Genomic DNA, 56346 nt, shown 5'->3' with positions numbered 1-56346 from the left:
CCGTACGGGCCTGCTCCACCAGCGAGTTGCCCTCGACCGTCGCCTCGGAGACCAGCCGGTCGGCCTCCGTGCGGGCCGCGCCCACCATCGAGTCGGCCTGCGCCTCCGCGTCGGCGGTGGTCTTGTGGGCCTGCTGCTGTGCCTCCGTCAGCAGCTTGTCCGCCTCGGCCGTGGTCTCCGTGATGAGCGTGTCGACCTGCTCGGCCACGTCCTGGCGCCGCTTGTTGGCCTCCCTGCGCACCTCGTCGAGCGTCCGCTCGGCCTCCTCGCGCGCGGAGTTGACCAGCCGCTCGGCCTCCGCCGCCGCCTCGGACCTGACCCGCTCGGACTCGCCGCGGATCCGCTCGGCGTGCCGCTGGGCCGCGCCGACCGTCTCCGCGGCCTCGGCGCGCAGCCGCTCCGCTTCCCCGGTGGCGTCCGCGAGCAGGTTCTCCGCCTTGGCGACCGCCTCGGCCCGCACCCGCTCGGCCTCAGTGACCGTGTCATTGCGCAGCCGGTCGGTGTCGCGGATCGTCTCCGTGGTGAGCCGCTCGGCCTCGTTGCGGGCCTCGGTGATCAGGGTGTCGGCCTGCGTCGCCGCGTCCGAACGGATGCGGTTGGCGTCCTCACGGGCGTCCGCCCGGGTGCGCGCGGCCGCCTGCTCGGCCTCGGCGAGGGCGTCGGAAGCCTCCGTACGCACCCGCTGGGCGTGCTCCGCCGTCTCCGAGCGCAGCCGCTCCGCCTCCGCGATCGCCTCGCCGACGGTCCGCTCGGCCAGCGCCTTCGCCGCGTCCGTCTCCTCGGCCGCCTCGCGCCGGATGCGGCCCGCGTCCTCGCTGGCCCGCTCCCGCTCGGCGTACGCGTCGGCGCGGACCCGGTCCGCCTCCTCCTGCGCCTCGCGCCGGGTGCGGTCGGCCGCGTGCTCGGCGGCGCTGCGCAGCCCGGTGATCTCCTCCTGGGCCTGCTCGTGCAGCCCGGCCACCGAGTCCCGTACCTGCTGGGCGTGCTGCTCGGCCGCCGACACCATCTCGTTGGCGCGCCGGTCGGCCTCCTCGACCAGCCGGACCGCCTCGGCCTGCGCCTCCTCGACCCGGTTGCGGGCGGAGGCCAGCAGCTCCTCGCTCTGCTCGCGGGCCCGCTCACGCTCCTGGTCGGCCTCGGCCCGCGCGGCACCGAGGGTGTCCTCGGCCTCGCGCCGGCGCCGGTTGGCCTCCTCCTGCGCGGCGGCCAGCGTCTCCGAGGCCTCCGCGCCCAGCCGCTCGGCCGCGGCCAGTGCCTCTGCCCGCATCCGGTCGGCCGCGTCCTGCGCCTCCGACTTCAGCCGCTCCGCCTCGGCCGCCGCCTCCGAACGCAGCCGTACGGCGATGGCCTCGCCCTCGGCGCGCGAGGCGGACGCGTCCGACGCGGCCTCGTCCCGGAGGCGTTCGGCCTCCGCCTCGGCCTGCTGCTGCAGCGTACGGATGCGCTCGGCGGCCTCGGCGCGCAGCCGCTCCGTCTCCTCGGCGGTCTCCCGGCGGATCCGGGACGCCTCCTCGCGGGCGTCGGTCAGCGCCTGCTCGGCGGCGGCCAGGCGCTCCTCGGCCTCCGTGTGCAGCCGCGTCAGCTCGGCGGCGGCCTCCGCCCGGCGGGCCTCTATCGCCCGCTCGGTCTCCTCGCGCAGCTCGAGCGCGGCCCGCTCGGCGTCGGCCTTGATGCCCTCGGCCTGCTCGACGACCTCCTCGCGGTGCCGCTCGGCCTCCTGGCGGGTGCGCTGCAGGGTCTCCTCGGCCTGCCGGCGCAGCGTGGTCGCCCGCTCGATGGCCTCCGTACGGACCTTCTCGCTGTCGGTGGTGGCCTTCTGGCGCAGCTCGTCCGCGTCCTGCCGGGCCTTCGACAGCAGCTCCTCGGCGGTCTTGGCCGCCTCCTCGATCTGCGCCACGGCCTCCTTGCGGGCCTCCGCGCGGATCTTCTCGCCCTCCGCGACCGCGTCGGCGCGCAGCTGCTCGGCCTCGCCGCGCAGCCGGCGGGCCTCCTCCTGCAGCTCGACCGTCTTGGCGCGGTACTCCTTGGTGTCGTCCTTGGCGGCGCCCTTGAGCTGCTCGGCCAGGTCGTGCGCCTCGGCGCGCAGCCGGTCCGCCTCGGCCTCGGCCTCGGAACGGATCCGCTCGGCCTCCTCGGCCGCCGCCTTGGTGGTGTTCCGCGCGTCCTCCTGCGCCCTGTTGAGGACGTCCTCGGCCGTCTTGGCCGCCTTGGACAGCTGGGTCGCGCTCTCCTCGGCGGTGATCGTGCGGGCCTTCTCGGAGGCCTCGGCGACGATCCGCTCGGCCTCGGCGCGGGCGTCCGCGACGGCCTGCTCGGCGTCCGCCTTGGTGGCCTCCGCCTCCTTGGTGGCCTCGCTGACCAGCCGGGCGACCTGCTCCTTCGCCGTGCGCGTGCGCTGCTCGTTGGCCGACTCGGCGCTCGACAGGGCCTTCTCGGCCTGTGCGGTGGCCTCGGTGACCAGTTTGTCGGCCTCGGCCTGCGCCTTGCGCAGCGCCTCCTCGGCCTCCGCCATGCGCTGTTCGGCGGCCCGGCTCAGCTCCTGTGCCTGACGGCGGGCGCTGTCGGACTCGGTGGCGGTCGAGGAGCGCAGCTGCTCGGCGTGGTCGGTGGCCTCCTGGGCCTGCGTGGAGGCGGCGTTCAGCAGCCGCTCGGCGTCGGTGCGGGCCCGGCGCAGGATCTGCTCGGCCTCCGCGCGGGCCGCCTCGGCGTCGGTCTGCAGCCGCTCGCGGGCCTCCCGGGTCAGCCGCTCGGCCTCCGCGCGGGCGGCCGCCATGGCCTGCTCGGCCTCGGCACGGGACTCCTCCAGCAGCCGGCGCGCCTGGGCCTCCGTACGGGCGCGCAGCTGTTCCGCCCACGCCACGTTCTCGTTGACGTGCGACTCGACGGTCTGCCGGCGCTCGGCGAGCTCCTGGTCCAGCTGCTGACGGCGGGTGACCGCCTCCTGGTGCAGCTCCGCCTGCAGCCGCGCGGCCTGCTCGGCGTGCTCCTGCAGGATGCGCTGGGTCTGCGCCCTCGCCTGGCTCAGCTCGCGCTCGGCGTCCTGGCGCAGCTGGTCGGCCTGGATCTGGGCGTTGCGCAGCAACTGCTCGGCCTGGTAGCCGAGGTCGCCGCCGCCGAAGTCGGGGCGGGACATGATGGTGCGGCGCGCCTCGTGCAGCTTGGCGCGCAGCACCTCGACCTGGTAGCCGAGGTCCTCGGCGTGCTGGATCGCCTTCTCCCGCTCGGTCTTCAGCCGATCCATCTCGGCCTCGAACCGAGAGAGGTGGTCGACGTCAGCCGCCGGCTCTCGCTCCTGGCGTTCGTAGCCCCGCACTGCGCGGTCCCATCCGTCCCCTGGTCGCAGGTCTGCCCATACGAGCTCCGTCCTCCGCCGAACGGGGCCCCCGGGGAATGGTGTCAGATCAACGGCGGAGCATGGGCTGCTGCCCCGACGCTCGCCCCCCGAAACCCGGACCCCGGCGTGCGGCCACCCCTCGCTCGGGAGCGACCGCCCCCAACCCTACCGGCCCCTCTGTACGAGGGTCAGTGCTCAGGTGACTCAACAGACGCCGAAGTGACCAGTTCTGTCAGTACGCCATGGCAATCCTTGGGATGCAGGAACGTGATCCGTGACCCCATGGAGCCACGTCGCGGCTCTTCGTACAGCACGCGCACGCCCTTGTCCTTGATGTCGGCGGCGTCGGCGTCCACGTCCGCGGTGCCGAAGGCGATGTGGTGGACACCCTCGCCGTTCTTGTCGAGCCACTTCGCGACGGTCGAGTCCGGCCGCGTCGGCTCGAGAAGCTGCAGGTAGGAGGCACCGCCGTCGGAGGTCTCGTTGATCTTGAGCATGGCCTCGCGGACGCCCTGCTCCTCGTTGACCTCGGAGTGGAACACCTCGAAGCCGTATGTGGCCCGGTAGAACTCGACGGTCTTGTCGAGGTCGAAGCAGGCGATCCCGATGTGGTCGATTCGCGTCAGCATGTTTGTCAGTGCAGCGCGCTTCGGATGGTTACGCAACGTGCGCGCGATCACACCGACGGCCCGATGACGGCACGGAGTGCCACTCAGTACCTTTGAGGTAAACCCTCGTTCACTCCTCGGCAGTGCAGCCGGTAAGGGGATCGCAGCTCATGTCTGGATCGAACAGCACGACCTCGGTGATCGTCGCGGGCGCCCGTACGCCCATGGGGCGGTTGCTGGGCTCGCTGAAGTCCTTCTCCGGAGCCGACCTCGGCGGCTTCGCGATCAAGGCCGCCCTCGACCGTGCGGGGATCGGTGGCGACCAGGTGCAGTACGTCATCATGGGCCAGGTGCTCCAGGCCGGGGCGGGGCAGATCCCGGCACGCCAGGCCGCCGTGAAGGCGGGCATCCCGATGAGCGTCCCGGCGCTCACCATCAACAAGGTGTGTCTGTCCGGCCTCGACGCCATCGCTCTCGCCGACCAGCTGATCCGCGCCGGCGAGTTCGACGTGATCGTCGCGGGCGGCCAGGAGTCCATGACCAACGCCCCGCACCTGCTGCCGAAGTCCCGCGAGGGCTTCAAGTACGGCGCGATCGAGATGCTCGACGCCATGGCGTACGACGGCCTGACCGACCCCTGGGAGAACATCCCGATGGGCCAGTCCACCGAGAAGCACAACACCCGCCTCGGCATCCAGCGCCCCGAGCAGGACGAGATCGCCGCGCTGTCCCACCAGCGCGCCGCCGCCGCCCAGAAGAACGGCGTCTTCGAGGCCGAGATCACCCCGGTCGAGATCCCGCAGCGCAAGGGCGAGCCGGTCGTCTTCAGCAAGGACGAGGGCATCCGCGCCGACACCACCGTGGAGTCCCTGGGCAAGCTGCGCCCGGCGTTCACCAAGGACGGCACGATCACCGCCGGCACCTCCTCGCAGATCTCGGACGGCGCGGCGGCCGTCGTCGTGATGAGCAAGGCCAAGGCGCAGGAGCTGGGCCTCGCGTGGATCGCCGAGATCGGCGCCCACGGCAATGTCGCCGGGCCGGACAACAGCCTGCAGTCCCAGCCGTCCAACGCGATCCTGCACGCCCTGAAGAAGGAGGGCCTGGGGGTCGAGGACCTGGACCTCATCGAGATCAACGAGGCCTTCGCGGCCGTCGCGGTCCAGTCAATGAAGGACCTCGGCGTGTCCACGGAAAAGGTGAACGTCAACGGCGGGGCGATCGCCCTGGGCCACCCCATCGGCATGTCCGGCGCCCGGCTCGTCCTGCACCTGGCCCTGGAGCTCAAGCGCCGGGGCGGCGGTGTCGGCGCGGCCGCGCTGTGCGGCGGCGGCGGTCAGGGTGACGCCCTGATCGTGCGGGTACCCAAGGCCTGAGACCCTCCTTCGTACGTATCTGTCGTACGTGCCTTCCTGAACGGAGCTGTGATGCAGGACGTCTCCACACTCGTCGCCCAGGCGAGGGAGGGCCGGCCGCGTGCCGTGGCCCGGCTGATCTCCCTGGTGGAGGGGGCGTCCCCGCAGCTGCGGGAGGTCATGGAGACCCTGGCCCCGCTGACGGGCAACGCGTACGTGGTCGGTCTGACCGGCTCGCCCGGCGTGGGCAAGTCGACCTCCACGTCCGCGCTCGTCACCGCGTACCGCAAGCAGGGCAGGCGGGTCGGCGTCCTGGCCGTCGACCCGTCGTCCCCGTTCTCCGGCGGTGCCCTGCTGGGCGACCGCGTCCGGATGTCGGAGCACGCCTCCGACCCCGGCGTCTACATCCGCTCCATGGCCACCCGCGGCCATCTGGGCGGCCTCGCCTGGGCCGCCCCGCAGGCGATCCGCGTGCTCGACGCGGCGGGCTGCGACGTGATCCTCGTCGAGACGGTGGGCGTGGGCCAGTCGGAGGTCGAGATCGCCTCCCAGGCCGACACGTCGGTGGTGCTGCTGGCGCCGGGCATGGGCGACGGCATCCAGGCGGCGAAGGCCGGGATCCTGGAGATCGGTGACGTGTACGTCGTCAACAAGGCCGACCGCGACGGCGCCGACGCCACCGCCCGCGAGCTGAACCACATGCTGGGCCTTGGCGAGTCCCGCGGTCCGGGCGACTGGCGCCCGCCGATCGTCAAGACGGTCGCCGCCCGCTCGGAGGGCGTCGACGAGGTCGTGGAGGCGCTGGAGAAGCACCGCGCCTGGATGGAGGAGCGGGGCGTGCTGGCCGAGCGCCGGCTGGCCCGTGCGGCCCGCGAGGTGGAGACCATCGCCGTGACCACCCTGCGCGAACGCATCGGCGACCTGCACGGCGACCGCCGGCTCAGCGCGCTGGCGGAACGGATCGTCGGCGGGGAGCTGGACCCCTACCGCGCCGCGGACGAGCTGGTGGCGGGTCTGACGGAGAGCTGACCCCGGCTCGAAATCCCATGGCGACCCCCACCCCACGCTGTTAAGTTGCCCGCATGTTCCTCCTCTTGGCATAGGGCCCGCCCCGGCCCGCGCCGACCGTGAAGCACGGTCCGCGCGGCGATCAGGCGTCCCCTTTCCGCCTCGTCGAGTCGAGGAACTCCCGTGTCTTCCACGCCCGTCGGGCGGCGGCCGTCGTACGCCGTCGTCCTCCGTGTCCCGCATGCCCGCCGCACCTTCGCCTTCGCCCTGCTCGGCCGGCTGTCGTACGGCGTCGTGCCGCTGTCCGTGATGCTCGCCGTGACCCGGGCCACCGGGTCCTACGCGGTGGCGGGCACCGTCATGGCGCTCTTCGGCGGCACCAGCGTCTTCCTGTCGCCCGCGAGGGCGGCCCTGATCGACCGGTACGGCCCCCGCGGGGCTCTGGTGCCGATGACGGCCGTCTATGCGTCGCTCCTGGGGCTCCTGACCGTGCTGGTCCGGCGCCCCGGCGTCCCCGCCCTCGCCCTCGGCGCCGTGACCGCCGCGGCGGGTGCCTGCACCCCGCCGCTGGGCCCGACCATGCGCGCGGTGTGGACCCGCCTCGCCCCGGACCGGGCACTGCTCCAGCGCGCCTACAGCCTCGACGGGGTCGCCGAGGAACTCCTCTTCGTCTCGGGCCCGTTGCTGGTGGGCCTCCTGGTGGGCGCGAGCTCGCCGGCGACCGCGATCGCCGTCGGAACCACCCTGATGCTGGCAGGCACGGCGGGTTTCGTGACCTCACCGGCGGTACGGGCACCGGGGCCCGCCGAGAAAACCGCAGCCGACGGGGCGAGCGCATCGCGCGAGGAACGCCGTCAGCCCGCAAGGAGGCGTGCCGTCCTGCGCGGGATCCTCCAGCCCGTCGTCGGGGCCGTCGGTGTGGGGCTCGCTCTCGGTGTGGTGGATCTGGTGGTCGTCGCCTTCGCCGAGCAGCGTGGTCAGGGGGACGACGCCGTGGCCTGGACGCTGGCGGCGCTCTCGGGCGGGAGTGCCGTCGGGGGGCTGCTCAACGGGGCCGTGGCATGGCGCGTCCCGGCGCGGATGCGGTTGCCGTTCACCGCCGTCGGGCTGGGGCTGGCGCTGCTCGGGGCCGGGTTCGCGGACGGGCTCGGCACGCTCGCCGCCGTGCTCGCGGTCTCCGGGTTCTTCGTCGCGCCCGCGCTGACCACCGCCTATCTCGTCGCCGACGAGGCGGCCGCGCCCGAGGCGCGGGTGCGGGCCGGCGCCTGGGTCAACACCGGTGTCAACGCGGGCAGTACGGCCGGTGCGGCCGCCGCCGGGCTCCTGCTGGGCGGCCTGCCGACGGCACTGTGCTTCGCGGCGGCCGGTGCGACGGCGCTCCTGACCGCCCTGGCCACGTCGAGGGGCGCCGTCCGGACCCGGCGGGACACGCCCAGCACGCTGCCGCAGCGCGACGCCGAGGAGGAGCGCACGCATGCCCTGTGACGCCCCGCGTCCACGGTCCGCGAGACGCCGGCAGGCGGAACCCCGCACTGGGTGCCGCCTGCCGTGCGTCCCGTCGGTCAGGGGCGCCCCCGCTGCCCGCGCAGGTGTTCCGCGATGGGCTTCAGGGCCTTGTCGAGCTCCGACAGGGCCTCGGGGGACAGCAGGTCGATGAAGTGCCGCCGCACGGACGCCACATGATGGGGCGCGACCTTCTGCATCGTCTCCATGCCGTGCTCGGTCAGCACCGCGTAGAGGCCGCGCCGGTCGGACTCGCAGTTCTCGCGCCGGACCAGGTTGGCGTTCTCCATACGGGTGATCTGGTGGGAGAGGCGGCTCTTGGACTGGAGGGTGGCGGACGCGAGGTCGCTCATTCGCATCCGTACGTCCTCCGACTCGGAGAGGTTCACCAGGATCTCGTAGTCGTTCATCGTCAGCCCGAACGGCTGAAGGTCCCTCTCGAGCTGGTACGTCAACAGCCTGTTGACCTCCAGGTGGGTGCGCCAGGCGCACTGCTCCGCATCGGTCAGCCAGCGCGTGGCCGTCTCGGTCTCCATGAATGAAGTCTACCTAAAAGGTTGAAAGGCGAACTAGTGAGGGTTGTGTGGCGCCGTGCACGCGTTCGACGTCACACTCCGCAGACTACCGCTCACAGCCCGAAGCGACGCTGGAGGTCACCCAGCTGTCCGGGAAGGCGCGGTGCGCCTGCCTGCTGTGAGGGGCCTGTGAAGCCCCCGCCGCCACCGGGTACCCCCGGCTCGTGCGGAACCGCTCCCGTGGCCTGCTCGGCCATCAGGGTCTCGGACGACTGGAGCAGGACCGTGCCCGCCCCGACGAACTCGAACTGGTGCTCCTCCCCGGAGGCCCCGCCGAGGCCCGTCATCGCACGTAGACCGCCCATGACGCCCGTCATGTAGCCATGGTCGTAGTGATGGCACGGTGACGGGCAGTCGGCCCACCCGACGAGCGCCTGAGGGTCCACCCGGATCGGGGGTTCCATGAACACCACCGGACCGTTAGATGCAGCCACGAACTTTCCGGTTCCGATGAGCGTGAGAAAGCCCGGGACGATCGACTGCTTGAGCGCGAGACTTGGCTGAAAAGCGAGGAGGTTGCCCGAGCGAATGGTCAGGTTGCCGTCGTCCAGGTCGTAGGAATTGACGTCGAAGGCCCGGTCGGCGAGGAGCATCTTGCCCGAGCCCTCCGCCACGACCCAGTCGCTCGCGTGCAGAGGCGAATGGAAGGACGTACGGACAAGTCGGTCGAGCCGGCCGTGCCCGACGCCGTTGAACTCCATCTGCCCGTAGTAGGCGATCATCTTCCCCTTCTGCAGGAACCACTGGCTCCCCTTGAGCTCCACGCAGAAGGTGTACTTGTTGACGTTGTCGTCGACCGGCAGTGTCATCGGGTCGTAGACCGTCGGGCCGCCGCCCGGAGCCCCGTACATGCTCACAGCTTCTCCTCCGAGGCCTGGACGTAGACCACGCCGTTGCCGCTGAGCTCCAGCTGGAAGGCCTCGCCGGAGCCCCGGCCCACCATGTCGCGCCAGCCCAGGGCGGTCGACAGCTTGTTGCGGACGTCGCCGTGGTGGGCGACGTAGGCCTGCGGGTCGACATGCACGGCACGCCCCGGAGTGATCGGCACCTCGAAGACACCGCCGTGGGCCATCACCGCGACCGAGCCGACGCCCTGCAGGGTGGTCGTGAACAGGCCCTGGCCGGTGACCTGGCCCCGCACCATGCCCATGACCCCGCCCTGCGAGCCCATGAACATCGTGCCCTGGCGCAGTGTGCCCTCGAAGGCCAGCAGCCGGTCCGCCTCCACGTACAGCGTGTCGCCGGTGAGGTTGATGACCTGCACATGGTGGCCGCCGTGCCCGAACATCACCGTGCCGCTGCCCTCGACGCTCATCAGGGGTGTCGCCTCATTGGCGATCCGCCGCCCGATCATCGACATGACCCCGCCCTGCCCGCCCTGGATGTTGGGCGTGAAGGACACGTCGCCCTTGTAGGCGAGCATCGCGCCGCGCTGACTGAACAGCCGCTGCCCCGGCACCACCGTGGCCTCGATCATCTTGGAGTTGATCTCACGGAAGGCCACGTCACACATCCCCCGCGATCGTGTTCCGCTCACTCGGCTGCACGTACACCAGCCCGTCCCCCTCGAACCTGATCTGGAAGGCCTCGCCGCCGCCTTCCCCGAAAAAGGTGCGGAAGGTCACACCGGACTGGAACGACTGCCGCAGATTCCCCTGATGGGCGATGTAGGCGCCCGGATCGACGATCAGCGGGTACTGGGCGCTCACCCGCAGCACCACGGCCGGCCCGTCCGACATGATCGCCGCCTGTCCGTGCCCCTCGACGGTCGTCGTGAACAGCCCGTTGCCCTGCGAGGCGCCCCGCAGCCCCGTGAAGGTGGTCCCCGTCCGCAGCCCGGCGTCGGTCGCCAGCAGATTGCTCGACTCCACGAACAGCTTGTCCCCCTGGAGGCTGACGAGATTGATCTCCGAAGCCCGGTCGGCGAACCAGCAGGTCCCCTGCCCGCGCACCTCCATCACGGTCATCTGCTCACCGGTGAGCCGCCGCGTCACCATGCCCCGCAGGCCCTCACCCCCACCACTCAGCTTCTTGAAGGCCATCTGCCCGTCGTACGCGACCATCGAGCCGTTCTTCGCCTTCACGGCGTCCCCGGTCATGTCGACGGCGAGCACCTTGCTTCCTTGAAGTCGGAACATCGCCACGCTGCGAAGGTAGCCGCACGGCGGGTGGACGGAACAGATCCCGCGGGTGGAGAGGGACCCTGAGCGCACCCCTAGGGGCAGTGTTTGTCACAATGGGCGAACGCTTGTGCTTCCGTTCACAAAGAGCGACCTGTCTCCCACCGAAGGTGACCCGTGGACCTCAAGACCGCCACCGCCATCCGCCGCCTGCGGCTCGTCTCGGCCCCCGAGGCCGTGTCCTTCCTGCTCCTGCTGGTCTGCTCGGTGCTGAAGCGGACCACGGACTTCAACGCGGTGCCGGTCATGGGCATGGTCCACGGCGTCCTGTTCATCCTGTACGTGATCTTCTGGGCCGACGCCTGGAACCGCACCAAGTGGCCGCTGAAGACCGGCGCCCTCTACTTCGTCCTCTCGGTCCTGCCGACCGGCGGCTTCTTCGCCGAGCGCAAGCTGAAGCGGGCCGCCGAGGACGAGGTCATCGCCTCGCGCGCCCGCAAGGAAGGGATCGTGAACGCATGATCGTCGCCTTCTCCGTGACACCGCTCGGCGTCGGCGAGGACGTGGGGGAGTACGTGGCCGACGCCGTCCGGATCGTCCGCGAATCCGGCCTCCCCAACCGCACCGACGCGATGTTCACGTCGATCGAGGGCGAGTGGGACGAGGTCATGGACGTCGTCAAACGCGCGGTCGCCGCCGTTGAAGAGAGAGCACCGCGCGTCTCCCTGGTCCTCAAGGCGGACATCCGCCCCGGAGTGACGGACGGCCTGACGTCCAAAGTCGAAACGGTGGAACGACACCTCTCCCGCTGACACCAGCAAACCCCGGCCGCCCGCGGCCGGGGTTTTCTCGTACCCCCGTTTGAGCGATCGCTCAAAACCCGCTACATTCACCCCCAAGCAGCTTGAGCACTCGCTCAAACTCCTTGCTGACCTGGGGGATTCACATGGGCCACACCGGCCTCTACATAGAGGCACGCATCCGCGCCGACCTGGACGACCTCTGGACCCGCACACAGGACCCCGCCCAGCACCAGCGCTGGGACCTCCGCTTCACCGAGATCATCTACCTCCCCCGCGAAGAGGGCGAGCCGCAGCGCTTCCGGTACGCCACGCGCATAGGGCCGTTCCTCACGGTCGCCGGAACCGGGGTGTCGGCCGGCGAGCGCGAACGCCCGGACGGCACCCGCACCTCCGCCCTCCGCTTCTCCGCGCCGCACCCCCTCTCCCTCCTCGCCGAGGGCAGCGGTTACTGGCGCTACGTCCCCGACGGCGACGGCGTCCGCTTCCTCACGGGCTACGACTACCGCCCGCGTTGGGGCCGCCTGGGCGCCACCGCCGACCGCCTCCTCTTCCGCCCCCTGATGGGCTGGGCGACGGCCTGGTCCTTCGACCGGCTGCGGCTCTGGCTGGAGCGGGGCGTCACCCCGGAGCGAGCCCTGGCCAACTGGCTCACGGAGCTGGTGGTCCGCACCCTCGTGATCACAATCGCCTGCACGGCCCTCGCCCCCGCCGCCTCCCTCCCCCTCCTCGGCCCCTTCACGGCGTCACTGGCCTACCTCTGCCCGCTCCTCCTCACCGTCGCCGTCTGCGTGGCCCTCTTCAAAGCGCCCCTGCCCTGCACCCCGGCCGCCCGCCGCTGCCTGCGCACCCCGCCCACCCGCATCCGGGCGCCCCGCGTCCTGCGCACCCTGGAGAACCCGCGATGACCTCGATCTTCCGCACCGTGATGGGCGCCGACTTCGACCGCCTGCACCCCCAGCTCCAGCGCCGTTTCTCCGTCGGCCTGACCAGCGGCGAGGCCTGCACGGGCAGGGGAGTGATGGACCGCGTCTGGCACGGCGGAGCCTTCGTCAGACCGTTCCTGGCCCTGGGCGCCACCCGCAACATCCTGATCCCCACCCCTGGCCGCAACGTCCCTTTCACGATCGAGAACGTCCCGTACCCGGACACATTCGGCCGTGAGACGGTTACCTTCGTGCGCACCTTCGACCTGCCGGGCCGCCCTCGCCGCTTCGACGCCCAGATGGTGCTCAGCCCCAAGGGCGACCGCGTCCTCGACTACCTCGGCACCCACCAGCACCTGGCCAGCGAACTCCACTTCCACGCCGAGCCCGACGGCTCCCTCCTCATCCGCTCCGGAGAACACCGCTTCCGCGAGGGCGCCATAGACCTACGGGTGCCCGAACTGATCGGCGCCACAGCGGAGGTCCGGGAGTCGTACGACGAGGCAGAAAACCGCTTCCGCATCCAAGTCCGCGTGGTCAACCGCTACTTCGGCCCCCTCTTCGGCTACGAGGGCTCCTTCCGGGCGACGTACACCGACATCCGCACCTGCGGGGTCCGCCCCGGTCTGCGCCCGGTCCGCGAGGAGTCCCGCGCGTGAGCCCCGAGACGACGAAGACCAAACTCCTGGAAGGCGCCCTGCGCGTCCTGACCGACCAGGGCATCGCCAAGACCTCCGCCCGCACCATCGCGACCGAGGCCGGAGTCAACCAGGCCCTGGTCTTCTACCACTTCGGCTCGGTCGACGAACTCCTGGCCCAGGCATGCCGATACGGCGCCGAACAGACAGTGGCCCGCTACCGCACCCGCCTGTCCGAGGTCGGCTCCCTCTCCGAACTCCTCACCGTGGGACGGCAGATGCACGAGGAGGAGCGCGCCCACGGCCACGTGGCCCTCCTCGGCCAACTCCTGGCCGGCGCCCAGACCCACACCACCCTCGGCCCCGCCACCGCGGCCGGCCTCCAACTCTGGATCGACGAAATAGAGAAGGTCCTGACCCGGGTCCTCGCACAGACACCGTTCGGCGAGTTCGCCGACCCACGCGGCCTCGCCCGCGCCGTGGCAGCGTCCTTCGTGGGCATCGAGCTGTACGAGGGAGTGGACGAAACCGGCGCACACGCGGCCCTGGACGCCCTGCAGCAACTGGGCTCCCTCATCGCCGCACTGGAAGACCTGGGCCCGGTCGCCCAACGCGCGGTCCGCCTCCACCTACGCCGACGGACCTGAGGTCGCCGACGGGGGCTCCGCACGAGGCCGCAGGGCGGCTGCGGGCCCGTCGTGCCCGCTCGCGCAGTTCCCCGCGCCCCTGAGGGGCGCGTCGCAGCCGCCGTACGTGCGAAGGGGACGGGGTGGGGGGTGTCCGCCCGCAGTGTCGGGCGTCAAAAGACAGCACCGCATGACCAACAGCACCGCCCGACCGAGGACGGACACCCCCCACCCCGGCCCCGACCCACAACCGAACCGAAGGCGCTACGCCCACCCCCACCGAACCCGCACAGGCGCCGCAGGCATTGAACCTCAGCCACCCCCCGACACCAGCGCGATCCCCAACGGCGTCCGCTCGTACAGCACCTGATGCCCGTACCGCCGCGCGGTCAGCAGCCCGGCATCCCGCAGCAGCGTCAGATGCGCGGAGACGGATGACGGCGCGAGACCGAGCCGATGAGCCAACGCCCCCGTGGCCGCCGGTTCCTCCAGCGCCGCCAGCACAGCCGCCCGCCCCCGCCCCAACAGCCGTACAAGAACATCGCCGGCCGCATCCGCACGCTCCGCCCACAGCCCCCCGATACCCCGGGCCGGATAGGCCAACGTCGGCTGCCACGGCGGCTCGAACGTGCTCACGACGTCCGGCCAGATGAAAACGCTGGGCAGCAGAACGAGCCCCTGCCCGGCCAACCGCCGCTCGTGCTCGAGCCGCATGTCCACCGTGAGCGTCCCCGCCCGCCAGCCGAACCGCCGGTTGATCTCCGGCAGCAGCCCACCCAGCCCCACCTCGGCCAACCGACGCGAGTGAAAGGCGATGTCGGCCTCCAACAAGGTTCGCAGCCGAGGCCAGTCCGGCGCGACCAGCCTGCGCCAGACGCCCTCCATCGCGTCGGACAGCTCCTCCACCATCCCCACCGGATCCCGCAGCCACCGCCGAGCCTGCGGCAGCTCCAACGCACCGGGCGTGTCCGCGAGCGACCTGGCCGTGTCCTCCCGGGCCGCCTCGGGATCACTGGCCCGCACGGCGGCGATCTCCTCCTCGAACGAGGCGGCGGGCCCGATCGGCGGCGGACACAGCCAGTCGGGACAGTGGCCCGGCTGCGGCATCAGCAGCCACAGATCACTCAGATCCAACGATTCCACGGCGTCCCCCATCCGCCGCAGCCAACGCGCGTGATACCCGTGCCGCTCGGGCCGCTTCAGCATGCGCACGACCTCCTGCGTCTCCCACAGCGGCGACACGGCGAACCGACACCGCAGGAAGTCGTCCTCCCCGAAATACAACCGCGACGGCATGACATCTCCCCCAACATTCGGCAGCAACCGAATCTCTAGGATGCCCCGCTCCTCACCCGCACGCTGCGGCCATGCCCGCGCCACCCCAACACGCACCCTCCACCGGCTACAGCACCGTCTTCGCCATCCCCGAATTCCGAGCCGTCTTCGCAGCCCACGCCCTCTCCCTCCTCGGCGTGATCATCAGCGAGATCTCACTCTCCGTCCTGGTCTACGACCTCACCGGCTCGCCCCTCATCAGCGCCCTGACCTTCGCCCTAGGCTTCCTGCCCTACGCCGTCGGCGGCACGCTCCTCGCAGGCATGGCCGACCGCTTCCCCGCTCGCCGAGTCCTCGTGACCTGCGACCTGCTGTGCGCGGCATGCGTCGCGCCGATGGTGATACCGGGCACCCACATCGCCGTACTCCTGGCCCTCCGCTGCTGCCTGGCGCTCGTGTCCCCGGTCTTCCAGGGCACCAGGACGGCCACCCTGGCGGACATCCTGGGCGACGGCGACCGCTTCGTCCTCGGCCGCTCCCTGCTGCGGATCGTGTCGCAGAGCGCGCTGATGATCGGATACGGCCTGGGCGGCCTGCTCCTGATCGCCGTGTCACCGCGCCACGCCCTCCTCATCACGGTGACGACGTTCTGCGCGTCCGCCGCACTGCTCCGCTACGGCACCCACCACCGCCCACCCCGCTTCAGAACCGCTGCCCCCCTGATGAGCGATTCACTGAAGGGCGCCCGCCAAGTCCTGGCCAACCCCCGCACCCGCTCCCTGCTCCTGCTCTTCTGGCTCCCCCCGATGTTCGCCGTGACCCCGGAGGCCCTCGCGGCCCCCTACGCCCACGACCTCTCCGCCGGTTCGGTCGCCCTCGGCCTCCTCATGTGCGCGCTCCCGATCGGTACGATCGCCGGCGAGCTCTACGCAGGCTCGCGTCTGCGCCCCGCGACGAGGGAACGCATCGCCCTGCCCCTGGTCACCGTGACCCTCCTCCCGTACCTCGGCTACGCCCTCCACCCGGGCCTCGCCGTCTCCCTCCTCCTGCTCCTGGTCTCCGGTGCGGGATCGGCGTACACGCTGGGCCTGGACCAGTGGTTCGTACGCGCCGTGCCCGAGGAACTACGAGGCCGGGCGATGACGCTGCTCACGGCCGGGCTGATGACGGTCCAAGGGCTGGGCATGGCCCTGGCGGGGGTCGCGGCGGAATACGCCGGAGTGGCCGCGACGGTCGCCGGCGCCGGCGCCCTCGGCACGCTCACGTGTGTCGTCCTGGCGGTGCAAGCCCGCGCGACCGAAAGGCGAGACGGGGCTGACCACCATGTGACCGGCCGGTAAGGTCAGTGGCGTGCCGAAGCCGCTCAGTCTCCCCTTCGATCCCATCGCCCGCGCCGACGAACTGTGGAAGCGGCGCTGGGGCAACGTGCCGTCGATGGCGGCCATCACCTCGATCATGCGCGCGCACCAGATCCTGCTCGCCGAGGTGGACGCGGTGGTCAAGCCGTACGGACTGACGTTCGCGCGGTACGAGGCGCTGGTGCTGCTCACCTTCTCCAAGGAGGGCGAGCTGACCATGTCGAAGATCGGCGAGCGGCTCCAGGTGCACCCCACGTCGGTGACGAACACGGTCGACCGTCTGGTCAGGTCCGGCCTGGTCGCCAAGCGTCCCAACCCGAACGACGGCCGTGGCACCCTCGCCTCCATCACCGACAAGGGCCGCGAGGTCGTCGAGGCCGCGACCCGTGACCTGATGGCCATGGACTTCGGCCTCGGTGTCTACGACGCGGAGGAGTGCGCCGAGATCTTCGCGATGCTCCGCCCGCTACGGGTGGCGGCGAACGATTTCGACGAGGACTGACGAGGACTGACGAGGACTGACTAGGACCGACCCGGACCAAGATCTCCCGGAACGGGCGGTTACGCTCGACGTCATGAAGAAGAGCGTGCTGACCCGCTACCGCGTCATGGCCTATGTCACCGGTGTGCTGCTGGTCCTGCTGACCCTGGGCGTGATCGCCAAGTACGGGCTTCACGTGGACGGCGCCGACAAGTTCACCACCGTCATCGGCATCGCCCATGGCTGGCTCTACGTCGTCTACCTGGTCTTCGCCTTCGACCTGGGTTCCAAGGCGAAGTGGCCGGTCGGCAAGCAGCTGTGGGTGCTGCTCGCGGGGACGGTCCCCACGGCCGCCTTCTTCGTCGAGCGCAAGGTCACCCACGAGCTGGAGGCCAAGGTCACCGACGGCACCCCCGCGGTCGCCAAGGTCTGACGTACCCCTCCCTCACCGCCGTACGACACACGTACGGCGGTCCCCTGTCGACATTTACTAGGACGTCCAAGTAAATTCGATGGTATGGACGCTGACGCGATCGAAGAGGGCCGCCGACGCTGGCAGGCCCGGTACGACGCCGCGCGGAAGCGGGACGCCGACTTCAGCACGCTCTCCGGGGATCCCGTGGAGCCGGTGTACGGGCCCCGGCCCGGGGACCTGTACGAGGGGTTCGAGCGGATCGGGTGGCCGGGGGAGTTCCCCTTCACGCGCGGGCTGTACTCGACCGGGTACCGGGGCCGGACGTGGACCATCCGGCAGTTCGCCGGGTTCGGGAACGCCCAGCAGACCAACGAGCGCTACAAGATGATCCTCGGCCACGGAGGCGGAGGCCTGTCCGTCGCCTTCGACATGCCGACCCTCATGGGCCGCGACTCCGACGACCCCCGGTCGCTGGGCGAGGTCGGGCACTGCGGGGTCGCGATCGACTCGGCCGCCGACATGGAGGTGCTGTTCGACGGCATCCCGCTCGGGGACGTGACGACCTCCATGACCATCAGCGGGCCGGCCGTCCCGGTCTTCTGCATGTACCTCGTCGCCGCCGAGCGGCAGGGCGTCGATCCGGCGGTGCTCAACGGCACGCTCCAGACCGACATCTTCAAGGAGTACATCGCCCAGAAGGAGTGGCTCTTCCAGCCCGAGCCCCATCTGCGGCTGATCGGCGACCTGATGGAGTACTGCGCGGCCGGCATCCCGGACTACAAGCCGCTGTCCGTCTCCGGCTACCACATCCGCGAGGCGGGCGCGACGGCCGCGCAGGAGCTCGCCTACACGCTCGCCGACGGCTTCGGATACGTGGAACTGGGGCTCAGCCGCGGGCTGGACGTGGACGTGTTCGCGCCCGGGCTGTCCTTCTTCTTCGACGCGCACGTCGATTTCTTCGAGGAGATCGCCAAGTTCCGGGCGGCGCGCAGGATCTGGGCGCGGTGGATGCGGGACGTGTACGGGGCCCGGTCCGAGAAGGCCCAGTGGCTGCGCTTCCACACGCAGACCGCCGGTGTCTCGCTCACCGCCCAGCAGCCGTACAACAACGTGGTCCGTACGGCCGTCGAGGCGCTCGCCGCGGTGCTCGGCGGCACCAACTCGCTGCACACCAACGCCCTCGACGAGACCCTCGCGCTGCCCAGCGAGCAGGCCGCGGAGATCGCGCTCAGGACCCAGCAGGTGCTGATGGAGGAGACCGGGGTGGCCAACGTGGCCGATCCGCTGGGGGGTTCGTGGTACGTCGAGCAGCTGACCGACCGGATCGAGGCCGACGCCGAGAAGGTCTTCGAGCGGATCAAGGAGCGGGGTCTGAAGGCCCACCCCGACGGACGGCACCCCATCGGGCCCGTCACCTCCGGCATTCTGCGAGGGATCGAGGACGGCTGGTTCACCGGCGAGATCGCCGAGTCCGCGTTCCGCTACCAACGAGCCCTGGAGAAGGGGGAGAAGCGGGTCGTGGGCGTCAACGTCCACACCGGGTCGGTGACCGGCGACCTGGAGATCCTGCGAGTCAGCCACGAGATGGAGCGGGAGCAGGTCCGCGTGCTGCGCGAGCGGAGGACGGCGCGCGACGAGACCGCCGTACGGTCCGCGCTCGACGGCATGCTCACCGCGGCCCGTTCGGGCGCCAACATGATCGAGCCGATGCTGGACGCCGTACGCGCCGAGGCGACGCTGGGCGAGATCTGCGGGGTACTGCGGGAGGAGTGGGGCGTGTACACGGAACCCGCCGGGTTCTGAGGAAACCGTGCTCCCACCGCGCTCCCACTGCGTTCTCCCACTGCGTTCCCACTGCGCTCCCCGACCCCGCCGGATCCCGGCGCCCGGCGGGGTGAATCGATTCGCCTTCTTCTCCACCGTCAATCCCACGCATACCATCGGCACCGTCGATCGACTGTGCCGACCGCTAGGGGACCTGACGGTGCGTAGGCTGTTCAGACCGAGGGCCGTCAAGGGCGCCCTCGCGATCGCGGCGGCCCTGCTGCCGTGCGCGTGGTTCGCCCCGCTGGCCTCCGCCCACGCGGGGCCGCCCACGCCCAACCCGGTGGCCGAGCGGCTCGACGCCTACTGGACCGCGGACCGGCTGGTGGCCGCGCTGCCCAGCGACACCGCCGACGACGACGCGCAGACCGTCTCCGCCAAGGTCGACGGCCCCCGGCCCGGCGAGTACGTCCCGCCCAGCCGCAGCTTCGACGGCATGCCCCAGGCCGGCACCTTCTTCTGGACCGACCCGACCGGCACCGGGCGCACCTGCAGCGGCTCGGTGGTGCGCAGCCCCGGCCACGACCTGGTGCTCAGCGCGGGCCACTGTCTGCGCAGCTATTCGGGCAGCTCCCCGCGCCGCAACCTCGCCTTCGTGCCGCAGTACCACGACGGACTCAAGCCGTTCGGTGTCTTCCCGGTCCGCGCCAACGGCGTCTACGTCTCCCGGCAGTACTACGACCTGGGCGAGGACGCGGGCGCCGAGTACGACGTCGGTTTCGCCGTCACCGAACCCAACCAGAACGGCCTGTCCCTGGAGGACGCGACCGGCGGCGCGGTGCGGCTGCTGACCGGGACCGGATACCGGCACGCCCCGGTGCGGATGATCGGTTACCCGGGGGGAGCCGAGAAGCCACTGGAGTGCTGGAGCTGGACCACCCGCTGGGACAGCGACGACCCAGCCGACCCGGGCAGCTATCTGCGCATCGCCTGCAAGGCGTTCGTGGACGGCACCAGTGGCGGGCCGATGCTGGTGCCGTGGTCGGGCGGCTGGGCGGTGGTCGGCATCATCGGCGGCTACCACACTGGGGGCAACACCCCCGAGGTCTCCTACAGCGCCTACTTCGGCGACAAGGTCCGGGCCCTCTACGACGACGCGGTGAGCGGAGCCCCGCCGGCCGGCCCGTCGTCCTGAGGCCGCCCCTCGGCGTCCGCTCCGAGGCCGCCCAGGAGCAGGGCGGTGAAGGCGCGCACCCAGTCCTCGTCCGCCGGGCGGCCGCTGACCAGGGTGCGGTGGACCACCGCGCCCGCCACCACGTCGAAGATCAGGTCGACCGTGCGGGCCGACTCCGCCGGATCAGGCTCCGGGGCCAGTTCGCCGCGCCGCTGGGCGCGGGCGCGGCCCTCCAGGACCAGGCGTTTCTGCCGGTCGACGATGGAGTCCCGGATGCGCTCACGCAGGGCGTCGTCGCGGGTGGACTCCGCGATGGCCGCCATCAGGCCGCTCTTGGCCTCGGGGCGGTCCAGGATCGCCGCGAGCTGCAGGACCACGCCCTCGATGTCGGCGACGAGGCTGCCGCGGTCGGGCAGGCGCAGTTCGTCGAAGAGCTCGGCGACCGCGTCGACGACCAGTTCGTTCTTGCCCGCCCAGCGGCGGTAGAGGGTGGTCTTCGCGACCCCGGCCCGGGTCGCGACGTCTCCCAGGGTGAGCTTGGACCAGCCCAGCTCCACCAGCGCCTCCCGGGTGGCCGCGAGGATCGCGGCGTCCGCCTCGGCGCTGCGCGGGCGTCCCGAGGCACGGGGGAGGGGGGTGCGGCTCTGCATCCCCCGACCATAACCGGCGGTTCTTGTGAGGCCGTGAGGGAGATCACCGGGGGGTGCTACCCAGGAGGCACCCGGTGCCATTACGCTACGACTCGTAGCGAAACCACGGGCGTGGCGTGGGGTGGGGACCCGGCGCCGACCACACGCGAGTTCGACCGGCTTTCACGGCGCTTTTCATTCACACGCGCGGACGGGGGAGGATAGACGCATGCAGCCACGGAACATGTCCATGAGCGGAGTCGTCGACCTCGCCGCGGTGAAGGCGGCCCAGGAGGCCAAGGCAAAGGCGGAGCAGGCGCGCGCCGAGGCCGCCCGGCAGGGCGGCGGCACCGGAGCCGTCTCTCCGGCCGATCTGGTGATCGACGTCGACGAGGCCTCCTTCGAGCGCGACGTCCTGCAGCGGTCCACCGAGGTGCCCGTCGTCATCGACTTCTGGGCCGAGTGGTGCGAGCCCTGCAAGCAGTTGAGCCCCGTCCTTGAGCGGCTGGCGGTCGAGTACGACGGGCGCTTCCTGCTCGCCAAGATCGACGTCGACGCCAACCAGATGCTGATGCAGCAGTTCGGCATCCAGGGGATCCCGGCGGTGTTCGCGGTCGTCGCCGGCCAGGCGCTGCCGCTCTTCCAGGGGGCCGCGGGCGAGGCGCAGATCCGGCAGACCCTGGACCAGCTGGTGCAGGTCGCCGAGGAGCGCTTCGGCCTCACGGGCCTGACGGTCGACCCCGACGCCGAGCCGGGCGGCGCCCCGGCGGGCGCGGAGGCGGTGCCGGCCGGGCCGTACGACGCCCTGCTCGAGGCCGCCGTACGCGCCCTGGACTCGGGGGACTTCGGCGGTGCCGTCCAGGCCTACAAGAACGTGCTGAGCGACGACCCCGGCAACCCGGAGGCCAAACTCGGGCTCGCGCAGGCCGAGTTGCTCCACCGGGTGCAGGGGCTGGACCCGCAACAGGTGCGCAAGGACGCGGCCGAGAAGCCGGCCGACGTCCAGGCGCAGATCGCCGCGGCGGACCTGGATCTGGTCGGCGGTCATGTGGAGGACGCCTTCGGGCGGCTCATCGAGACCGTCCGGCGCACGGCGGGTGACGATCGGGACACGGTACGTCTGCGACTGCTGGAGCTCTTCGAGGTCGTAGGGGCGGATGATCCGCGTGTGGCGGCGGCCAGGAGGGCGCTCGCGCGGGCGCTGTTCTGACCAGTCGCTAAACACCACGGCATGTGATGCCGGAGTGAAAGATTTGCCGACGGAACGTCAGTGCGGCCGCGCTTTACCAAATCTTGGTAATCGCGGCCGCTGTTACTACGAGTAAGTTACGGGCGTTGATCTGTCGGATTCTGTCCAACGATCAATAGCTTTGTCCCCGCCCCCTGCTGCACCCTCCGTCGCCACCCGAGACCTCTGGGTCGTGCTTCGGTTATCCGGCCGTTACTACCCAGTAACGAAGCCCCTTGTGCGGGCGGCGAGAATGCACCACGATCGGCGACGCTCGGTCCATTCCCGTACCCCGACAGCCGGTCGGGCCGCGGGAGTTCCTGGGTCCCCACCGAGCAGAGACGGCGCCAGGGTGTGCCGGCTCTTGGGCAGGGGGGTCTTCGTCCACTCGGCGAAGCCTGTCCAGCAAGGTTGTGCGTGATGCGTGTCAGGCGCGACCAGTGGTTGTCGCTCGGGGGTGATCGCCGGTGATCGGTGCGCGGTTCGCGCCTCCGAGTGCGGGCGCTCCCCTTCCCGAGGACGTAGCACTTCTCCCATCCCTGCCCGGACGAGCCGCCGACTGGGGGCCGCCGGGACCAGGAGATGTACGTCCGAGAAGGAGGAAATATGGAGTCCCAGGTGCGTGGCGGGACCAGATGGAAGCGGTTCGCTGTGGTCATGGTGCCCAGCGTCGCCGCTACGGCCGCGATAGGTGTCGCCCTCGCGCAGGGCGCTCTCGCCGCGTCCTTCAGCGTGTCCGGCCAGCAGTTCAAGGTCACGGCCGACCAGCTCGAAGGTGACGGGTTCGCACAGTACGGCGCCGTCGACTCGGGGTACACCCTCGACGGCCAGAAGACGGCCCACCCGGTCGCGGTCTCGGCGTTCAACTCCGCGACCATCAAGGGTCTGTGCCAGTCGGTCGTCACCCCGAACATCCCGATCATCGGCAACGTCAGCCTGATCCTGAAGGCGGGCGGCGGCGACAAGCCGGTCGAGGCGAGCAAGCTCTACATCGACCTCGACGACCTGAGCGCCGACGCGACGTTCACGAACATCGACATCGGTGTGGCCGCCAAGGACGCCAACAAGGGTCCCGGCATCAAGAGCGGTGACACCGCGAACCCGTACGGGTTCGCGCAGCAGGCCGATCACGCCTCGCTGACCGGCGTGAAGCAGACGGCGTGGGCGACCACCGCCGGAACCTTCAAGCTCAGCGGGCTGAAGATGTCGGTCCAGACGGGCACCCACGAGTGCTACTGAGCACTCGTTGACGGGCGGGGGAGCCGAAGGGCGCCCCCGCCCGTCCACCTTCCACCGACTTCTTCACACGCAGCACAACTCATCACCACAGCACCATCACCACAGCAAAGCCGCACCAGGGAGCTGTTTTCCATGAGCGCCGAGACTCCTGCCGTACCCGCCGGCCAGTTCAGTCGCCGGAGGGCGCAGTTCCGCGCCTGGCGGGGCACGCGGCCGTTCTGGGCCGGGCTCTTCGTCCTGCTCGCCGGTTTGCCGATCATGTACTTCCCGTACGCGCATCTCCAGGTCGGTCATCTGACGTTGGCGATGGCCACCACGGGCGGGGCCGGCTCCCTGATCATCGGCGTGCTGCTCGTCGTGCTGGGATTCAGCCTCTGGTTCCAGAAGCACGTACGGGTCTTCGCGGGCGTCGCGGCGATCCTGCTGGGCCTGGTCTCCATCCCGGTGTCCAACCTCGGCGGCTTCCTGATGGGCTTCCTGCTCGCGCTGGTCGGCGGGGCCATGGCCGTGTCGTGGGCGCCGGGCGTGCCGCCGGAGGAGCAGCCGGTGCAGGAGGACACCACGGCAGCGGGCGACGCCCCGCAGGCCCAGGACTCCGACACCACGCTCCTCAAGCCCGTGGTCGACGAGCCGAACGATCTGTCAGGAACGAGCCCGGCCAACGGGGCGAACGGGAGGCACAGTGCCGGCTGACGAGGTGACCCACGGGACTGATGTGGACGAGTCCCGTGTGAGAACCGGGCCGCGCCACGCGGCCCCCAGGAAGCCGCTGTTCACCAGGTTCCACATGCCCGCCGGCAAGGCGATAGCCATGGCGGCGATGCCGACGGCGGTCATCGTGGGAATGGGGTTCACGTCCTCGCTGGCCCTCGCCGACAGCGGTGGCTCCACCGCGACGACGAACAGCCAGAAGGCCGACGACTACAAGGACTGTGTCGCGGCCCTGGACGGCTCCTCGGCCTCGCCGTCGCCCTCCGCCTCGGCGAGTTCGAGCGACTCCGCCGACAAGGCCACGCCCTCGCCGTCCGCCTCGTCCTCGGCGGGCACGTCGAAGGACTCGTCGACCGCGGACTCCGGCAAGACCTCTTCGTCGGATTCAGGTTCCGACGACAAGGCCACGCCGACCCCGTCCGCCTCGCAGAGCAAGTCCTCCTCCGGCGACACCGCGACGACGCCCACCCCCTCGGCGTCGACGAGCAGCAGCACCGGTGGCGGCCTCCTGGACACCATCGGCGACACACTGGGCAGCATCCTCACGGGTGGCAGCGGCAGTTCGACGTCGAGCGCGAGCCCGACGCCGTCCCCCTCCGCGTCGTCCTCGGCGAGCGACACCAAGGACTCGTCCTCGGGCGCCGGCGTATCGGACACCGTCAAGGACACCACCAAGAAGGTCACCGACACGGTCGACGACACCGTGAAGGGCGCGACCGACGCGGCGTCCAAGGCGGCGGACAGCGCCACCACGGCGGCCGAGAAGGCGGCCCAGGCGGCCACGTCCTCCGCCAGCCCCTCGCCGAGCGCGAGTTCGAGCGCGGACGCGGCGAACTGCGACGCCGCCACCGACGCCACCAGCGGTGTCGACAACAAGGTGCCCGTGGCGAACGACCCCTGGTACCTCAACGCCAGCTCGCTGACGCTCAAGGGCGCCGACTACAAGGGCATCGTCGAGGTGAAGACGGCCGGAGGCACCGTCAAGAAGGTGCTGAAGTACGTCATCTCCGGCGGCACGGACATCGGTGACCTGCACCAGACGGTCAAGGACACGAGCCAGAACAAGACCTACCACGTGCAGGCCGGCAAGGGCACGACGTCCACGATCCGCGACGGCGACACCACGATGTACACGCAGTCCATCTCCGGGAACCTGTTCGGTCTGATCCCGATCACGTTCAGCCCCGACAACCCGCCGCCGCTGAACATCCCGCTGATCTACTTCACCAACGTCAAGGTCGTCCAGGCCGGCCAGTTCGGCGGCACGCTGCACGTGCCCGGGATGCATGTGTACACGACCGACGGAACCGGCTGAGCGCCGCCACAGGCCCGTTCGGGAGCCGCGCACGAACTGAGGGCGCCCCCTGATCCAGGGGGCGCCCTCAGCGCCGTACAACCGCCTTCACGGCGGCGTCAGTTGTTCGTGCCGCCGATGTGGTGCACGCGCAGCATGTTGGTGGTGCCGGGGACGCCGGGGGGCGAACCCGCGGTGATGATGACGATCTCGCCCGGGTTGAAGCGGTTGATCTTGGCGATCTCCGCGTCGACCATGTCGACCATCTCGTCGGTGGTGTTGACGAACGGCACCACGTGCGACTCCACGCCCCAGCTGAGGGTCAGCTGGTTGCGGGTGTTCTCGTCGGTGGTGAAGGCGATGATGGGCTGCTGCGCGCGGTAGCGGGACAGCCGGCGGGCGGTGTCGCCGGACTGGGTGAAGGCCACCAGGCCGCGGCCGCCGAGGAAGTCGGCGATCTCGCAGGCCGCACGGGCGACCGAACCACCCTGTGTGCGCGGCTTCTTGCCCGGCACCAGCGGCTGCAGGCCCTTGCTGAGCAGCTCCTGCTCGGCCGCGGCGACGATCTTCGACATCGTCTTCACGGTCTCGACCGGGTAGGCGCCCACGGAGGACTCCGCGGACAGCATGACCGCGTCCGCGCCGTCGAGGATCGCGTTGGCCACGTCGGACGCCTCGGCGCGCGTGGGGCGGGAGTTGGTGATCATCGACTCCATCATCTGGGTCGCCACGATCACCGGCTTGGCGTTGCGGCGGCACAGCTCGATGAGTCGCTTCTGCACCATGGGGACCTTCTCGAGCGGGTACTCGACGGCCAGGTCACCGCGCGCGACCATGACGGCGTCGAACGCCATCACGACGCCCTCCATGTTGTCCACCGCCTGCGGCTTCTCCACCTTGGCGATGACGGGGACCCGGCGGCCCTCCTCGTCCATCACCTTGTGGACGTCGGCCACGTCCTTGGCGTCGCGGACGAAGGACAGGGCGACCATGTCGCAGCCCATGCGCAGCGCGAAGCGGAGGTCCTCGACGTCCTTCTCGCTCAGCGCCGGCACGTTCACGGCGGCGCCGGGCAGGTTGATGCCCTTGTGGTCGGAGACGACACCGCCCTCGATGACGATCGTCCGCACCCGCGGGCCCTCGACGTCCAGGACCTTCAGCTCGACGTTGCCGTCGTTGATCAGGATCTGGTCGCCGCGGTCGACGTCACCGGGCAGGCCCTTGTACGTCGTGCCGCAGATGGTCTTGTCGCCCGGGACGTCCTCGGTGGTGATGACGAACTCGTCACCGCGCTCCAGCTCCACCGGACCCTCGGCGAAGGTCTCCAGACGGATCTTCGGGCCCTGCAGGTCGGCGAGGACGCCGATGGGGCGCCCGGTCTCCTTGGCCGCGGCACGGACGCGGTCGTACCGCCCCTGGTGCTCGGCGTGGGTGCCGTGGCTGAAGTTGAACCGGGCCACGTTCATTCCGGCCTCGATCATCGAGACCAGCATTTCGTGGGAGTCGACCGCGGGGCCGAGAGTACAGACGATTTTCGAACGGCGCATGGGGCGATCCTATCGGTTTGTTTCGCCGCGGAATATTCCGTCTGGCGGAAGATTCATATGGGCGGAGCGGTGCTCATTTGCCGGTTACTGCTCGGTCACTTCTTTACGAGCGCGTAGACCTGTGTGGCGATTTCCAGTTCTTCGTCGGTGGGCACCACGGCGACCTTCACCCGTGCGTCCGCGGGCGAGACCAGCCGCGGCTCGTCGCCCCGTACGGCGTTCAGCGCGCCGTCCACCGCCAGGCCCAGGGTCTCCAGGCCCGCGACGGCAGCCTCCCGCACCTCACTCGCGTTCTCCCCGACTCCCGCTGTGAAGGCGATCGCGTCCACGCGGCCGAGTACCGCGTAATAGGCGCCGATGTACTTCTTCAGGCGGTGAATGTAGATGTCGAAGGCGAGCTTCGCCCCCTCGTCGCCCGCGTCGATCCGGCGTCGTATCTCCCGCATGTCGTTGTCGCCGCAGAGGCCGATCAGCCCGCTCTTCTTGTTGAGAAGAGTGTCGATTTCATCGATGGACATTCCGCCAACACGCGCCAAATGGAAGATGACGGCCGGGTCGATGTCCCCGGAGCGCGTACCCATCACCAGCCCCTCCAAAGGCGTCAGCCCCATGGAGGTGTCCACGCACGTCCCGCCGCGCACCGCGGACGCGGAGGCGCCGTTGCCGAGGTGCAGCACGATGACGTTGACGTCCTCGGGCGCCTTGCCGAGCAGCCTCGCCGTGGCCCGGGAGACGTACGCGTGCGAGGTGCCGTGGAAGCCGTAGCGCCGGATGCGGTGCTCGTCGGCGGTGGCCACGTCGATCGCGTAGCGGGCGGCGGACTCCGGCATCGTGGTGTGGAAGGCGGTGTCGAAGACGGCGACCTGGGGCAGGTCGGGGCGCAGGGCCCGGGCGGTGCGGATACCGGTGAGATTGGCGGGGTTGTGCAGCGGGGCGACCGGGATCAGCCGCTCGATCTCGGCGAGCACGGTGTCGTCGATCACGGTCGGCTCGGTGAAGGTCTTGCCGCCGTGCACCACCCGGTGCCCGATCGCGGCCAACTCGGGGGAGTCCAGGCCGAGTCCGTCCCTGGAGAGCTCCTCCGCGACGGCCTTCAGGGCGGCCTCGTGGTCGGCGACCGGGCCGAGAGACTCGCGGGTCTCTCCGCCGCTCGCGAGCGGCGTGTGACGGAGCCTGGAGGTCTCCTCGCCGATCCGCTCGACGAGCCCCGCGGCCAGCCTGCTGCTGTCCCGCATGTCGAGCAGCTGGTACTTCACCGACGAGGAGCCGGAGTTGAGGACGAGGACGCGGGTCGCGCTCACTTCAGGGGTGCCTTCTCTGCGGAGTTCTGCGCCTGGATGGCGGTGATGGCCACGGTGTTGACGATGTCCGAGACCAGGGCGCCCCGGGACAGGTCGTTGACCGGCTTGTTGAGGCCCTGCAGCACCGGGCCGACCGCGATCGCGCCGGCCGAGCGCTGCACGGCCTTGTAGGTGTTGTTGCCCGTGTTGAGGTCCGGGAAGATCAGCACCGTCGCCTGCCCGGCCACGTCGGACTCCGGCAGCTTGGTCGCCGCGACGGTGGGCTCCACGGCGGCGTCGTACTGGATCGGCCCCTCGATCTTGAGGTCGGGGCGCCTGGCCCGCACCAGCTCGGTTGCCTCGCGCACCTTGTCGACGTCGGCGCCCGAACCGGACGTGCCCGTCGAGTACGACAGCATCGCGATCCGCGGCTCCACGCCGAACTGCTCGGCCGTCGCGGCCGACTGGATGGCGATGTCGGCGAGCTGCTCGGCGTCCGGGTCGGGGTTCACCGCGCAGTCGCCGTAGACGAGCACCTTGTCGGTGAGGCACATGAAGAAGACCGAGGAGACGATGTCGGCGTCCGGCTTCGTCTTGATGATCTCGAAGGCGGGCCGGATGGTCGCGGCCGTGGAGTGGACCGAGCCCGAGACCATGCCGTCCGCCAGGCCCTCCTGGACCATCAGCGTGCCGAAGTAGTTCACGTCGCTCACCACGTCGTACGCCAGCTCCACCGTGACGCCCCGGTGGGCGCGGAAGGCGGCGTACTTCTCGGCGAAGGAGTCGCGCAGCTCGCTGGTCGCCGGGTCGATCAACCGGGTCTCGCCCAGGTCGATGCCGAGGTCGGCGGCCTTCTTGCGGATCTGGTCCACCGGTCCGAGCAGGGTCAGGTCGCACACGCCCCGGCGCAGCAGCACCTCGGCGGCGTGCAGGACGCGCTCCTCGGTGCCCTCCGGCAGCACGACCCGGCGCTTGTCGGAGCGGGCCTGCTCCAGCAGCTTGTGCTCGAACATCATCGGGGTGAGGCGGTCGCTGCTCGGGGCGGAGACCCGCCGGATGAGGTCGGCGGTGTCGGCGTACCGCTCGAAGAGGCCGAGTGCGGTCTCCGCCTTGCGCGGGGTGGCCGCGCTCAACTTCCCCTCCAGGGAGAAGAGTTGCTCGGCGGTGGGGAAGCTCATGCCGGGCACCGAGAGCACCGGCGTGCCGGGCGCCAGACGGGCGGCCAGGGTGAGGACGTCGTCGTCCGGCACCTCGCCCAGGGTGAGCAGCAGGCCGGCTATCGGCGGGGTGCCCGCGCTGTGCGCGGCGAGCGAGCCGACGACCAGGTCCGCGCGGTCGCCCGGGGTGACCACGAGACAGCCCGGGGTCAGGGCGCCCAGCAGCTTGGGCAGCATCGCCCCGCCGAAGACGAAGTCGAGGGCGTCCCGCGCCAGCCCCGAGTCGTCGCCGAGCAGCACCCGGGCGCCGAGGGCCTGGCTGATCTGCCAGACCGTGGGCGCGGAGAGCGCGGGCTCGTCCGGTACGACGTAACAGGGCACCGGCAGCCGGGTGTCGAGCTGCCGGGTCATCTCGTCCCGGTCCTCGGGCGCGACCCGGTTGGTCACCATCGCCAGCACGTCGCAGCCGAGCCCCTCATAGGCGCGGTAGGCGTTGCGGGTCTCGGCGAGCACGGCCTCGGCGGGCTGCTTGCGGCCGCCCACCACCGGGATCACCGAGGCGCCGAACTCGTTGGCGAGCCGGGCGTTGAGGGACAGCTCGTCGGGCAGCTGGGTGTCGGCGAAGTCGGTGCCGAGGACCAGGACGACGTCGTAGTCCCGGGCGACGACGTGGAAGCGGTCCACGAGCGTGGACACCAGCTCGTCGGTCCCGCGCTCGGCCTGCAGTGCGGAGGCCTCGTGGTAGTCCATGCCGTAGACCGTGGCCGGGTCCTGGGAGAGCCGGTAGCGGGCGCGCAGCAGCTCGAAGAGACGGTCGGGACTGTGGTGGACCAGGGGCCGGAACACCCCCACCCGGTCGACCTGCCGGGTCAGCAGCTCCATGACCCCCAGCTCGACGACCTGGCGGCCGTCGCCGCGATCGATACCGGTCACGTACACGCTGCGCGTCACGCGTGCTCTCCGTTTCGTCTGGCGTTCGTCTGGCGCCGGTACAGACATCGCCCGTCGGGGCGAGCGGAACCCCCTTGACAATACCCTCGGCGCTGGATAAGGCGCCCGTCAGGGCGGGGGGCCGCCCCTTCAGGACACCTCGGCCATCCGGGTGATAAGGGACACAACGGACTTGGCCGTGGAGCATGAAACAATCGGATCTGCTCACCGGTACCGAGACCGAGCAGGAGACGACAGCACGATGCGCATCGGAGTTCTCACCGCAGGCGGCGACTGCCCCGGCCTGAACGCCGTGATCCGCTCGGTCGTGCACCGGGCGGTGGACCACTACGGCGACGAGGTGATCGGCTTCGAGGACGGTTACTCGGGCCTGCTGGACGGCCGCTACCGCACCCTCGATCTCGAGTCGGTCAGCGGCATCCTGGCCCGCGGCGGCACCATCCTCGGCTCTTCCCGCCTGGAGCGCGACCGGTTGCGCGAGGCCTGCGAGAACGCCTCCGACATGATCCACGAGTTCGGCATCGACGCGCTGATCCCGATCGGCGGCGAGGGCACGCTGACGGCGGCGCGGATGCTGTCGGACGCCGGTCTGCCGGTGGTGGGCGTCCCGAAGACCATCGACAACGACATCTCCTCCACGGACCGCACCTTCGGCTTCGACACCGCGGTCGGTGTCGCCACCGAGGCGATGGACCGGCTGAAGACCACCGCCGAGTCCCACCAGCGGGTGATGGTGGTCGAGGTCATGGGCCGGCACGCGGGCTGGATCGCCCTGGAGTCCGGCATGGCGGCAGGCGCCCACGGCATCTGCCTGCCCGAGCGCCCCTTCGACCCGGCCGACCTGGTCAAGATGGTCGAGGAGCGCTTCGCCCGCGGCAAGAAGTTCGCGGTGGTCTGTGTCGCCGAGGGCGCCCACCCCGCCGAGGGCACCATGGACTACGGCCACGGCGAGATCGACAAGTACGGCCACGAGCGCTTCCAGGGCATCGGCACCGCGCTGGCGTACGAGCTCGAGCGGCGCCTCGGCAAGGAGGCCAAGCCGGTCATCCTCGGCCACGTCCAGCGCGGCGGCGTCCCCACCGCCTACGACCGGGTGCTCGCCACCCGCTTCGGCTGGCACGCCATGGAGGCGGCGCACCGGGGCGAGTTCGGGAAGATGACGGCGCTCAGGGGCACCGACATCGTGATGGTGCCGCTGGCCCAGGCGGTGACGGAGCTGAAGACGGTGCCCAAGGACCGGATGGACGAGGCGGAGTCGGTCTTCTAGGCCCTCCCCTGTCAGACCCTTCGGGGGTCATTCGGTGTTGTCCTGGACGGGGGCTATGGGGTGTTGTCCTGGACCGCGGCCCAGAAGTGGTCGACGATCCGGTCCAGGAAGTCCCGCCCCGCGTCGCCGGCCGTGTTCGCCGCGCCGCCGTCGCCCCAGCTCAGCGAGGCGACCATCTGCCCCTGGTAGTCCTGGTGGAGCTGCTGGAGGGAGTCCTCCAGCAGCCGCCGGTCCAGCGGTACCGCCTTGGCGACCGGCCGGACGTACGCTTGCCAGCGCGTGGTCACCGCGCCGCGCAGCATCTCGGCCAGCTTCGTCTCCCGCCCCGTGACGGTGATGTAGTCCGGCAGCGACAGGTCGAGCAGCTCGGCGAGGGCGGTGGACTGGCGGTCGTTGCCGCGCCAGGTGCAGTGTTCCTCCATGTGGAGGTAGGCGGGCAGTTCGAGCCCGACGAAACGCGCCACGTTCTCGGGTGCCAGGCCACGGGCGATGCGGTGCTCGCGCAAGGTCCGCGGCTTCCCGATCAGTTCACCGGGGGAGCACCACAACACGCCCGCGAGGGCGGAGAGTTCGGCGTTCGTCGGGAACAGGGTCCCGCGCTCCCAGGAGGTCACCAGGTCCGCGGTCACGTAGGGCAGTCCGAAGGAGACGCGCATTCCGTAGGCGACGTGCTCGGGGCCCATGTCGAGGGCCGTGCGCAGCCGGCGGGCGGCGATGGCGTTGAAGGGCGGGGCGGGCTGAAGGGGACGAGTGGAGTGGTTCGGGCGGTTCGGGCGGGGCGACGGTGGGTGCACGCGCCACAACGTAGGGGCGCGGGAGTGCACTGACTACGGTCTGTTCGGCCAGGAATACGGATTGTAGGAAGGTACGGCTGTGCGGCGTTCCGGGGTCGGTGGAGCGCGCAGGCTGGCAAGGTAGAGGGGCATATGCCCGAATGCCACCCGTCACCGCCCGCTGACACCTGACCGGGATCGGCCCTGACGACGCTCCCCGGACCTCGCGCCTGTGGACGGAGCTCGAAGAAACGTGCGTCAGGGCCGGTAGCATGGCCCACCGGGCGGTCGAGCCGAACCCGCGGCTCAATCCCGACGTTCCGCTCGGCCCCGGCAAGCGGCTCACCCCTTGACCGCGCCGCCCAGGGCGAAGCCTCCTCCCAGCCGCCGGGCGATGAGCACGTACAGCAGGATCACCGGCGTCGAGTAGACGATCGAGAACGCCGCCAGCTGCCCGTACGCCACCATCCCCCGGTTGCCGAAGAACTCGTTGATGCTCACGCTCGCCGGCATCTGGTCCGGTGTGAGCAGCAGCATGAACGGGACGAAGAAGTTGCCCCACATCACGACGAAGGAGAAGACGGTGACGACCGCCACTCCCGGGCCCATGAGGGGGAGCACGATCCGGACCAGGGACTGCATCGAGGAGGCCCCGTCCGTCCACGCGGCCTCCTCCAACTCCTTCGGCACCCCGTCCATGAAGTTCTTCATCAGCCAGATGGCGAAGGGGAGTTGGGAGGCGGCGAAGAAGAGGATGGTGCCCTGCATGGTGTCGATCAGGTTCACCCGGACGAACAGCGCGTACACCGGGACCATGATCGCCGTGATGGGCAGGCTTGTCGCGAACAGGACGGTGAGCAGGAAGGGCCGGTTCAGACGCGAGCGGAAACGGGAGAGCGGATAGGCCGCAAGGGCCGCGCACACCACCGTGAGCAGCGTCGCCCCGCCGCACAGGATCAGGCTGTTGAGCAGCGGGGTGAAGGTGATGTCCTGCTTCAGGATCGCGTCGAAGTTGGACCAGGTGACGCCGTCGGGCGCCTTCACCCTGAGGTCCGCGTGCGGGTCCACCGAGGAGAACAGCACCCAGACCAGGGGCAGCGCGAAGGCGGCGGCGACCGCCAACAGGCCCGCGTCGGCGGCCAGTCGGCGGCTGCGGCGGCGGTCGGAGAGAGTGAGGGCCATGGCGGTCAGACCTCCGTCCGCAGCAGGCGCAGATAGACCAGCGAGAACAGCGAGCCGACCAGCAGGAGCAGCAGGGCCACCGCGGTGCCGTAGCCGATCATGCTGTTCTGGAAGGCCTGTTCGTACATGAACAGGGGAAGGGTCTGGCTCTTGTTCCCGGGACCGCCCCTCGTCATCACCCAGATCAGTCCGAAGACCGACAGGGTCTGCAGGGTGTTGAGCATCAGGTTGGTGCCGATGGAGCGGCGGATCATCGGCAGGGTGATGTGCCACATCCGGCGCCAGCCGCCCGCGCCGTCGACCTCGGCCGCCTCGGTGACCTCCTTCGGGATCTCGTTCAGCGCGGCCGAGTAGACCAGCATCGAGAAGGCCGTGCCGCGCCAGACGTTGGCGAAGGACACCGCGAGGATCGGCAGGGTGAACAGCCAGTTCTGGGAGGGGAGATGGAGCAGGTCCAGGATGGCGTTCAGGGTGCCCTCGCGGCGGAAGAAGGCGTACAGCAGGAAGCCGGCGACGACCTCCGGCAGTACCCACGCCGTGATCACGACACCGCCGGTGAGGGTGCGCACGGGCTTGGACGCCCGCTGCATCAGGGCGGCGAGGGCCAGTCCCAGGGTGTTCTGCCCCAGCAGGGACGAGATGACCGTGAACACGAGGGTCAGCCATACGGCGTTGAGGAACTCCTCGTCCCTGAAGGCCTCACGGAAGTTGGCGAGACCGACGAAGGAGGAGTGGGCCTGCCCGGTGAGCTGGAGGTCGGTGAAGGCGATGTAGGCGCAGTAGGCGATGGGGCCGGCCAGGAAGAGCAGCAGGAGGACGACGGCGGGGGACAGGGGGAGGAGGCGGGCGAGGGCACGGCGCGTCTGCCGGCGGGGCGGCGGGGAGGCCGCCGGGCGCGAGGGCGACTCGGCCGCCCTCGGGCTCGGCGCGTGCGCGGGCGGCGTCGCGGCGGTCACTTCTTGACGACCTGGTTGTCGGTGGCGTCCCCCAGGGCGTCGTCGTAGCCGCTCGCCGCCTTGTCGACGGAGAGATCACCCGTCGTGACGCCCTCCATCGCCTCCTGGATGGCGGTGGACACCTTCGGGTACGCCGGGTAGGCGGGCCGGTAGTGCGTGCTCGCGACGAGATCCGTGAAGAACTTGATGCCGGGCTGGGCGCTCGCGTACGACGGGTCGCTCGCGACGTCCTTGCGTACGGAGATGCCGGAGTTGGCGATGTACCACTTCTCGGCGTTGGCCTTGGTCTGCATCGTCCTGACGAAGTCGAAGGCGAGGTCGGGGTTGCCCGCCTTGGCGGGGATCGCCCAGGTCCAGCCGCCGGACATGCTCACCTTGCCGGGGGCCTGGCCGTGCTGGGTGGGCATGTACGCGAGGCCCAGCTCGCTCGACCACCGCGGCCATTCGTGCCCGCTGCCCTTCAGCCAGGCCTGGGGGAGCCAGGAGCCGTCGAGGGCGATGCCCAGCTTGCCCTTCGGCAGCAGATCCCCGGCGACGATGGTCTGGATGTTGGGGTCGAGGGCGTCGGAGACGTCCGGGCCGAGCTTCTCCTTGTAGACGGTCTCGACGAACCGCAGCGCGTCCTTGAAGCCCTGGCTCCCGGCGATCCACTTCTTGGACGCCTTGTCGTACAGCGGGTCCGTCGTCCCGTCGTTCGTGCCGTAGAGCAGCATCTCGAAGGTCTGCATCGTGGCGGCCTCGCCCGCGGGCTTGCCGGTGTAGAGGTTGATCGGCGTGACACCCGGGACCTTCTTCTTGACGGCGCGGGCCGCGGCGAGGACGTCGTCCCAGTTCTTCGGCTGCCAGTCGGCGGGCAGCCCCGCCCGCTTGAAGATGCCCTTGTCGAACCAGAGCCCCCGGGTGTCGGTGCCGTCCGGGACGCCGTACGTCTTTCCGTCCTCGGCCTTCGCCGCGGCCTTCGCGGTGCCGATGAACTGGTTCCAGTCGGGCCACTTGGCCAGGTAGGCGTCCAGGGGCTTCAAGTACCCGCTGGTGATGTCGGAGTTGATGAGGAAGGTGTCCTCGTAGACCAGGTCCGGGGCGGTCTTCGGCGAGCGGAGCATCTGCTGCAGCTTGGTGTAGTACTCCGAGTCCGGGGCCTTGATCGGGACGAGCTGGACCTTCTTGCCGGGGTAGCGCTTCTCGAACTGCTTCTTGATGTCCGCGAGATAGTCGTCCATCACACGGATCGAGTTGTCCGTGGACTGCTTGAAGGAGATCTTCACGGTGTCCGGACTGCTGCCGGAACCGCTGCCGCAGCCGGTGAGGGCGCCTGCGGCGAGAGCGGTGGAGAGGAGGGCGGTGATGGCGGCGGTGGGGCGCACGGGCATGACCTCCTGCGGGCCTACGTCGTTGTCGGCCGAGATGGTTGCCCGGTGAAGGTAGGAGGAGTGGTCTAGTCAGGTCAATGCGCCTGCAGGGTTGCGGTGTTGGGGTCGGGGCGGGTACGACGAGCGGCTAACGCCCGGGAACCCACCGGTACTGCAGCTCCGGTCGCCCCACGGTTCCGTACTGCGGGCTGCGTGCCGCTCTGCCCGCGTCCACCAGGTGCTCCAGGTACCGCCGGGCCGTGATCCGGGATATCCCCACGGCCTCCGCCACCCCCGCCGCCGTCAGCCCCTCGGCGGCCTCCCGCAGTGCTCCCGTCACCCGTTCCAGGGTCGGCCCGCTCAACCCCTTGGGCAGCGCCGCCGGCGAGGGGGCGCGCAGGGTCGCCAGCGCCCGGTCCACCTCGTCCTGGCCGCTCGCCTCCCCGGCCGCCCCACGGAACTCCGCGTACCGCACCAGCCGGTCCCTGAGCGTCGCGAACGTGAACGGCTTCAGGACGTACTGCACGACCCCCAGCGACACCCCTTCGCGCACCACCGTCAGATCCCGCGCGGACGTCACCGCGATCACGTCCGCGTGATGTCCCGCCGCCCGCAACGACCGCGCGAACTGCAGCCCGTGGACGTCCGGCAGATGCAGGTCCAGCAGCAGCAGATCCACCGCCGTGCGGTCCAGCAGCCGCCGGGCCTCCGCGCCCGTGTGCGCCTTCCCGACCGCGACGAACCCCGGGACCCGGCCGACGTACATGACGTGCGCGTCCGCCGCGACCGGATCGTCCTCCACCACCAGCACCCGGATGTCGGTCATGCCTCGCCTCCCGGCACCGGGACGGGCGCCGTCGTCCTCAGCGGCAGCCGCACCACGAACTCCGCGCCCCCGCCGTCCGCCTCGGTCACCGTCAGTTCGCCGCCCTGCCGCTGCACGGCCTGCCGTACCAGCGCCAGGCCCAGCCCCCGGCCCCCCGGCCCGGACGGTTTCGTGGAGAAGCCGCGCTGGAAGACCAGGTCGGCGTGGGCGGGATCCACCCCGGCGCCCGTGTCCGCCACCCGCAGCACCAGCTCGGAGCCCTCCGCGTACGCCGTCACCGTCACCCGCGCCCGCACGCTGCCCTGCGCCGCGTCCACCGCGTTGTCGATCAGGTTGCCGAGGATGGTCACCAGGTCCCGGGCGGGCAGGGTCGGCGGCAGCAGACCGTCGTCCAGGCGGCTGTCCTCCGACACCACCAGCTCCACGCCCCGCTCGTTCGCCTGCGCCGTCTTGCCCAGGAGCAGCGCCGCCAGCACCGGCTCGCTCACCGCCGCCACCACCTGGTCGGTCAGCGCCTGCGCCAGCTCCAGTTCCGCCGTCGCGAAGTCCACCGCCTCCTCCGCGCGGCCCAGCTCGATCAGGGAGACCACCGTGTGGAGGCGGTTCGCGGCCTCGTGCGCCTGGGAGCGCAGGGCCTGGGTGAAGCCCCGCTCGGAGTTCAACTCGCCCATGAGGGACTGCAGTTCGGTGACGTCCCGGAGGGTGACCACGGTGCCGCGGCGCTCTCCGCCGGACACCGGCGAGGTGTTGACCACCAGCACCCGGTCCGCCGTCAGATGCACCTCGTCCACCCGCGGCTCCGACGCCAGCAGCGCCCCCGTCAACGGGCTCGGCAGACCCAGGTCCGCGACCGACGTCCCGATCACGCCCCGCTCGCCCGCCAGCCCCAGCAGCTCCCGTCCGCCGTCGTTGATCAGCGCCACCCGGTACTGCCCGTCCAGCATCAGCAGCCCCTCCCGCACCGCGTGCAGGGCGGCCTCGTGGTAGTCGTGCATCCGGCTGAGCTCGGCCGCGTTCATGCCGTGGGTGTGGCGGCGCAGCCGGGCGTTGACGACGTACGTGCCGATCGCGCCCAGGGCGAGGGCGCCGGCCGCGACGCCGAGGAGGGCCGAGACCTGGCCCCGTACCTGCTTGCTGATCGCCTGGACCTTGATACCGGCGCTGACCAGGCCGATGACCTTGTCGTCCGCGTCCTTGATCGGGGTGACCGCGCGGACCGACACACCGAGGGTGCCCTTGTACTTCTCGGTGAGGGAGCCGCCCTGCTGGGCCCGCGCGATATTGCCGACGAAGTGCTTGCCGATCAGATTCTTGTTGGGGTGCGTCCAGCGGATGCCCCGCGGATTCATGATCGTCACGAAGTCCACGTCGGCGTCGTGCATCACCTTCAGCGCGTACGGCTGGAGCTCGGTGCTCGGCTTGGGGGTGGCGATCGCCGCGTGCACGGAGGGCGCGTCGGCGATGGAGCGGGCCACCGCCATGGCCTGCCGGCCGGCCGCCCGCTCGGCCTGCCGCTCGTCGCTGACATACGTGAACAGCGCATATCCGGCCACGACGACCGCTATCAGCACGGCCTGCATGGCGAAGAGCTGCCCCGCCAGGCTGCGGGGTCTCGGCACGGGGATGCGCATGCCGTCAGTCTGCCTCCCACGTCAAGCGTGAACTAAATGAACGGAAGGGTGACCGCCCTCACAGGGGCACGGGATAGTCACCGCAATGCGGAAGCGAGCGGAAGCGGGACATTCGGTTCCAGCCATCGCGGCCGCCGGACGAAACCGCACCCCCGATCCCCATCCCCCGGACGTGAGCCGCACGCCGGTGATGCCGACGAAGACGTCAAGGAGGGCAGCCGTGGCCGCCGCCAGCACCCCCGATACGGCACCTGCCGCACCCCGCGTGAAGCGGGACCGTACCCACTACCTCTACCTCGCCGTGATCGCGGCGGTCGTGCTCGGTATCGGCGTGGGGCTGATCTGGCCCGACGCCGGCGTCGAGCTGAAGCCGCTCGGTACGGGCTTTGTGAACCTGATCAAGATGATGATCTCCCCGATCATCTTCTGCACGATCGTGCTCGGTATCGGATCGGTACGGAAGGCGGCGAAGGTCGGTGCCGTCGGCGGTATCGCGCTCGGCTACTTCCTGGTGATGTCGCTGGTCGCGCTGACCATCGGTCTCGTCGTCGGCAACATCCTGCACCCGGGCGACGGACTGCACCTCACCAACGCGATCAAGGCCTCCGGCCACGACCAGGTCTCCAGCGACGCGCTGCCGCCCGTGGACTTCGTGCTGTCGATCATCCCGACCACCTTCGTCTCGGCGTTCACCGAGGGCCAGGTCCTGCAGACCCTGCTCATCGCGCTGCTCACCGGCTTCGCGCTGCAGGCCATGGGCTCGGTCGGCCAGCCGATCCTGCGCGGTGTCGAGCACATCCAGCGGCTCGTCTTCCGCATCCTCGCCATGGTGATGTGGGCCGCCCCGATCGGTGCCTTCGGCGCCATCGCCGCGGTGGTCGGCTCCGCCGGTCTCGACGCGCTCAAGAGCCTCGCGGTCCTGATGCTCGGCTTCTACGTGACCTGCTTCCTGTTCGTCTTCGTCGTGCTCGGCGTGCTGCTGCGGACCGTCGCGGGGCTGAACATCCTCACGCTCTTCAAGTACCTGGCCCGCGAGTTCCTGCTGATCCTGTCCACCTCCTCCTCGGAGTCGGCGCTGCCGCGTCTCATCGCGAAGATGGAGCACCTGGGCGTCGGCAAGTCCGTCGTCGGCATCACCGTCCCGACCGGCTACTCCTTCAACCTCGACGGCACCATGATCTACATGACCATGGCGTCCCTCTACATCGCCGACGCCCTCGGCACGCCGATGTCCGTCGGCGAGCAGATCCCGCTGCTGCTCTTCCTGCTGCTGGCCTCCAAGGGCGCGGCGGGCGTCAGCGGCGCGGGACTCGCGACCCTGGCCGGTGGTCTGCAGTCGCACAAGCCCGCCCTGGTGGACGGCGTCGGCCTGATCGTCGGCATCGACCGCTTCATGAGCGAGGCCCGCGCCCTGACCAACTTCGCCGGCAACGCGGTCGCCACCGTGCTGGTCGGCACCTGGACCAAGGAGATCGACAAGGTCCGCGTCCGCCAGGTCCTCGCCGGAGAACTCCCCTTCGACGAGACCACCCTCCTCGACGAGGACGTGCAGCCGCACGCCGAGATCCCCGAGCAGGGCGGCGAGAAGGAACTCGCCAAGGCCTGAGGCCGGTCCGGGAAGGCCACCCGGTCCCCGGAGAACCGATGGGCGCCATGGCGAACTGACCTCCCCGGATCGTCGTCTCTTACTCCGATGCACTAACGTGCCGTGCCGTCGACCGGCGCGGCACGTTCGTACGCTCGGCATGCTCGACACGGCGGTATGGAGGCGCGGGGGATGAAGATCGACTGGGACCGGCGGACGTGTTCCCGCAAGGGGCACATCACGTACGCGCCGGACGACCCCCGGCTGCGGGTGCGACTGCACGCCGAGACCGCCCTCGGCGAGGTCTGGCGCTGTCTGCGCTGCGGCGACTTCGTGCTCGGCGAGCCGCACGGCTCGGGACCGGCCGCCGAGGCGCCCCTGGTGCCGCGCGGCAAGGTGCTGCGCGACCTGTTCATCCTGCGCTTCCTGGCGATCGAGCGGGCCGTGCGCGGGGTGTTCATCGTGCTGGTGGCGGTGGCCGTGTGGAAGTTCAGCAACAGCCAGGACTCGGTGCGCCGGCTCTTCGACGAGTACCTCGACGTCTTCCGGCCCGTCTTCCGGCACTTCCACTACGACCTCGACCACTCGCCGATCGTCGGCACCATCCAGAAGACCTTCGGCTACAAGCACTCCACGCTGCTGCTGGTGGCCGCGCTGCTGCTCGCCTACGCGCTGATCGAGCTCGTCGAGGCCGTCGGCCTCTGGTACGCCAAGCGCTGGGCGGAGTACCTGACGGTCGTCGCCACCGCCGCGTTCCTGCCGCTGGAGATCTACGAACTCACCGAGCACATCAGCTGGCTGAAGATCACCACGCTGGTCCTCAACATCCTCGCGGTGCTCTACATCGCTCTCGCCAAGCGCCTGTTCGGACTCCGGGGCGGCCGCAGGGCCTTCGAGGAGGAACGCCAGAGCGCGTCACTCCTGGAGGTCGAGGAGTCGGCCGGCGTGCCGGTCTAGGGCTGCCGCTCCGCCCAGGGGTCGGTGATCTCCCGCAGCAGGGTCAGCGCCTCGCGCAGCTGCTTCATACGGCGCTTGCCGAGGTGCCGCTCCCACTCCTCCTCGACCTCGGCCACGATCCCGTCGGCGATCTCCTTCGCCGCCCACGCCCGCTGTGCCAGGCACACGAGCCGGGCGCGTCTGTCGCTCGGGTCCGGCTCGCGGCGTACGTACCCGGCCTTCTCCAGCTGGTCGACCAGGAAACCCGCGGTCTGCTTGGTCACCTGGGCCTGCTCGGCCAGCTCCGTCAGCCGCGTGCCCTCCGGCCCGATCCGCTGCAGGACCCGCGCCTGGGCGGGCGTGAGGTCGTCATGCCCCGCTTCGGCGAGCACGGCGAAGATACGGTTCTCCAGGGCCCGATAGGGGAGGAACAGGAGCACTCCCGTATTGAGCTCGCTCTCCACCGCCATCGTGGACGTTCCTCCGCATACCTTGACATTGGTCAGAGTCTCTGACTACTTTGGTCAGTGAAGCTTACCACTTGAGTGGGCGGTGATCCTCATGGGTGCGCAGTTGCCGACGGACGAGCTCTGGCAGGTCGTCGACCGTGAGCGGGCGGGCCTCGCCGATCTGCTGGCCGGTCTGAGCGCGGAGGAGTGGGAGACGCCCACGCGCTGCGGGGACTGGCGAGTGCGGGACGTGGCCGCCCATCTGACCATCGGGGCGCGCTGTCCGGTGCGGGTCGTGCTGCGGGAAGCGGTTCGGGCCAGGGGGAACTTCGACCGGATGATCCATGACTCGGCGCTGCGCGAGGCGCGGCTGCCGGTGACCGAGATCGTCGCCCATCTGCGCTCCATCGTCGGCTCGCGGCGCATGGCCCCGCTGACCACGCCCCGTGAGTCGCTGCTGGACGTCCTCGTGCACGGTCAGGACATCGCCCTCGCGCTCGGCCGGACCCGCGAGATGCCGCCGGAGGCCGCTCGGGACGCCGCCGACCGGGTGTGGACCATGCGGATCCCGCCGCGTCCCTGGCCGCTTCCCAGGGCCCGGCTCGTCGCGACCGACATCGAGTGGACGCGTGGGGAGGGCGAGGAGATCCGCGGCCCGATCGCGGCGCTGCTCCTCCTGCTCACCGGGCGGCCCGAAGCGGCCCGCGTGTGGTTCGAGCGGGCCGGGGCGGAGGAGGCCGAGGAGCCACCGTGGACAACGGCGGCCGTTGCCGAGCGGTGAGACCGGGGCGAGTGACGAGACCGACGGGGGAGACACGGGGGAACGGAGCGGCGGGTCCGGGAGCGGGCCCGCCGCCCCGGGTACGCCCGGCGACCGTTTGGTGACGCTTGCCCTAAATGCTTTGCCTTCGGTGCCGGTTGGGACCAGGCTGGGGAGCCCTGGAGCGCACGTACCGACCATACGGAGGCGACATGGGGGAGTCCGAGGGGGTCGAGATCGTCAGCTCGGCCGCGTACGAGCGGCGCCACGGCGCGGGCCGCGAGCCGTCGTCGCTGTCGATGGAACAGATCTCCGAGATGTTCTACGAGTTCCTCTCCGCCGTGGCCCATCCTCGGCGCAAGGAGGACGACGATCGCCGCAACCTCACCAGGCGGCTGCGCGAGCACCTCGGCTCGGCGCCCACCGACCGGCCGGTGGTCAAGGCGGCGTACCCGCCCTACGACCTCCCCAACGTGCACCTCGCGCTGGAACGCTGGTTCGCCGCGGACGGCCGCTCCTACGAGCTCATCGGCATGCGCGGTGCCCAGCACCACGGCGAGCTCACCCTCGGCGACATCCTCGAATCCGCCGACCGCTACGACCGGTTCACCATCGGCGCGGTCGACTACGCGCACCTGCCGATCTCCCCGGACGAGGAACTGGCCTGCGTCTCCTGCGGTTTCTATCTCGGCAGCGACGGCGAGGAGCGGTTCGCGGTGCTGCTGCGCGGCCCCGCCGACGAGTACGGGCGCAACAAGGTCGAGATCGAGGTCCTAGCGCAGGAGAAGGAGTTCGCGGACCGGCTGCTCGCGGACCTCGACGCGATCGTGCGCGAGCACAACGTCTTCCGCGGCCAGGTGCTGTCCTTCGAGGGCTCCCAGTTCGGCCACGGCCTCGGCCCGTTCCGCTTCCACCGCAGGCCCGGCCTGACCCGCGAGGACATCGTGCTGCCGACCGGCCTGCTGGAGCGGGTGGAGCGCCAGGTGGTGGGCGTGGCCCGGCGCCGCGAGCAGCTGCGCGCGGTCGGCCAGCACCTGCGCCGGGGCCTGCTGCTCTACGGCCCGCCCGGCACCGGCAAGACCCACACCATCCGCTACCTCCTCTCCCATCTCCCGCAGTTCACGGCGGTCATCCTCTCCGGCACCAGCATCGAGGCCATCGGCCCGGCCTGCGCCCTCGCCCGGATGCTCCAGCCCGCGCTCGTCGTCCTGGAGGACTGCGACCTGATCGCCGAGGCCCGCGACTACGGCAACGGCGAACAGCCCCTGCTCTTCCAGGTGCTGAACGAGATGGACGGCCTCGGCGACGACGCCGACGTCGCCTTCCTGCTCACCACCAACCGCGCCGACCTCCTGGAACCGGCCCTCGTGCAGCGCCCCGGCCGCGTCGACCTCGCCGTCGAGATCCCGCTGCCCGACGCCGAGGGGCGCGCCGCCCTCCTCGCCCTGTACGGCACCCATCTCGACCTCGGCGAGGACATCGCCGCCGAGGTGGTGACCCGCACCGAGGGCACGACGGCCTCCTTCACCAAGGAACTGGTGCGCCGCTCGGTGCTGATCGCGGCGGAACGCGAGTCCGCCCGCACCGAACCGGCGGACGTCCGCGAGGCCCTCGACGAACTCCTCTCCGACCGCGACCGCCTCACCCGCCGGCTGCTGGGCGTGCGGACCGGCGACGAGGACGAGGACTGGCCGGTGGACGACGAGGAGATGGAGGTCCACTCGGGGCCGCCCTCCGGCGAGTGGCTGCTGGGCCCGCGCCCCGGCCGGGCGCCCGGTGTGCCGCCCCGCTGACCCCGGTGCTTGCCTTGACGTCGGCGTGAAGGCTTACGTTCGTAGGCATGCGAATCGGCGAGCTGGCCGCACGGGCCGGGACCACGACGAGGGCGCTCAGGTACTACGAGGCGCGCGGGCTGCTGCCCGCGCGTCGCGACGAGCTCGGACACCGGACCTACGACGAGAGCGATGTGAAGCTGCTCCGGCAGATCCGCACACTGCAGGACTTCGGGTTCGACCTGGAGGAGACACGGCCCTTCGTGGAGTGTCTGCGGGCCGGTCATCCGGAGGGTGACTCCTGCCCGGCCTCGCTCGCGGTCTACCGGCGCAAGCTCGCCGAACTCGACGCGCTGATCGGAGAGTTGCAGGCGGTGCGGGCGACCATCGCCGTGCGCCTGGCCTCGACCGACAGCGAACCACCGTTGTGCGAACTGGGAGGGCGGGAACTGTGAGCGTGACCGAGGTGACGGACGCGGACTTCGCGGCGCAGGTGATCGGCTCGGAGCTGCCGGTGCTGGTGGAGTTCACCGCCGACTGGTGCCCGCCGTGCCGGCAGATGGGCCCGGTGCTGAAGGCCCTCGCGGCCGAGGAGGGCGAGCGGCTGAAGGTGGTCCAGCTGGACGTGGACACCAACCCGGAGACGACGAACGCCTACAAGGTGCTGTCGATGCCGACCTTCATGGTGTTCCGGGCCGGTGAGCCGGTGAAGGCGATGGTGGGCGCCCGCCCCAAGCGGCGGCTGCTCGCGGAGCTGGAGGACGTGCTCTGACCCTCCGCACGGGGCCGTGCTCCGACTGTGCTCCGACTACCCGTACTGGGGCTGGAAGGTGCGCAGGACGTCCTGCCCCGGCTGGACGATGCCGTACGTGCTCTCCGGCACCTCGTTCCAGGCGCCGGGGAGATCGCCCAGCGGCTCCGACACGATCAGCCGGGTGTCGTCGGAGACGTCCTTCAGGAACGAGACGTCGGGGTGGAGGGCGCGCAGGTCGCTGACGCGGCTGCTGTAGAACAGCGACCGTGAGGCGCCGGCGCTGGAGTACCGGAAGGCCCAGACCCGCTCCCCGTCGGTCACGGCGACCGTCATCTGCAGGGGCTGAGCCACCCCGTGCGTGTGCCCCACGTGTTCGACCAGGCCCGCCATACGGGCCACGGCTCCCGGGGGATCGACGTCGAGTCCGTAGGTGAGGGCCAGGTGGAACATGAGTTCCGAGTCCGTGGTGCCCTCGATCGAGGGGAACAGGACGGGGTCGACGGCGAGGGTGAGATCGCGGCGCAGTACCGCGAAATCCGCGATCGCGCCGTTGTGCATCCACATCCAGTGACGGTGTCGGAAGGGGTGGCAGTTGGTCTGCTGCACGGCCGTCCCGGTGGAGGCCCGGATGTGGGCGAAGAACAGCGGCGAACTGACGTGGGAGGCGATCTCGTGGAGGTTGCGGTCGCTCCAGGCCGGGCCGGTGTCGTGGAAGACGGCCGGGGTGTGGGCGTGGTCGGTGTACCAGCCCACACCGAAGCCGTCGCCGTTGGTCGTCTCGACGCCCATCCGTGAATGGAGGCTCTGGTCGATCAGTGAGTGCGTCGGGCGGTAGAGGACCTCGTCGATCAGCACGGGTGTCCCCGAGTAGGCGAGCCAGCGGCACATGACGGTATCCCTGTCTCGGGCCTGCCGCGCCGGTCAGCCGGCGTCCGCGTCCGGCAGGTCCAGTCCGAAGGCCTCGCCGATGTTCCGGGCGGCGGACACGACACGGGCGCTGCCGACGACGGGGGCGATGGCCACGAGGGTGCCGCGGATCCGCTCCAGCGGAATGCCCAGTGAGTCCGCCGTGCCGATGTTGAGCAGGTAGGAGGCCGGCGCGGCGTCCATCGCCACCAGCGCCGCGATACGGGTCAGCAGATACGTCTCCGGGTCGAGTTCCGACCGCTCGAAGGTGTTGAGGGTCATCTGCACGAGCGTTTCGAAGACGGGAGCGTCGGCCTCGGCGAGTGCGGTCACTCCGCCCGCGCCGGTGGTGTCCTGGGTCATCTCGAGGTCCGTTCTCGCAGGGGTGCGGAGGTTGTGGTCACCACCAGCGAACTCCGGCCCGTGCGAGCGCCGCCTCACCCGTCGCGGGTGGTTCCGGCGGCGCCCCGACCCGGCGGGAACAAAGAGAAATCCCCCGAGCAATTGCGCTCGGGGGATTTCTCTGCGTATATTCAATGGTTCGCGACTTCAGGGGAATTGAGTCGCTAAAGAAGTTCAGTGAGCACAGTATATCTGGCCGGGAGTGGAATTGTCAAACAGCGATGAAATTCGCGGTGAGCAGGAATTCATCGACAGGCTTTACGCCCGTGTGGACGCCCTGCGCGGGGACACCGAGGCCGGTGTCACGGACGCGCTCGCCCAGGGCAACACACCCATGCAGGCCCGGCTGGAGCGGGACATCCTGGTCGCCGAGCGCTCCGGGCTGCTGGCCGCCCTGAACGCGGTGGACGGCTCGCTCTGCTTCGGCCGGATCGACCTGACCTCGGGCGCCAACCACCACATCGGCCGCATCGGGCTGCGCACCGACGACGCCGAGCGCACCCCGATCCTCGTCGACTGGCGGGCCGATGTCGCCCGCCCCTTCTACCTGGCCACCGGCCACACCCCGATGGGCCTGCGCAGGCGCCGGCACATCACCACCGGCGGCCGTACCGTCACCGCCCTGCACGACGAGATCCTCGACCTCGGCGACCGGGAGCGCACCGGCCACGAGGACCCGACCGGCGACGCCGTGCTGCTCGCCGCCCTCGACGCGGCCCGTACCGGCCGTATGCACGACATCGTGCAGACCATCCAGGCCGAGCAGGACGAGATCATCCGGGCGCCCCACCGCGGTGTGCTGGTCGTCGAGGGCGGCCCGGGGACCGGCAAGACGGCCGTCGCACTGCACCGGGCGGCCTTTCTCCTCTACGAGCACCGCGAACTGCTCGCCAAGCGGGCCGTGCTCATCGTCGGCCCCAACCCCGCCTTCCTCGGCTACATCGGCGAGGTGCTGCCGGCCCTCGGCGAGACGGGCGTACTGCTCGCCACCGTCGGGGAGTTGTTCCCCGGGGTGCGGGCGACGGCCACGGACACCCGGGAGGCGGCGGCCGTGAAGGGCCGCGCCGACATGGCGGACGTGCTCGCCGACGTCGTACGCGACTGGCAGGCGCTGCCCGACCCGGTGATCGCGATCGAGCACGACCGGGAGGTGCTGATGCTCGACGACGGCCTGGTGAAGGTCGCCCGCGAGAAGACCCGGGCCGCCCGGCTGCCGCACAACGTGGCCCGGGAGCACTTCGAGGGACACATCCTGAACACGCTCACCGAGCTGTACGCCGAGCGCGTCGGCACCGACCCCTACGACGGCGGCAGTCTGCTGGACGCCTCCGACGTCACCCAGATCCGTGACGAGATCGCCGAGAACCCCGAAGTGTGGGCCGCCATCGACCAGTTGTGGCCGCGACTGACCCCGCAGCGGCTGGTCGCGGACTTCCTCGCCGACCCCGTCGGCTACGTCAGTGACGAGGACGCGGCCGCCATCCGCCGCCCGGTGACCCGGGCGTGGACCGTGGCGGACGTCCCGCTGCTCGACGAGGCGGCCGAACTGCTCGGCGTGGACGAGCGGTTCGCACGGGCGCGGGCCGAGCGCGAGCGGGAGACCCAGATCGCCTACGCGCAGGGCGTGCTGGACGTGTCCTTCGCCTCCCGGACCTACGAGTTCGAGGACAAGGAGGACAGCGACCCGGACGGCTCCGAGGTGCTGTCCGCGCACGACATCATCGACGCCGAGCGGTTCGCCGAGCGGCAGGAGGAGGACGACCACCGCAGCGCCGCCGAGCGCGCGGCCGCCGACCGGACCTGGGCCTTCGGGCACATCATCGTGGACGAGGCGCAGGAGTTGTCGCCGATGGCCTGGCGGCTGCTCATGCGGCGCAGCCCGACCCGCTCGATGACCCTGGTCGGCGACCCGGCGCAGACCGCGGAGGCGGCGGGCGTCGGCTCCTGGGAGAAGATCCTCGAGCCCTACGTCGAGGACCGCTGGGAGCACACCCGCCTGGGCGTCAACTACCGCACCCCCGCCGAGATCATGGACCTGGCGGCGGCCGTCGTACGCGCCGAGAACCCGGACTTCGAGCCGCCGAGCTCGATCCGTTCGACGGGGGTACGGCCCTGGGTGCGCGCCACCGACGACCTGCCCGGCGCGGTCGCCGAGGCGGTGAAGGAGCTGACCCCCGCGGAGGGCCGGCTCGCGGTCATCGCCCCGCGCCATCTGCACCGCAGGCTCGCGGCCCGGCTGGACGGGGTGACGGCCGGCGCGGAACCGGACCTGACCCGGACCGTCGTCCTGCTCGACCCGCGTCAGTCGAAGGGGCTGGAGTTCGACTCCGTGCTGGTGGTCGAGCCGGGCCTGTACGGCACCAGCGACCTGTATGTGGCGCTGACCCGGGCCACGCAGCGGCTGGGCGTGCTGCACACCGGACGGCTGCCGAAGGGGCTGGTCGACACCGGCGCCTTGGGGATCACCAAGCCGTAACAGTTCCCGCCATGGTCACTGCTCGTGCACGGTCGGTGCGGTATGCGTGGTGGTCATGGAAGCCCATCCGTACACCGGCGCGCCGGCCGACCGTCCCCGGCTCGAGTCGCTGCCCGTCCAGCCGCTGCTCACGGCGGAGTTCGACGCCGATCCCGGGGCGGTGTACGACAGGCTGCGGCGCACCTACGGTCCGGTGGCTCCGGTCGGGCTGATGGGCGTGCCCGTGTGGCTGGTTCTCGACTACCGCGAGGTGCTGGAGGTCCTGAAGAACGAGAACCAGTGGCGACGGGACGTCCGGTACTGGCGGGCCCGGGCCGAGGGGCGCCTGCCCCACGACTGGCCGCTGCTCGCAGGGTACGAGGTGCGGCAGACCATGTTCATGGACGACGAGGAGCACCGGGCGGCGCGCGGGACGCTGCACTCGGCGCTGCGGCCCTTCCAGGAGCCGCGCACTCCGCAGGGATGGGAGCTCAGGGCGACCGTCGCGCGGTACGCGGACGAACTCGTCGGCGTGCTCGCCGCCGAGTCGGGGACGGCCGGGTTCGCGGACCTGGGCGCCCAGTACACCCGGCCGCTGCTGCTCATGGTGACCACCAAGCTGTTCGGCTGCCCCGTCGAACTCGGCGACGAACTGGTCATGGAAATGTGGCGGATGCTGGACGGAGGACCGGACGCCGGTCCCGCGACGGGACGGGCGCTGGCGGCGATGACCCGGCTGGCCGCGCACCGGCGGGCCCGGCCCGGGGACGACCTCACGTCCTACATGCTGCTGGCCGACCCGGGCATGAGCGACGAGCAGCTGGGCCGGGAGCTGTTCATGAACGCCGTGTACCTGAACGACATCACCGGCAACATGGTGCTCAACACCCTGCTTGAGGTGCTGCGCGGCAACGCCGGGGTGCGGCGCAGCCTGTCGGCCGGGCAGTTCGGGGAGACGGTCAACCGGGCGGCGCTGGTCAGTCCGCCGGTCGCCAACATGTGCTTCCGGTTCGCGGCGCGGGACGCGCTGCTGGGCGACTTCTGTGTGCGGGCCGGTGACGTGGTCTCGCCGTCGGCCGCCGCGGCGCACCAGGACCTGCTGGCGATCGGCTCCTCCCCGATGGTGGGGTCGACGGTCAGTACCCGGGCCCATCTGGGCTGGGGCGCCGGTCCGCACGGCTGCCCGAGCGCGGCGCGCGAACTGGGCGGAATGATCGTGGCCACGGCGGTGGGTCGCGTCTTCGACCACTTCACCAAGGCCGAACTGACCCTGCCGCCGGACCAGTTGCCCTGGCGGACGGGGCCGGTGGTGCGGGGTCTGAGACTGCTTCCGGTGCGGTACGAGCTGAGCGGCCGGGTGCGTCCTTCCGTCCCTGGGGCGCGGGAGGAGCCCGTCGCGGTCGACACGGGCCGGGGTGACAGCCATGTGCGGGGGATGCTGTCGGCGCTGCGGAGGCTGATGTCCGGGAACCGCTGAGCGGGGCCCGGGGCCTGTGTGCCCCGGACCCCTGCTGCGGAGCGGTCACGCCGGGCGCAGCCAGAGCGTCGCCAGCGGGGGCAGGGTCAGCCGGATGCTGGCCGGGCGGCCGTGCCAGGGGTGGGGCTCCGGTTTGATGTCGTCCGGGTTGGTGACGTCGGTGCCGCCGTAGCGCGCCGCGTCCGTGTTCACCGCCTCGTGCCAGGCGGGGACGTCGTCCGGGACGCCCAGCCGGTAGTCGTGGCGGACCACCGGGGAGAAGTTGGAGACGGCCAGGAGCGGGGTGCCGTCGGTGGCGTACCGCAGGAACGCGAAGACGTTGTCCTCGGCCGCGTCGCCCACGATCCACTCGAAGCCCGCCGGCTGGATGTCCTGCTGCCACAGTGCCGGGCTGTGCCGGTACACGGTGTTGAGATCGCGGACCAGGTCACGCACGCCCCGGTGGTCGGCCTCGGCGCCGTACCCCGGGTCGAGCAGCCACCAGTCCGGGCCGTGCGCCTCCGACCACTCCGCGCCCTGCGCGAACTCCTGCCCCATGAAGAGCAGTTGCTTGCCGGGGTGCGACCACATGAAGGCCAGATAGGCGCGCAGGTTGGCCCGCTGCTGCCACCAGTCGCCCGGCATCTTCGAGACCAACGAGCGCTTGCCGTGGACGACTTCGTCGTGCGAGATGGGCAGGACGTAGTTCTCGCTGTACGCGTACACCATCGAGAACGTCATCTCGTTGTGGTGGTACTTGCGGTGGATCGGCTCGTGGCTCATGTAGTCCAGCGAGTCGTGCATCCAGCCCATGTTCCACTTCAGGCCGAAGCCGAGCCCGCCGAAGCCGCCCGGGCCGCGGTGGTGGGTGGCGCGGGTGACGCCGTCCCAGGCCGTGGACTCCTCCGCGATCGTCACCACGCCCGGCACCCGCCGGTACACCGTCGCGTTCATCTCCTGCAGGAAGGCGACGGCGTCCAGGTTCTCCCGGCCGCCGTGCTCGTTCGGCACCCACTGGCCCGGCTCGCGCGAGTAGTCCAGGTAGAGCATGGAGGCGACGGCGTCCACCCGCAGGCCGTCGATGTGGAACTCCTCGCACCAGTAAACGGCGTTCGCCACCAGGAAGTTGCGCACCTCGCGGCGGCCGAAGTCGAACTCCAGGGTGCCCCAGTCGGGGTGCGCCGACCGCAGCGGGTCCTCGTGCTCGTACAGCGGGCGGCCGTCGAACTCGGCGAGCGCCCAGTCGTCGCGCGGGAAGTGCGCCGGCACCCAGTCCATCAGGACGCCGATGCCGGCCTGGTGGAGGGCGTCGACCAGATACCGGAAGTCGTCCGGGGTGCCGAGGCGGGCCGTCGGTGCGTAGAAGCCGGTGACCTGGTAGCCCCAGGAGCCGCCGAAGGGATGCTCGGCGACCGGCATCAGCTCGACATGCGTGAAGCCGAGGTCCTTCACGTACGCGGGGAGCTGCTCGGCGAGTTGACGGTACGTCAGTCCGGGGCGCCAGGAGGGCAGATGGACCTCGTACACGGAGAACGGCGCCTCGTGCGCGGGCAGGTCCGCGCGGCGGGCCAGCCACTCCTCGTCGCCCCACTCGTGGTGCGAGGCGGTGATGATCGACGAGGTCTCCGGCGGGGCCTGGGTGCGGCGGGCCAGGGGGTCGGCGCGCAGGGTCTTGGAGCCGTCGGGGCGGGTGATCTGGAACTTGTACAGCTCGCCCTCGCCGATGCCGGGCACGAACAGCTCCCACACGCCGGAGGAGCCGAGCGAGCGCATCGGGTACCCGGTGCCGTCCCAGAAGTTGAAGGTGCCGGCCACGTGGACGCCGCGGGCGTTGGGGGCCCACACGGAGAAACGGGTGCCTGCCACGCCCTGGTGGGTCATCGGGTGGGCGCCGAGCACCTTCCACAGCTCCTCGTGCCGGCCCTCACCGATCAGGTGCAGGTCCAGCTCGCCGAGCGTGGGCAGGAAGCGGTACGCGTCCTCGACGTCCTGCACGGACCCCTCGTAGGTCACGAGCAGCCGATACCCCGGCGGTACCTCCGACAGCGGCAGCAGCCCGGAGAAGAACCCGTCCCCGTCGTCGTCCAACTCCGCCCGCAACTCCCCGGCGACGACGGTCACGCCCAACGCGTACGGCCGGAAAACCCGGAACGCCACGCCCCCGTCGACGCGGTGGGCCCCCAGCACGGTATGCGGATCATGATGAGTACCGGCCGACAACCGCTCCCGATCCTCCCGGCCGAGAGCGACGGGCTGCGCCGAGCCGGAGTCACCGCTCGAGGAGCCGAGCGCGTCGCCGGCACCGGCGGCGGCGAGAGGCTCCGGCGCCGCAGGGGTCGTCGTGGCGGGTTGCCGCGCCGCGGCAGTCGACGGCACGGTCTCGGGCGACGTCGGCTCCGTCGGCGCGGCGGCAGCCGCCTGCGCCGCCGCAGCGACCTTGCCGGCCGCCGTCTTCGAGGTCGCCGTCCTGGCAGGGGCCCTCTTCGCGGTGCTCGCCTTCTTGGCCACGGCCTTCTTGGCGGCCGTAGCGGAAGAAGCGGCCTTCGCCGGAGCCTTCTTGGCGGCCGCCTTGGCCACCGTGCCCGCGGCGGTCGCCTTCTTCACGGCCGCCTTCTTGAGCGCCGTGCCCTCACCGGCGACCTTCTTGGCGGCCGTCTTCTTCAGCGCCGCGTTGTCCCCGGCCACCTTCTTCGCGGCTGTCTTCCTGGCCGCCGTGCCTTCCGCAGCCACCTTCTTGGCCGCCGTCTTCTTCACCGCCGCCGTACCCTCACCAGCGGTCTTCTTCGCGGTGGCCGTCTTCTTCGCCGCCGGGCCCTGGGCAGCGACCTTCTTGGCGGCCGCCTTCTTGAGGGCGGTTCCCTCGCCGGGGACCTTCTTGGCGGCCGTCTTCTTCAGCGCCGTGCCCTCCGCAGGCACCTTCTTCGCCGTCGTCTTCTTGGCCGCGGGCTCGGCGGCCGTCGTCTTCTTCGCGGCTGCCTTCTTCGCCGTCGCCTTCTTGGCGGTCACCTTCTCCGCCGGGGCCGCGCCCGCCGGGGCCTTCGGGGGCGTCTTCCTCGCCGGGGTCTTCTCCGCCGCCGGCGAGGAAGACCCCGGCGTGACCTTGTCCGCGGCCTTCTTCACCGCCTTCTTCACACTCTTCGCGGCTTTGACGGCCTTGTCCTCGGCCGTCTTCTTGGGATCCGGACCGCTGGACGTGGGGCGGGGGGTCACGGGCGGCGCCTCCTCGGCGAAGGGTCGGGGGTGGAGTGGGTCAGTACAGGACGGTACAAGTCAGTACAGGTCAGAGGTGGCGTAACGCTCTATCGCCGTCATCGGCACCGACAGCCAGTCGGGCCGGTGCCGGGCCTCGTAGACGACCTCGTAGATCGCCTTGTCGGTCTCACAGGCCCGCAGCAGCACCGGGTCGGTGCGCGGATCCGCGCCGCTGACCTCGGCATATCCGGAACAGTACGCCGCCCGGCAGGTCTCGGCCCAGTCCTCCGCGGCCGACGGCCCCGCGGAGTGCGCGGCGTAGTCGAAGGAGCGCAGCATGCCCGCGACGTCCCGCACCGGCGGCTGCGGCATCCGCCGCTCGGCCAGCGGCCTGGCCGGCTCGCCCTCGAAGTCGATCAGCCACCACTGACCGCCCGGCGAGCGCAGACACTGCCCGAGATGCAGATCCCCGTGGACGCGCTGTGCGGTCCAGACACGGCCCTCGGCCGCCAGGTCGGCCAGCGCCGTGAACGCCGAGTTCAGGGCCGGCACGTACGGCCGCAGCACCGGCACCGCCTGTGCCGCCGCCTCCAGCCGCTCGATCATGCCGCCGGCCAGCAGTTCCATCTGGGTGTGGCCGAGCGTGACCGTCGGCAGCGCACGGGCCAGCGCCGTGTGCACCTCGGCCGTCGCACGGCCCAGCGCCCGCGCCTCGGCGCCGAAGTCCTCGCCCTTGGCGAGTTCCCGCAGGGCCAGCTCCCAGCCGTCGGACGCGCCCTGCAGGAAGGGCTGCAGCACGCCCAGGACGTACGGCTCCCCGCCCAGCTCCGCCCGCAGCCACGCCGTCGGCGGGGGCACCCGGGGGCAGCCCTCACGGGCCAGCGCCAGCGGCAGCTCCAGGTCGGGGTTGACGCCGGGCACCACCCGGCGCAGCAGCTTCAGGATGAACGTATCGCCGTAGACGACCGACGAGTTCGACTGCTCGGCGGTCATCAGCCGCGGGACGAGCCCGGCCCGGATCTCCCGGCCCGGCTCCCGCTCGAAACGCAGCCCGCCGATGCGGGCCTGGGAGCGCAGGGCCTCCAGGAGCACCTCGGCGGGCCGGGAATCGTACAGGGCCTCGTACACCGTGCGTCCGGCGAGCGGGCCCTCCTCCACATGTCCGATCAGCGCGGGCGCAAGCCGGGGCGGCAGCGCCTCGCGCACGCCTATGAGCAGCTGGTAGCAGTCGCCGGGGTGGGTCTCCGCGCCCAGCGCGGACGGCTGGTGGGCACGCACCAGCAGGTGGTAGAGGCCCAGCTTGCCGTCGACGGGGAGCAGCTCGGTGGCGGCGACCAGTGAGAACCCGGTGACCGGACGTCCCTTGCCGGCGAACCAGCGCTGCCGGGGCAGCCACTCGCGCAGCAGGGGGTCCAGTGACGCAAGGAGGCCGGGGCTGGTCGTGGCGGTACGGGTGACGGCTTCCGACATGGCGTCGCGTCCTTTCCCCGGGTGGGCGGGGTGTTACGTATGCGTGCCCCGGGTGGGGCGGGAGAAACCGCCCCACGCCGGGTTCGCGGGGCTGCTAGGCGCCTTCCCCGCGGAGCCGGAACCAGTAGAACCCGTGCCCCGCGAGGGTCAGCAAGTACGGCAGTTCCCCGATGGCGGGGAAACGCACCCCGCCGAACAGCTCCACCGGATGCCGCCCGTTGAACTCGCGCAGGTCGAGCTCGGTGGGCTGCGCGAACCGGGAGAAGTTGTGCACGCACAGCACGAGATCGTCCTCGTACTCGCGCAGGAACGCGATGACCGCCGGGTTGGACGACTGCAGCTCCGTGTAGGACCCGAGTCCGAAGGCCGGGTTCTGCTTACGGATCTCGATCATGCGGCGGGTCCAGTGCAGCAGCGAGGAGGGCGACGACATCGACGCCTCGACGTTGGTGACCTGGTAGCCGTAGACCGGGTCCATGATGGTCGGCAGGTAGAGGCGCCCGGGGTCACAGGACGAAAAACCCGCGTTACGGTCAGGTGTCCACTGCATCGGCGTGCGGACCGCGTCCCGGTCGCCGAGCCAGATGTTGTCGCCCATGCCGATCTCGTCGCCGTAGTAGAGGATCGGCGAGCCCGGCAGGGACAGCAGCAGGGCGGTGAACAGCTCGATCTGGTTGCGGTCGTTGTCGAGGAGCGGGGCGAGCCGGCGCCGGATGCCGATGTTGGCGCGCATCCGTGGGTCCTTGGCGTACTCGGCCCACATGTAGTCGCGTTCCTCGTCGGTGACCATCTCCAGGGTCAGCTCGTCGTGGTTGCGCAGGAAGATGCCCCACTGGCAGTTCTTCGGGATCGCCGGGGTCTTGGCGAGGATCTCCGAGACCGGGTAACGGGATTCCCGTCGTACGGCCATGAAGATGCGCGGCATGACCGGGAAGTGGAAGGCCATGTGGCACTCGTCGCCGCCGGACTCGAAGTCGCCGAAGTAGTCGACGACGTCCTCGGGCCACTGGTTGGCCTCGGCCAGCACCACCGTGTCCGGGTAGGAGGCGTCGATCTCCTTCCGCACCCGCTTGAGGAACTCATGGGTTGCCGGAAGGTTTTCGCAGTTGGTGCCCTCCTCCTGGTACAGGTACGGCACCGCGTCCAGCCGGAAGCCGTCGATGCCGAGGTCCAGCCAGAACCGCAGGGCGGAGATCATCTCCTCCTGGACGGCCGGGTTCTCGTAGTTGAGGTCCGGCTGGTGGGAGAAGAACCGGTGCCAGAAGTACTGCTTGCGGACCGGGTCGAAGGTCCAGTTGGAGGCCTCGGTGTCGACGAAGATGATCCGGGCGTCCGGGAACTGCTTGTCGTCGTCGGCCCACACGTAGTAGTCGCCGTAGGGGCCGTCGGGGTCGTTCCTCGACTCCTGGAACCACGGGTGCTGGTCGCTGGTGTGGTTCATGACGAAGTCGATGATCACCCGCATACCGCGCTGGTGGGCGGCGTCGACGAACTCCACGAAGTCGGCGAGGTCGCCGAACTCCGGCAGTACGGCGGTGTAGTCCGAGACGTCGTAACCGCCGTCGCGGAGGGGTGACTTGAAGAAGGGCGGCAGCCACAGGCAGTCGATGCCCAGCCACTGCAGGTAGTCGAGTTTGGCGGTCAGGCCCTTGAGGTCGCCGACGCCGTCGCCGTTGCTGTCCTGGAAGGAACGGACGAGGACCTCGTAGAACACCGCGCGCTTGAACCAATCCGGGTCGCGGTCCTTGGTGGGGGTGTCCTCGAAGGTGTCCGGAACGGGCTCGTTGACGATCATGTTGTGGGTGACCCTCCGATCTGCGGGGTGGACGGTCGCAGGAGCGTGAACACGTGCGCGGGACGGGTGCCCGGTTCCAGGCGCACGTAATTGGCCCTGCCCCAGTGATAGGTCTCGCCGGTGAGCTCGTCGCGCACCGGCACCGACTCGTGCCAGTCCAGGCCGAGTTGCGGCATGTCCAACGAGACCGTGGCCTCCTGGGTGTGGTGAGGGTCGAGGTTGGCGACCACCAGAACCGTGTTCGAACCGCTCCGTTTCGAGTATGCGATCACCGGGTCCTGGTCCGCATGGTGGAAGTGCAGATCGCGCAGCTGCCTGAGGGCGGGGTTCGCGCGGCGGATCGCGTTGAGCCGGGTGATGAGGGGGGTGATGGTGCGGCCCTCGCGTTCGGCCGTCTCCCAGTCGCGGGGGCGCAGCTGGTACTTCTCGGAGTCGAG

General features: G+C 70.6%; 49 protein-coding genes and 1 pseudogene (1 of these 50 only partly in view). 26 read left to right on the top strand and 24 right to left on the bottom strand.

Annotation, left to right across the window (positions count from 1 at the left end; all coding sequences use genetic code 11):
- Both scy and mce read right to left on the bottom strand, forming a co-directional pair.
- Positions 1 to 3313 carry the 5' portion of a polarized growth protein Scy gene (gene scy, locus ACWCQ1_RS37015; protein WP_451028341.1) on the bottom strand. 566 nt of this gene lie to the left of the window's left edge, so 3313 of the gene's 3879 nt are visible here — the first part of the coding sequence; the start codon lies at positions 3311 to 3313; the stop codon falls past the left edge of the window.
- A gap of 209 nt (positions 3314 to 3522) precedes the next feature.
- Positions 3523 to 3963: a methylmalonyl-CoA epimerase gene (gene mce / locus ACWCQ1_RS37010; RefSeq protein WP_133044700.1), complete on the bottom strand. Its 441-nt coding sequence runs from the start codon at positions 3961 to 3963 to the stop codon at positions 3523 to 3525.
- Between the two features lie 149 nt (positions 3964 to 4112).
- Between mce and ACWCQ1_RS37005 the strand changes: the two genes are divergently transcribed.
- From ACWCQ1_RS37005 to ACWCQ1_RS36995, 3 genes are all read left to right on the top strand, one after another.
- Positions 4113 to 5315: an acetyl-CoA C-acetyltransferase gene (locus tag ACWCQ1_RS37005; protein ID WP_358593975.1), complete on the top strand. Its 1203-nt coding sequence runs from the start codon at positions 4113 to 4115 to the stop codon at positions 5313 to 5315.
- A 51-nt stretch (positions 5316 to 5366) separates the two neighbouring features.
- Positions 5367 to 6323, top strand: coding sequence for a methylmalonyl Co-A mutase-associated GTPase MeaB (gene meaB, locus ACWCQ1_RS37000; protein WP_358593974.1), 957 nt, complete (start codon positions 5367 to 5369; stop codon positions 6321 to 6323).
- A 162-nt stretch (positions 6324 to 6485) separates the two neighbouring features.
- Entirely contained in the window at positions 6486 to 7787 is a 1302-nt protein-coding gene (locus ACWCQ1_RS36995) for an MFS transporter (RefSeq protein WP_451028340.1), read from the top strand.
- 77 nt (positions 7788 to 7864) lie between these two features.
- On the opposite strand, the gene ACWCQ1_RS36990 is transcribed toward ACWCQ1_RS36995, so the two are convergent.
- The 4 genes from ACWCQ1_RS36990 to ACWCQ1_RS36975 all read right to left on the bottom strand — a co-directional run bounded on the left by ACWCQ1_RS36990 (position 7865) and on the right by ACWCQ1_RS36975 (position 10518).
- The gene (locus ACWCQ1_RS36990) at positions 7865 to 8341 is read right to left on the bottom strand and encodes a MarR family winged helix-turn-helix transcriptional regulator (protein WP_133044704.1); all 477 of its coding nucleotides are present in this window, start codon (positions 8339 to 8341) and stop codon (positions 7865 to 7867) included.
- 92 nt (positions 8342 to 8433) lie between these two features.
- Positions 8434 to 9231 carry an AIM24 family protein gene (locus tag ACWCQ1_RS36985; protein ID WP_133044762.1) on the bottom strand — a complete coding sequence of 266 codons (798 nt, stop codon included), beginning with the start codon at positions 9229 to 9231 and terminating at the stop codon, positions 8434 to 8436.
- Positions 9232 to 9233: 2 nt separating this feature from the next.
- Positions 9234 to 9884 carry an AIM24 family protein gene (locus ACWCQ1_RS36980; protein ID WP_133044761.1) on the bottom strand — a complete coding sequence of 217 codons (651 nt, stop codon included), beginning with the start codon at positions 9882 to 9884 and terminating at the stop codon, positions 9234 to 9236.
- A 1-nt stretch (position 9885) separates the two neighbouring features.
- Positions 9886 to 10518 (bottom strand): AIM24 family protein, encoded by a 633-nt coding sequence (locus ACWCQ1_RS36975; protein WP_133044763.1) that lies wholly within the window; start codon positions 10516 to 10518, stop codon positions 9886 to 9888.
- Between the two features lie 159 nt (positions 10519 to 10677).
- On the opposite strand from ACWCQ1_RS36975, the gene ACWCQ1_RS36970 reads away from it, so the two are divergent.
- The 5 genes from ACWCQ1_RS36970 (at position 10678) to ACWCQ1_RS36950 (ending at position 13511) form a co-directional block, all read left to right on the top strand.
- The gene (locus ACWCQ1_RS36970; RefSeq protein ID WP_133044705.1) at positions 10678 to 11022 is read left to right on the top strand and encodes a DUF3817 domain-containing protein; all 345 of its coding nucleotides are present in this window, start codon (positions 10678 to 10680) and stop codon (positions 11020 to 11022) included.
- On the top strand, positions 11019 to 11312 hold the full coding sequence (locus tag ACWCQ1_RS36965) for an MTH1187 family thiamine-binding protein (protein ID WP_133044706.1): 294 nt from the start codon (positions 11019 to 11021) through the stop codon (positions 11310 to 11312). Before ACWCQ1_RS36970 ends, ACWCQ1_RS36965 begins: the two co-directional genes overlap by 4 nt.
- Before the next feature lie 134 nt (positions 11313 to 11446).
- Positions 11447 to 12208 (top strand): hypothetical protein, encoded by a 762-nt coding sequence (locus tag ACWCQ1_RS36960; RefSeq protein WP_451028356.1) that lies wholly within the window; start codon positions 11447 to 11449, stop codon positions 12206 to 12208.
- Positions 12205 to 12885, top strand: coding sequence for a DUF4166 domain-containing protein (locus tag ACWCQ1_RS36955; RefSeq protein WP_358593972.1), 681 nt, complete (start codon positions 12205 to 12207; stop codon positions 12883 to 12885). Before ACWCQ1_RS36960 ends, ACWCQ1_RS36955 begins: the two co-directional genes overlap by 4 nt.
- Positions 12882 to 13511, top strand: a complete 630-nt coding sequence (locus ACWCQ1_RS36950; RefSeq protein WP_133044709.1) for a TetR/AcrR family transcriptional regulator — start codon at positions 12882 to 12884, stop codon at positions 13509 to 13511. Before ACWCQ1_RS36955 ends, ACWCQ1_RS36950 begins: the two co-directional genes overlap by 4 nt.
- Before the next feature lie 291 nt (positions 13512 to 13802).
- Here the strand turns inward: ACWCQ1_RS36950 and ACWCQ1_RS36945 are convergent, their stop codons facing one another.
- The gene (locus ACWCQ1_RS36945; protein ID WP_358609465.1) at positions 13803 to 14786 is read right to left on the bottom strand and encodes an ArsR/SmtB family transcription factor; all 984 of its coding nucleotides are present in this window, start codon (positions 14784 to 14786) and stop codon (positions 13803 to 13805) included.
- A 71-nt stretch (positions 14787 to 14857) separates the two neighbouring features.
- Here ACWCQ1_RS36945 and ACWCQ1_RS36940 point away from each other — a divergent pair, with 71 nt between their 5' ends.
- The 5 genes from ACWCQ1_RS36940 to ACWCQ1_RS36920 all read left to right on the top strand — a co-directional run bounded on the left by ACWCQ1_RS36940 (position 14858) and on the right by ACWCQ1_RS36920 (position 19978).
- Complete coding sequence (locus ACWCQ1_RS36940) at positions 14858 to 16105, top strand: MFS transporter (protein WP_451028339.1); 1248 nt, start codon at positions 14858 to 14860, stop codon at positions 16103 to 16105.
- Positions 16106 to 16115: 10 nt separating this feature from the next.
- Positions 16116 to 16625, top strand: a complete 510-nt coding sequence (locus ACWCQ1_RS36935; RefSeq protein ID WP_133044712.1) for a MarR family winged helix-turn-helix transcriptional regulator — start codon at positions 16116 to 16118, stop codon at positions 16623 to 16625.
- A 73-nt stretch (positions 16626 to 16698) separates the two neighbouring features.
- Positions 16699 to 17037 carry a DUF3817 domain-containing protein gene (locus ACWCQ1_RS36930; RefSeq protein WP_133044713.1) on the top strand — a complete coding sequence of 113 codons (339 nt, stop codon included), beginning with the start codon at positions 16699 to 16701 and terminating at the stop codon, positions 17035 to 17037.
- Between the two features lie 84 nt (positions 17038 to 17121).
- Positions 17122 to 18822, top strand: a complete 1701-nt coding sequence (locus tag ACWCQ1_RS36925) for an acyl-CoA mutase large subunit family protein (RefSeq protein ID WP_358609457.1) — start codon at positions 17122 to 17124, stop codon at positions 18820 to 18822.
- Between the two features lie 181 nt (positions 18823 to 19003).
- Positions 19004 to 19978, top strand: a complete 975-nt coding sequence (locus ACWCQ1_RS36920) for a trypsin-like serine peptidase (RefSeq protein ID WP_358609454.1) — start codon at positions 19004 to 19006, stop codon at positions 19976 to 19978.
- On the opposite strand, the gene ACWCQ1_RS36915 is transcribed toward ACWCQ1_RS36920, so the two are convergent.
- On the bottom strand, positions 19930 to 20607 hold the full coding sequence (locus ACWCQ1_RS36915; protein ID WP_451028338.1) for a TetR/AcrR family transcriptional regulator: 678 nt from the start codon (positions 20605 to 20607) through the stop codon (positions 19930 to 19932). The genes ACWCQ1_RS36920 and ACWCQ1_RS36915 overlap by 49 nt on opposite strands.
- 208 nt (positions 20608 to 20815) lie before the next feature.
- On the opposite strand from ACWCQ1_RS36915, the gene ACWCQ1_RS36910 reads away from it, so the two are divergent.
- From ACWCQ1_RS36910 to ACWCQ1_RS36895, 4 genes are all read left to right on the top strand, one after another.
- Entirely contained in the window at positions 20816 to 21796 is a 981-nt protein-coding gene (locus tag ACWCQ1_RS36910; RefSeq protein ID WP_358609451.1) for a tetratricopeptide repeat protein, read from the top strand.
- 624 nt (positions 21797 to 22420) lie between these two features.
- On the top strand, positions 22421 to 23053 hold the full coding sequence (locus ACWCQ1_RS36905; RefSeq protein WP_133044718.1) for a DUF6230 family protein: 633 nt from the start codon (positions 22421 to 22423) through the stop codon (positions 23051 to 23053).
- Positions 23054 to 23185: 132 nt separating this feature from the next.
- A complete protein-coding gene (locus tag ACWCQ1_RS36900) occupies positions 23186 to 23746 on the top strand; it encodes a DUF6114 domain-containing protein (protein WP_133044719.1) in 561 nt (186 codons plus the stop codon).
- The gene (locus ACWCQ1_RS36895; protein WP_451028337.1) at positions 23736 to 25079 is read left to right on the top strand and encodes a hypothetical protein; all 1344 of its coding nucleotides are present in this window, start codon (positions 23736 to 23738) and stop codon (positions 25077 to 25079) included. The genes ACWCQ1_RS36900 and ACWCQ1_RS36895 overlap by 11 nt, the downstream gene beginning before the upstream one ends.
- A gap of 98 nt (positions 25080 to 25177) precedes the next feature.
- Here ACWCQ1_RS36895 and pyk read toward each other — a convergent pair whose 3' ends face one another.
- The 3 genes from pyk to pta all read right to left on the bottom strand — a co-directional run bounded on the left by pyk (position 25178) and on the right by pta (position 29993).
- On the bottom strand, positions 25178 to 26605 hold the full coding sequence (pyk, locus tag ACWCQ1_RS36890) for a pyruvate kinase (protein ID WP_133044721.1): 1428 nt from the start codon (positions 26603 to 26605) through the stop codon (positions 25178 to 25180).
- A gap of 95 nt (positions 26606 to 26700) precedes the next feature.
- Positions 26701 to 27906 (bottom strand): acetate kinase, encoded by a 1206-nt coding sequence (locus ACWCQ1_RS36885; RefSeq protein ID WP_358609443.1) that lies wholly within the window; start codon positions 27904 to 27906, stop codon positions 26701 to 26703.
- Positions 27903 to 29993 (bottom strand): phosphate acetyltransferase, encoded by a 2091-nt coding sequence (gene pta / locus ACWCQ1_RS36880; RefSeq protein ID WP_451028336.1) that lies wholly within the window; start codon positions 29991 to 29993, stop codon positions 27903 to 27905. The genes ACWCQ1_RS36885 and pta overlap by 4 nt, the downstream gene beginning before the upstream one ends.
- A gap of 241 nt (positions 29994 to 30234) precedes the next feature.
- Between pta and ACWCQ1_RS36875 the strand changes: the two genes are divergently transcribed.
- On the top strand, positions 30235 to 31260 hold the full coding sequence (locus tag ACWCQ1_RS36875) for an ATP-dependent 6-phosphofructokinase (protein WP_133044724.1): 1026 nt from the start codon (positions 30235 to 30237) through the stop codon (positions 31258 to 31260).
- Between the two features lie 53 nt (positions 31261 to 31313).
- Here the strand turns inward: ACWCQ1_RS36875 and ACWCQ1_RS36870 are convergent, their stop codons facing one another.
- The 6 genes from ACWCQ1_RS36870 to ACWCQ1_RS36845 form a co-directional block, all read right to left on the bottom strand.
- Positions 31314 to 32063, bottom strand: a complete 750-nt coding sequence (locus ACWCQ1_RS36870; RefSeq protein WP_451028355.1) for a helix-turn-helix domain-containing protein — start codon at positions 32061 to 32063, stop codon at positions 31314 to 31316.
- A 312-nt stretch (positions 32064 to 32375) separates the two neighbouring features.
- A complete protein-coding gene (locus ACWCQ1_RS36865) occupies positions 32376 to 33215 on the bottom strand; it encodes a carbohydrate ABC transporter permease (protein ID WP_358609434.1) in 840 nt (279 codons plus the stop codon).
- A 5-nt stretch (positions 33216 to 33220) separates the two neighbouring features.
- Positions 33221 to 34171: a carbohydrate ABC transporter permease gene (locus ACWCQ1_RS36860; protein WP_451028335.1), complete on the bottom strand. Its 951-nt coding sequence runs from the start codon at positions 34169 to 34171 to the stop codon at positions 33221 to 33223.
- Positions 34168 to 35541: an extracellular solute-binding protein gene (locus ACWCQ1_RS36855; protein WP_358609431.1), complete on the bottom strand. Its 1374-nt coding sequence runs from the start codon at positions 35539 to 35541 to the stop codon at positions 34168 to 34170. The genes ACWCQ1_RS36860 and ACWCQ1_RS36855 overlap by 4 nt, the downstream gene beginning before the upstream one ends.
- Positions 35542 to 35668: 127 nt before the next feature.
- Entirely contained in the window at positions 35669 to 36346 is a 678-nt protein-coding gene (locus tag ACWCQ1_RS36850; protein WP_133044728.1) for a response regulator, read from the bottom strand.
- On the bottom strand, positions 36343 to 37977 hold the full coding sequence (locus ACWCQ1_RS36845; RefSeq protein ID WP_133044729.1) for a sensor histidine kinase: 1635 nt from the start codon (positions 37975 to 37977) through the stop codon (positions 36343 to 36345). Before ACWCQ1_RS36845 ends, ACWCQ1_RS36850 begins: the two co-directional genes overlap by 4 nt.
- A 190-nt stretch (positions 37978 to 38167) precedes the next feature.
- On the opposite strand from ACWCQ1_RS36845, the gene ACWCQ1_RS36840 reads away from it, so the two are divergent.
- Together ACWCQ1_RS36840 and ACWCQ1_RS36835 are read left to right on the top strand one after the other, a co-directional pair.
- Complete coding sequence (locus ACWCQ1_RS36840) at positions 38168 to 39583, top strand: cation:dicarboxylate symporter family transporter (RefSeq protein ID WP_133044765.1); 1416 nt, start codon at positions 38168 to 38170, stop codon at positions 39581 to 39583.
- 171 nt (positions 39584 to 39754) lie between these two features.
- Positions 39755 to 40519: a DUF2127 domain-containing protein gene (locus ACWCQ1_RS36835; RefSeq protein ID WP_133044730.1), complete on the top strand. Its 765-nt coding sequence runs from the start codon at positions 39755 to 39757 to the stop codon at positions 40517 to 40519.
- Here the strand turns inward: ACWCQ1_RS36835 and ACWCQ1_RS36830 are convergent.
- Entirely contained in the window at positions 40516 to 40968 is a 453-nt protein-coding gene (locus tag ACWCQ1_RS36830) for a MarR family winged helix-turn-helix transcriptional regulator (RefSeq protein WP_133044731.1), read from the bottom strand. The genes ACWCQ1_RS36835 and ACWCQ1_RS36830 overlap by 4 nt on opposite strands.
- Positions 40969 to 41059: 91 nt before the next feature.
- Here ACWCQ1_RS36830 and ACWCQ1_RS36825 point away from each other — a divergent pair, with 91 nt between their 5' ends.
- From ACWCQ1_RS36825 to ACWCQ1_RS36810, 4 genes are all read left to right on the top strand, one after another.
- Positions 41060 to 41728, top strand: a complete 669-nt coding sequence (locus ACWCQ1_RS36825) for a maleylpyruvate isomerase family mycothiol-dependent enzyme (RefSeq protein ID WP_133044732.1) — start codon at positions 41060 to 41062, stop codon at positions 41726 to 41728.
- 191 nt (positions 41729 to 41919) lie between these two features.
- Complete coding sequence (locus ACWCQ1_RS36820; RefSeq protein WP_133044733.1) at positions 41920 to 43500, top strand: AAA family ATPase; 1581 nt, start codon at positions 41920 to 41922, stop codon at positions 43498 to 43500.
- Positions 43501 to 43547: 47 nt separating this feature from the next.
- The gene (locus tag ACWCQ1_RS36815; protein WP_133044734.1) at positions 43548 to 43934 is read left to right on the top strand and encodes a MerR family transcriptional regulator; all 387 of its coding nucleotides are present in this window, start codon (positions 43548 to 43550) and stop codon (positions 43932 to 43934) included.
- A 2-nt stretch (positions 43935 to 43936) separates the two neighbouring features.
- Positions 43937 to 44251, top strand: a complete 315-nt coding sequence (locus ACWCQ1_RS36810; RefSeq protein ID WP_356768869.1) for a thioredoxin family protein — start codon at positions 43937 to 43939, stop codon at positions 44249 to 44251.
- A gap of 36 nt (positions 44252 to 44287) precedes the next feature.
- On the opposite strand, the gene ACWCQ1_RS36805 is transcribed toward ACWCQ1_RS36810, so the two are convergent.
- Both ACWCQ1_RS36805 and ACWCQ1_RS36800 read right to left on the bottom strand, forming a co-directional pair.
- The gene (locus ACWCQ1_RS36805; protein WP_133044736.1) at positions 44288 to 45121 is read right to left on the bottom strand and encodes a class II glutamine amidotransferase; all 834 of its coding nucleotides are present in this window, start codon (positions 45119 to 45121) and stop codon (positions 44288 to 44290) included.
- A 33-nt stretch (positions 45122 to 45154) separates the two neighbouring features.
- Complete coding sequence (locus ACWCQ1_RS36800) at positions 45155 to 45502, bottom strand: carboxymuconolactone decarboxylase family protein (protein WP_133044737.1); 348 nt, start codon at positions 45500 to 45502, stop codon at positions 45155 to 45157.
- A gap of 265 nt (positions 45503 to 45767) precedes the next feature.
- Between ACWCQ1_RS36800 and ACWCQ1_RS36795 the strand changes: the two genes are divergently transcribed.
- Entirely contained in the window at positions 45768 to 48017 is a 2250-nt protein-coding gene (locus ACWCQ1_RS36795; protein ID WP_358611012.1) for a HelD family protein, read from the top strand.
- 55 nt (positions 48018 to 48072) lie between these two features.
- Positions 48073 to 49473, top strand: a complete 1401-nt coding sequence (locus tag ACWCQ1_RS36790; protein ID WP_358611005.1) for a cytochrome P450 family protein — start codon at positions 48073 to 48075, stop codon at positions 49471 to 49473.
- 45 nt (positions 49474 to 49518) lie between these two features.
- Here ACWCQ1_RS36790 and glgB read toward each other — a convergent pair whose 3' ends face one another.
- From glgB to ACWCQ1_RS36770, 4 genes and pseudogenes are all read right to left on the bottom strand, one after another.
- Positions 49519 to 52662, bottom strand: coding sequence for a 1,4-alpha-glucan branching enzyme (glgB, locus tag ACWCQ1_RS36785; protein ID WP_451028334.1), 3144 nt, complete (start codon positions 52660 to 52662; stop codon positions 49519 to 49521).
- 60 nt (positions 52663 to 52722) lie between these two features.
- Positions 52723 to 54114, bottom strand: coding sequence for a maltokinase N-terminal cap-like domain-containing protein (locus tag ACWCQ1_RS36780; protein ID WP_451028333.1), 1392 nt, complete (start codon positions 54112 to 54114; stop codon positions 52723 to 52725).
- A gap of 94 nt (positions 54115 to 54208) precedes the next feature.
- Positions 54209 to 55909 carry a maltose alpha-D-glucosyltransferase gene (gene treS / locus ACWCQ1_RS36775; RefSeq protein WP_133044741.1) on the bottom strand — a complete coding sequence of 567 codons (1701 nt, stop codon included), beginning with the start codon at positions 55907 to 55909 and terminating at the stop codon, positions 54209 to 54211.
- Positions 55906 to 56346, bottom strand: a pseudogene (locus tag ACWCQ1_RS36770) (alpha-1,4-glucan--maltose-1-phosphate maltosyltransferase); the annotation flags it as partial. The gene treS and the pseudogene ACWCQ1_RS36770, both read right to left, overlap by 4 nt.

This window comes from Streptomyces sp. NPDC002144, from assembly GCF_053593695.1.
This window is presented reverse-complemented; position numbering and strand designations above follow the sequence as displayed.

What these genes read in the sequence shown, in the direction of transcription:
- ACWCQ1_RS36900 (WP_133044719.1), top strand. Translation starts at nt 23,186, where the DNA reads ATGAGCGCCGAGACTCCTGCCGTACCCGCCGGCCAGTTCAGTCGCCGG.
- ACWCQ1_RS36815 (WP_133044734.1), top strand. Translation starts at nt 43,548, where the DNA reads ATGCGAATCGGCGAGCTGGCCGCACGGGCCGGGACCACGACGAGGGCG.
- treS (WP_133044741.1), bottom strand. Translation starts at nt 55,909, where the DNA reads ATGATCGTCAACGAGCCCGTTCCGGACACCTTCGAGGACACCCCCACC.
- ACWCQ1_RS36915 (WP_451028338.1), bottom strand. Translation starts at nt 20,607, where the DNA reads ATGCAGAGCCGCACCCCCCTCCCCCGTGCCTCGGGACGCCCGCGCAGC.
- mce (WP_133044700.1), bottom strand. Translation starts at nt 3,963, where the DNA reads ATGCTGACGCGAATCGACCACATCGGGATCGCCTGCTTCGACCTCGAC.
- ACWCQ1_RS36945 (WP_358609465.1), bottom strand. Translation starts at nt 14,786, where the DNA reads ATGCCGTCGCGGTTGTATTTCGGGGAGGACGACTTCCTGCGGTGTCGG.
- ACWCQ1_RS36865 (WP_358609434.1), bottom strand. Translation starts at nt 33,215, where the DNA reads ATGGCCCTCACTCTCTCCGACCGCCGCCGCAGCCGCCGACTGGCCGCC.
- ACWCQ1_RS36975 (WP_133044763.1), bottom strand. Translation starts at nt 10,518, where the DNA reads ATGTTCCGACTTCAAGGAAGCAAGGTGCTCGCCGTCGACATGACCGGG.
- ACWCQ1_RS36820 (WP_133044733.1), top strand. Translation starts at nt 41,920, where the DNA reads ATGGGGGAGTCCGAGGGGGTCGAGATCGTCAGCTCGGCCGCGTACGAG.
- ACWCQ1_RS36940 (WP_451028339.1), top strand. Translation starts at nt 14,858, where the DNA reads ATGCCCGCGCCACCCCAACACGCACCCTCCACCGGCTACAGCACCGTC.
- ACWCQ1_RS36910 (WP_358609451.1), top strand. Translation starts at nt 20,816, where the DNA reads ATGCAGCCACGGAACATGTCCATGAGCGGAGTCGTCGACCTCGCCGCG.
- ACWCQ1_RS36830 (WP_133044731.1), bottom strand. Translation starts at nt 40,968, where the DNA reads ATGGCGGTGGAGAGCGAGCTCAATACGGGAGTGCTCCTGTTCCTCCCC.
- ACWCQ1_RS36780 (WP_451028333.1), bottom strand. Translation starts at nt 54,114, where the DNA reads ATGTCGGAAGCCGTCACCCGTACCGCCACGACCAGCCCCGGCCTCCTT.
- ACWCQ1_RS36805 (WP_133044736.1), bottom strand. Translation starts at nt 45,121, where the DNA reads ATGTGCCGCTGGCTCGCCTACTCGGGGACACCCGTGCTGATCGACGAG.
- ACWCQ1_RS36965 (WP_133044706.1), top strand. Translation starts at nt 11,019, where the DNA reads ATGATCGTCGCCTTCTCCGTGACACCGCTCGGCGTCGGCGAGGACGTG.
- ACWCQ1_RS36845 (WP_133044729.1), bottom strand. Translation starts at nt 37,977, where the DNA reads ATGCGCATCCCCGTGCCGAGACCCCGCAGCCTGGCGGGGCAGCTCTTC.
- pyk (WP_133044721.1), bottom strand. Translation starts at nt 26,605, where the DNA reads ATGCGCCGTTCGAAAATCGTCTGTACTCTCGGCCCCGCGGTCGACTCC.
- ACWCQ1_RS36985 (WP_133044762.1), bottom strand. Translation starts at nt 9,231, where the DNA reads ATGTACGGGGCTCCGGGCGGCGGCCCGACGGTCTACGACCCGATGACA.
- ACWCQ1_RS37005 (WP_358593975.1), top strand. Translation starts at nt 4,113, where the DNA reads ATGTCTGGATCGAACAGCACGACCTCGGTGATCGTCGCGGGCGCCCGT.
- ACWCQ1_RS36800 (WP_133044737.1), bottom strand. Translation starts at nt 45,502, where the DNA reads ATGACCCAGGACACCACCGGCGCGGGCGGAGTGACCGCACTCGCCGAG.
- ACWCQ1_RS36925 (WP_358609457.1), top strand. Translation starts at nt 17,122, where the DNA reads ATGGACGCTGACGCGATCGAAGAGGGCCGCCGACGCTGGCAGGCCCGG.
- ACWCQ1_RS36955 (WP_358593972.1), top strand. Translation starts at nt 12,205, where the DNA reads ATGACCTCGATCTTCCGCACCGTGATGGGCGCCGACTTCGACCGCCTG.
- ACWCQ1_RS36825 (WP_133044732.1), top strand. Translation starts at nt 41,060, where the DNA reads ATGGGTGCGCAGTTGCCGACGGACGAGCTCTGGCAGGTCGTCGACCGT.
- meaB (WP_358593974.1), top strand. Translation starts at nt 5,367, where the DNA reads ATGCAGGACGTCTCCACACTCGTCGCCCAGGCGAGGGAGGGCCGGCCG.
- ACWCQ1_RS36990 (WP_133044704.1), bottom strand. Translation starts at nt 8,341, where the DNA reads ATGGAGACCGAGACGGCCACGCGCTGGCTGACCGATGCGGAGCAGTGC.
- ACWCQ1_RS36840 (WP_133044765.1), top strand. Translation starts at nt 38,168, where the DNA reads ATGCCGACGAAGACGTCAAGGAGGGCAGCCGTGGCCGCCGCCAGCACC.
- ACWCQ1_RS36835 (WP_133044730.1), top strand. Translation starts at nt 39,755, where the DNA reads ATGAAGATCGACTGGGACCGGCGGACGTGTTCCCGCAAGGGGCACATC.
- ACWCQ1_RS36855 (WP_358609431.1), bottom strand. Translation starts at nt 35,541, where the DNA reads ATGCCCGTGCGCCCCACCGCCGCCATCACCGCCCTCCTCTCCACCGCT.
- ACWCQ1_RS36790 (WP_358611005.1), top strand. Translation starts at nt 48,073, where the DNA reads ATGGAAGCCCATCCGTACACCGGCGCGCCGGCCGACCGTCCCCGGCTC.
- ACWCQ1_RS36905 (WP_133044718.1), top strand. Translation starts at nt 22,421, where the DNA reads ATGGAGTCCCAGGTGCGTGGCGGGACCAGATGGAAGCGGTTCGCTGTG.
- ACWCQ1_RS36875 (WP_133044724.1), top strand. Translation starts at nt 30,235, where the DNA reads ATGCGCATCGGAGTTCTCACCGCAGGCGGCGACTGCCCCGGCCTGAAC.
- ACWCQ1_RS36960 (WP_451028356.1), top strand. Translation starts at nt 11,447, where the DNA reads ATGGGCCACACCGGCCTCTACATAGAGGCACGCATCCGCGCCGACCTG.
- ACWCQ1_RS36850 (WP_133044728.1), bottom strand. Translation starts at nt 36,346, where the DNA reads ATGACCGACATCCGGGTGCTGGTGGTGGAGGACGATCCGGTCGCGGCG.
- ACWCQ1_RS36930 (WP_133044713.1), top strand. Translation starts at nt 16,699, where the DNA reads ATGAAGAAGAGCGTGCTGACCCGCTACCGCGTCATGGCCTATGTCACC.